The sequence below is a fragment of the Stenotrophomonas sp. IS26 genome, from assembly GCF_054188265.1.
In genome coordinates this window covers 57,672-114,579 of record NZ_JBSZJV010000006.1, presented here as the reverse complement: position 1 = coordinate 114,579, position 56,908 = coordinate 57,672, and the positions used below count along the sequence as shown (strand labels likewise).

Annotated in this window: 46 protein-coding genes and 1 riboswitch (1 of these 47 running past the window's edge); of the genes, 27 read left to right on the top strand and 19 right to left on the bottom strand. The window is 66.8% G+C overall.

What is annotated here, in order from left to right; translation table 11 throughout:
• The first annotated feature begins 24 nt into the window (after positions 1-24).
• The 7 genes from pilG to ACW6W5_RS07720 all read left to right on the top strand — a co-directional run bounded on the left by pilG (position 25) and on the right by ACW6W5_RS07720 (position 12,171).
• Positions 25-426 carry a twitching motility response regulator PilG gene (pilG, locus tag ACW6W5_RS07750; RefSeq protein WP_121039045.1) on the top strand — a complete coding sequence of 134 codons (402 nt, stop codon included), beginning with the start codon at positions 25-27 and terminating at the stop codon, positions 424-426.
• 18 nt (positions 427-444) lie between these two features.
• Entirely contained in the window at positions 445-807 is a 363-nt protein-coding gene (locus tag ACW6W5_RS07745; RefSeq protein WP_019185138.1) for a response regulator, read from the top strand.
• Entirely contained in the window at positions 807-1,337 is a 531-nt protein-coding gene (locus ACW6W5_RS07740; RefSeq protein WP_088432919.1) for a chemotaxis protein CheW, read from the top strand. The genes ACW6W5_RS07745 and ACW6W5_RS07740 overlap by 1 nt, the downstream gene beginning before the upstream one ends.
• Before the next feature lie 43 nt (positions 1,338-1,380).
• On the top strand, positions 1,381-3,417 hold the full coding sequence (locus ACW6W5_RS07735) for a methyl-accepting chemotaxis protein (protein ID WP_088432920.1): 2,037 nt from the start codon (positions 1,381-1,383) through the stop codon (positions 3,415-3,417).
• Positions 3,418-3,511: 94 nt separating this feature from the next.
• Positions 3,512-10,363, top strand: coding sequence for an Hpt domain-containing protein (locus ACW6W5_RS07730; protein WP_152151933.1), 6,852 nt, complete (start codon positions 3,512-3,514; stop codon positions 10,361-10,363).
• Positions 10,350-11,666, top strand: coding sequence for a chemotaxis protein CheB (locus tag ACW6W5_RS07725; RefSeq protein ID WP_428999408.1), 1,317 nt, complete (start codon positions 10,350-10,352; stop codon positions 11,664-11,666). Before ACW6W5_RS07730 ends, ACW6W5_RS07725 begins: the two co-directional genes overlap by 14 nt.
• A gap of 31 nt (positions 11,667-11,697) precedes the next feature.
• Positions 11,698-12,171 carry a chemotaxis protein CheW gene (locus ACW6W5_RS07720; RefSeq protein ID WP_121039036.1) on the top strand — a complete coding sequence of 158 codons (474 nt, stop codon included), beginning with the start codon at positions 11,698-11,700 and terminating at the stop codon, positions 12,169-12,171.
• Positions 12,172-12,279: 108 nt separating this feature from the next.
• Here ACW6W5_RS07720 and ACW6W5_RS07715 read toward each other — a convergent pair whose 3' ends face one another.
• Together ACW6W5_RS07715 and bioA are read right to left on the bottom strand one after the other, a co-directional pair.
• On the bottom strand, positions 12,280-13,014 hold the full coding sequence (locus ACW6W5_RS07715; protein WP_152151935.1) for a 16S rRNA (uracil(1498)-N(3))-methyltransferase: 735 nt from the start codon (positions 13,012-13,014) through the stop codon (positions 12,280-12,282).
• On the bottom strand, positions 13,005-14,396 hold the full coding sequence (bioA, locus tag ACW6W5_RS07710) for an adenosylmethionine--8-amino-7-oxononanoate transaminase (protein WP_152151937.1): 1,392 nt from the start codon (positions 14,394-14,396) through the stop codon (positions 13,005-13,007). Before bioA ends, ACW6W5_RS07715 begins: the two co-directional genes overlap by 10 nt.
• A 50-nt stretch (positions 14,397-14,446) precedes the next feature.
• On the opposite strand from bioA, the gene nudE reads away from it, so the two are divergent.
• The 9 genes from nudE to ACW6W5_RS07665 all read left to right on the top strand — a co-directional run bounded on the left by nudE (position 14,447) and on the right by ACW6W5_RS07665 (position 21,644).
• Positions 14,447-14,995 (top strand): ADP compounds hydrolase NudE, encoded by a 549-nt coding sequence (gene nudE, locus ACW6W5_RS07705; protein WP_121039027.1) that lies wholly within the window; start codon positions 14,447-14,449, stop codon positions 14,993-14,995.
• Positions 14,992-15,795 (top strand): 3'(2'),5'-bisphosphate nucleotidase CysQ, encoded by an 804-nt coding sequence (cysQ, locus tag ACW6W5_RS07700; protein ID WP_121039024.1) that lies wholly within the window; start codon positions 14,992-14,994, stop codon positions 15,793-15,795. The genes nudE and cysQ overlap by 4 nt, the downstream gene beginning before the upstream one ends.
• A 16-nt stretch (positions 15,796-15,811) precedes the next feature.
• Entirely contained in the window at positions 15,812-16,624 is an 813-nt protein-coding gene (mazG, locus tag ACW6W5_RS07695) for a nucleoside triphosphate pyrophosphohydrolase (protein WP_152151939.1), read from the top strand.
• Positions 16,621-16,944 (top strand): YnfA family protein, encoded by a 324-nt coding sequence (locus ACW6W5_RS07690; RefSeq protein ID WP_152151941.1) that lies wholly within the window; start codon positions 16,621-16,623, stop codon positions 16,942-16,944. The genes mazG and ACW6W5_RS07690 overlap by 4 nt, the downstream gene beginning before the upstream one ends.
• A 96-nt stretch (positions 16,945-17,040) precedes the next feature.
• A complete protein-coding gene (locus tag ACW6W5_RS07685) occupies positions 17,041-18,003 on the top strand; it encodes an SPFH domain-containing protein (protein ID WP_046272684.1) in 963 nt (320 codons plus the stop codon).
• 1 nt (position 18,004) lies between these two features.
• Entirely contained in the window at positions 18,005-18,436 is a 432-nt protein-coding gene (locus tag ACW6W5_RS07680; RefSeq protein WP_121039015.1) for an NfeD family protein, read from the top strand.
• Positions 18,437-18,522: 86 nt separating this feature from the next.
• Positions 18,523-19,635 carry a glycine cleavage system aminomethyltransferase GcvT gene (gcvT, locus tag ACW6W5_RS07675; RefSeq protein ID WP_121039012.1) on the top strand — a complete coding sequence of 371 codons (1,113 nt, stop codon included), beginning with the start codon at positions 18,523-18,525 and terminating at the stop codon, positions 19,633-19,635.
• A gap of 97 nt (positions 19,636-19,732) precedes the next feature.
• Complete coding sequence (gene gcvH / locus ACW6W5_RS07670) at positions 19,733-20,128, top strand: glycine cleavage system protein GcvH (RefSeq protein ID WP_121039009.1); 396 nt, start codon at positions 19,733-19,735, stop codon at positions 20,126-20,128.
• Between the two features lie 925 nt (positions 20,129-21,053).
• The gene (locus ACW6W5_RS07665; RefSeq protein WP_123730441.1) at positions 21,054-21,644 is read left to right on the top strand and encodes a histone; all 591 of its coding nucleotides are present in this window, start codon (positions 21,054-21,056) and stop codon (positions 21,642-21,644) included.
• 135 nt (positions 21,645-21,779) lie between these two features.
• On the opposite strand, the gene ACW6W5_RS07660 is transcribed toward ACW6W5_RS07665, so the two are convergent.
• Together ACW6W5_RS07660 and ACW6W5_RS07655 are read right to left on the bottom strand one after the other, a co-directional pair.
• Positions 21,780-23,174 (bottom strand): serine hydrolase domain-containing protein, encoded by a 1,395-nt coding sequence (locus ACW6W5_RS07660; RefSeq protein WP_152151943.1) that lies wholly within the window; start codon positions 23,172-23,174, stop codon positions 21,780-21,782.
• Positions 23,175-23,340: 166 nt separating this feature from the next.
• Positions 23,341-24,933 (bottom strand): GMC family oxidoreductase, encoded by a 1,593-nt coding sequence (locus tag ACW6W5_RS07655; RefSeq protein ID WP_121039001.1) that lies wholly within the window; start codon positions 24,931-24,933, stop codon positions 23,341-23,343.
• Between the two features lie 199 nt (positions 24,934-25,132).
• Between ACW6W5_RS07655 and ACW6W5_RS07650 the strand changes: the two genes are divergently transcribed.
• Entirely contained in the window at positions 25,133-26,470 is a 1,338-nt protein-coding gene (locus tag ACW6W5_RS07650) for an NTP/NDP exchange transporter (protein WP_121038998.1), read from the top strand.
• Positions 26,471-26,501: 31 nt separating this feature from the next.
• The gene (locus tag ACW6W5_RS07645) at positions 26,502-26,858 is read left to right on the top strand and encodes a DUF1304 domain-containing protein (protein ID WP_152151945.1); all 357 of its coding nucleotides are present in this window, start codon (positions 26,502-26,504) and stop codon (positions 26,856-26,858) included.
• A gap of 84 nt (positions 26,859-26,942) precedes the next feature.
• Here the strand turns inward: ACW6W5_RS07645 and ACW6W5_RS07640 are convergent, their stop codons facing one another.
• The 3 genes from ACW6W5_RS07640 to ACW6W5_RS07630 form a co-directional block, all read right to left on the bottom strand.
• On the bottom strand, positions 26,943-27,413 hold the full coding sequence (locus ACW6W5_RS07640) for a hotdog fold domain-containing protein (RefSeq protein WP_152151947.1): 471 nt from the start codon (positions 27,411-27,413) through the stop codon (positions 26,943-26,945).
• Between the two features lie 64 nt (positions 27,414-27,477).
• Positions 27,478-29,955, bottom strand: coding sequence for an acyl-CoA dehydrogenase (locus ACW6W5_RS07635; RefSeq protein ID WP_152151949.1), 2,478 nt, complete (start codon positions 29,953-29,955; stop codon positions 27,478-27,480).
• Positions 29,952-30,872 (bottom strand): alpha/beta fold hydrolase, encoded by a 921-nt coding sequence (locus ACW6W5_RS07630; protein ID WP_121038986.1) that lies wholly within the window; start codon positions 30,870-30,872, stop codon positions 29,952-29,954. Before ACW6W5_RS07630 ends, ACW6W5_RS07635 begins: the two co-directional genes overlap by 4 nt.
• Positions 30,873-31,011: 139 nt before the next feature.
• Here ACW6W5_RS07630 and ACW6W5_RS07625 point away from each other — a divergent pair, with 139 nt between their 5' ends.
• Positions 31,012-31,614, top strand: coding sequence for a TetR/AcrR family transcriptional regulator (locus tag ACW6W5_RS07625; protein WP_019185113.1), 603 nt, complete (start codon positions 31,012-31,014; stop codon positions 31,612-31,614).
• Positions 31,615-31,754: 140 nt separating this feature from the next.
• On the opposite strand, the gene ACW6W5_RS07620 is transcribed toward ACW6W5_RS07625, so the two are convergent.
• The 3 genes from ACW6W5_RS07620 to hslO form a co-directional block, all read right to left on the bottom strand.
• Positions 31,755-34,604: a TonB-dependent receptor gene (locus ACW6W5_RS07620; protein WP_121038983.1), complete on the bottom strand. Its 2,850-nt coding sequence runs from the start codon at positions 34,602-34,604 to the stop codon at positions 31,755-31,757.
• Positions 34,605-34,955: 351 nt separating this feature from the next.
• Positions 34,956-35,780 (bottom strand): XOO1806 family protein, encoded by an 825-nt coding sequence (locus tag ACW6W5_RS07615; protein ID WP_183073752.1) that lies wholly within the window; start codon positions 35,778-35,780, stop codon positions 34,956-34,958.
• 152 nt (positions 35,781-35,932) lie between these two features.
• The gene (gene hslO / locus ACW6W5_RS07610; RefSeq protein ID WP_121038977.1) at positions 35,933-36,829 is read right to left on the bottom strand and encodes an Hsp33 family molecular chaperone HslO; all 897 of its coding nucleotides are present in this window, start codon (positions 36,827-36,829) and stop codon (positions 35,933-35,935) included.
• A gap of 79 nt (positions 36,830-36,908) precedes the next feature.
• On the opposite strand from hslO, the gene mtgA reads away from it, so the two are divergent.
• Genes mtgA through ACW6W5_RS07595 form a run of 3 tightly spaced genes read left to right on the top strand, consistent with a single transcriptional unit; the run spans position 36,909 to position 39,108 of the window.
• Positions 36,909-37,658 carry a monofunctional biosynthetic peptidoglycan transglycosylase gene (gene mtgA / locus ACW6W5_RS07605; protein WP_152151951.1) on the top strand — a complete coding sequence of 250 codons (750 nt, stop codon included), beginning with the start codon at positions 36,909-36,911 and terminating at the stop codon, positions 37,656-37,658.
• Positions 37,659-37,697: 39 nt separating this feature from the next.
• Positions 37,698-38,717, top strand: coding sequence for a glycosyltransferase family 2 protein (locus ACW6W5_RS07600; RefSeq protein ID WP_152151953.1), 1,020 nt, complete (start codon positions 37,698-37,700; stop codon positions 38,715-38,717).
• Positions 38,677-39,108 (top strand): CBS domain-containing protein, encoded by a 432-nt coding sequence (locus ACW6W5_RS07595; protein ID WP_121038972.1) that lies wholly within the window; start codon positions 38,677-38,679, stop codon positions 39,106-39,108. Before ACW6W5_RS07600 ends, ACW6W5_RS07595 begins: the two co-directional genes overlap by 41 nt.
• 63 nt (positions 39,109-39,171) lie before the next feature.
• Here the strand turns inward: ACW6W5_RS07595 and ACW6W5_RS07590 are convergent, their stop codons facing one another.
• From ACW6W5_RS07590 to ACW6W5_RS07575, 4 genes are all read right to left on the bottom strand, one after another.
• Positions 39,172-41,154 (bottom strand): AsmA family protein, encoded by a 1,983-nt coding sequence (locus ACW6W5_RS07590; RefSeq protein ID WP_152151955.1) that lies wholly within the window; start codon positions 41,152-41,154, stop codon positions 39,172-39,174.
• Between the two features lie 400 nt (positions 41,155-41,554).
• On the bottom strand, positions 41,555-42,190 hold the full coding sequence (gene trhA, locus ACW6W5_RS07585; protein ID WP_088432947.1) for a PAQR family membrane homeostasis protein TrhA: 636 nt from the start codon (positions 42,188-42,190) through the stop codon (positions 41,555-41,557).
• Between the two features lie 106 nt (positions 42,191-42,296).
• Positions 42,297-43,901, bottom strand: coding sequence for a peptide chain release factor 3 (locus ACW6W5_RS07580; RefSeq protein ID WP_121038966.1), 1,605 nt, complete (start codon positions 43,899-43,901; stop codon positions 42,297-42,299).
• 75 nt (positions 43,902-43,976) lie between these two features.
• Positions 43,977-44,846, bottom strand: a complete 870-nt coding sequence (locus ACW6W5_RS07575; protein ID WP_152152017.1) for a M23 family metallopeptidase — start codon at positions 44,844-44,846, stop codon at positions 43,977-43,979.
• A 150-nt stretch (positions 44,847-44,996) separates the two neighbouring features.
• Positions 44,997-45,117: riboswitch (SAM riboswitch) on the top strand.
• 78 nt (positions 45,118-45,195) lie between these two features.
• Here ACW6W5_RS07575 and metX point away from each other — a divergent pair.
• Genes metX through ACW6W5_RS07560 form a run of 3 tightly spaced genes read left to right on the top strand, consistent with a single transcriptional unit; the run spans position 45,196 to position 48,532 of the window.
• Entirely contained in the window at positions 45,196-46,227 is a 1,032-nt protein-coding gene (gene metX / locus ACW6W5_RS07570; RefSeq protein WP_152151957.1) for a homoserine O-succinyltransferase MetX, read from the top strand.
• Entirely contained in the window at positions 46,224-47,468 is a 1,245-nt protein-coding gene (locus tag ACW6W5_RS07565; protein WP_121038957.1) for an O-succinylhomoserine (thiol)-lyase, read from the top strand. The genes metX and ACW6W5_RS07565 overlap by 4 nt, the downstream gene beginning before the upstream one ends.
• A complete protein-coding gene (locus tag ACW6W5_RS07560) occupies positions 47,465-48,532 on the top strand; it encodes a homoserine dehydrogenase family protein (protein ID WP_152151959.1) in 1,068 nt (355 codons plus the stop codon). Before ACW6W5_RS07565 ends, ACW6W5_RS07560 begins: the two co-directional genes overlap by 4 nt.
• Positions 48,533-48,648: 116 nt before the next feature.
• Here the strand turns inward: ACW6W5_RS07560 and ACW6W5_RS07555 are convergent, their stop codons facing one another.
• Complete coding sequence (locus tag ACW6W5_RS07555) at positions 48,649-49,650, bottom strand: alpha/beta fold hydrolase (protein WP_152151962.1); 1,002 nt, start codon at positions 49,648-49,650, stop codon at positions 48,649-48,651.
• Positions 49,651-49,768: 118 nt separating this feature from the next.
• Positions 49,769-51,151: an L-serine ammonia-lyase gene (locus tag ACW6W5_RS07550; protein WP_121038948.1), complete on the bottom strand. Its 1,383-nt coding sequence runs from the start codon at positions 51,149-51,151 to the stop codon at positions 49,769-49,771.
• A gap of 97 nt (positions 51,152-51,248) precedes the next feature.
• Here ACW6W5_RS07550 and ACW6W5_RS07545 point away from each other — a divergent pair, with 97 nt between their 5' ends.
• Positions 51,249-51,467, top strand: coding sequence for a glutaredoxin family protein (locus ACW6W5_RS07545; RefSeq protein WP_121041188.1), 219 nt, complete (start codon positions 51,249-51,251; stop codon positions 51,465-51,467).
• 115 nt (positions 51,468-51,582) lie between these two features.
• Here the strand turns inward: ACW6W5_RS07545 and ACW6W5_RS07540 are convergent, their stop codons facing one another.
• From ACW6W5_RS07540 to ACW6W5_RS07530, 3 genes are read right to left on the bottom strand one after another with little or no spacing between them, the layout of a single operon-like run.
• Positions 51,583-52,149: a YceI family protein gene (locus ACW6W5_RS07540; RefSeq protein ID WP_121038945.1), complete on the bottom strand. Its 567-nt coding sequence runs from the start codon at positions 52,147-52,149 to the stop codon at positions 51,583-51,585.
• A gap of 2 nt (positions 52,150-52,151) precedes the next feature.
• Positions 52,152-52,724: a cytochrome b gene (locus tag ACW6W5_RS07535; protein WP_121038941.1), complete on the bottom strand. Its 573-nt coding sequence runs from the start codon at positions 52,722-52,724 to the stop codon at positions 52,152-52,154.
• A complete protein-coding gene (locus ACW6W5_RS07530) occupies positions 52,721-53,434 on the bottom strand; it encodes a YceI family protein (RefSeq protein ID WP_183073687.1) in 714 nt (237 codons plus the stop codon). The genes ACW6W5_RS07535 and ACW6W5_RS07530 overlap by 4 nt, the downstream gene beginning before the upstream one ends.
• A 197-nt stretch (positions 53,435-53,631) precedes the next feature.
• Between ACW6W5_RS07530 and ACW6W5_RS07525 the strand changes: the two genes are divergently transcribed.
• On the top strand, positions 53,632-56,908 hold the 5' portion of the coding sequence (locus tag ACW6W5_RS07525) for a hybrid sensor histidine kinase/response regulator (RefSeq protein WP_152151964.1). 272 nt of this gene lie beyond the right edge of the window; only the first 3,277 of its 3,549 coding nucleotides appear in the window; its start codon is at positions 53,632-53,634; its stop codon lies off the right edge, out of view.

The following is a 56,908-nucleotide window of genomic DNA, read 5'->3' as shown; positions in this document are numbered from 1 at the left end:
GCGTCGCGCGCTTGGGGAAAGGTAATGACTGAATACATGGCTGCGGGTGGGGAACTCGCAGGGCTGCGCGTGATGGTCATCGATGATTCGAAGACCATCCGCAGAACCGCGGAAACCCTGCTGAAGCGGGAAGGCTGCGAAGTGGTGACCGCGACCGATGGGTTCGAGGCGTTGGCCAAGATCGCCGATCAACAGCCGCAGATCATCTTCGTGGACATCATGATGCCGCGGCTGGACGGGTATCAGACCTGTGCGCTGATCAAGGGCAACCAGCTGTTCAAGTCCACGCCGGTGATCATGCTGTCCTCCAAGGACGGCCTGTTCGACAAGGCACGCGGCCGCATCGTCGGCTCGGAGCAGTACCTGACCAAGCCATTCACGCGTGAAGAACTGCTGGGTGCCATCCGCACATACGTCAACGCCTGACCAGGGGGGAAAGGCACAATGGCTCGAATCGTACTGATCGAGGATTCACCGACCGACCGTGCGGTGTTCACGCAGTGGTTGACCAAGGCCGGTCATGAAGTCCTGGAAGCGGACAACGCCGAGGACGGGCTCAAGCTCGTGCGCGAGCAGTCACCGCAGCTGGTGCTGATGGACGTGGTCCTGCCGGGCATGAGTGGCTTCCAGGCCACCCGTGCGATGGCGCGCGACGCGGCCACCAAGCACATTCCGGTGGTCATCGTCAGCACCAAGGCGATGGAAACCGACAAGGCGTGGGGGCTGCGCCAGGGGGCGGCCGACTACATCGTCAAGCCGCCGCGCGAGGAGGAACTGATCGCGCGGATCAACCAGTTGGTGGTCTGATGCGTTCTCCTTTCGACATCCTCCAGGCCTATGAGCGGCGCAGCCTGGCCCATGCCGTGCAGCTGCCCGAGCGGCAGTTCTCGCAGGACCTGTGGCGTGGCGTCGGCTACCGCGTGGGCAAGCGCCGGCTGGTCTCGGATTTCCGCGAAGTGGTGGAAATCGTGCCGATGCCGCCGATCACCCCGGTGCCGGGCGCCCAGCCGTGGCTGCTGGGCGTGGGCAACCTGCGCGGCAACCTGTTTCCGGTGGTGGACCTGAAGTTCTTCCTGGAAGGCGAGCGCACCGTGCAGCAGGAGGGTCAGCGCGTGCTGATCATGCGCCAGGCCGGCGGCGACGTGGCATTGACCATCGATGAACTGTTCGGCCAGCGCAGCTTCGAGCTGGACCAGGACATTGTCGCCGGCGATCTGGCTACCGGCCGCTATGCGCACTTCATCGACCGTGCGTTCCACGGCGATGGCCATGACTGGGGCGTGTTCTCGCTGTCGCTGCTGTCGCGTACCCCCGAATTCAGGCAGGCCGCGGCCTGACCGCAGGCGCCTGTCTCTCCGTATTGAAGATCGAGGTTGAACGATGAGTACTGCTTCGGAATCCGCCAAGGCCGGCAAGCTCGGCTCGGTGGGCACCAATTTCTGGCTCGGCCTGCTGGCCGTGTCGATGATCGTGTTCGGCGTCAACACCGGTGTAGCGACCTGGCAGGGCAGTCGCCTGGCCAGTGCGAGCACCGATGCGGCGAACCTGCAGGTGCTCTCGCAGCAGCTGGCCAACCAGGGCCGTGAGGCGGTCTCGGGCAACGCGCAGGCGTTCACCGCGTTCAAGCTGACCAAGAGCGACATCGAAAGTACCGTCAGTGGCCTGCAGGGCCGCTACGGCACCGAAACCAATGTCGCCGGGCCGCTGAACACGCTGATCCAGACCTGGGAGCCGCTCGGCAAGAGTGCCGGCCAGCTGGTCGCCAGCGAACCGGCCGTGCTGGCCCTGGCCGGCAACGCCAACAACTTCGTCAACGGCGTGCCCGCACTGCAGGCGCAGCTGAACGAAGTGGTCCGCGCGATGTCGGCCAGTGGCGCGCCGTCCTCGCAGGTCTACAACGCCCTGCAGCAGGTCGTGGTGGTCGGCTCGATGGCCCGCCGCGTGACGGAAATGCGCGCCGGTGGCGCCAATGCGGCTGCCGCGGGCGATGCGCTCGCCCGCGACTCGGTGGTCTTCACCCAGGTGCTCGATGCGCTGCGCAACGGCAACGAGGAACTGGGCATTGCCGCGGTCCGCAACGGTCCGGCGCTGGCCGCGCTGGAGCAGTCGCAGAAGCAGTGGGACACCATGAAGCAGGATGCCGACGCGATCCTGGCCAGCTCGCGCCAGCTGTTCGCCGCGCAGTCCTCGGCCGCGGCCCTGACGGGTGGTTCGGCAGACATGCTGCGCGACAGCAAGAAGCTGTTCGAAGCCTTCTCTTCGTTCGGCTCGCTGCGCGATACCCGCCTGTTCCCCAACTTCTGGCTGGGCGTGGCCTCTGGTGCGTTTTCGCTGATCGCCATCATCGGCTTCGTCGGCAGCACGGTGCGCAGCCGCTCGCGCGAACAGGAACTGCGGTACCAGACCCAGGTGGAATACAACAGCCGCAACCAGCAGGCCATCATGCGGCTGCTGGACGAAATCAGCTCGCTGGGTGAAGGCGACCTGACGGTGAAGGCCTCGGTGACCGAGGACATGACCGGCGCCATCGCCGACGCCATCAACTACGCCGTGGATGAGCTGCGCCACCTGGTGACCACCATCAACGACACCTCGGCCAAGGTCGCCGTGTCGACCCAGGAGACCCAGGCCACCGCGATGCAGCTGGCCGAAGCGGCGGGCCACCAGGCCAACCAGATCACCTCGGCCTCCGACCGCATCGGCGAAATCGCCTCGAGCATCGAGCAGGTGTCGCGCAACTCGGCCGAGTCGGCCGACGTGGCACAGCGCTCGGTGATCATCGCCGCCGAAGGTGCCGGCGTGGTGCGCGAAACGATCCAGGGCATGGACCAGATTCGCGACCAGATCCAGGAAACCTCCAAGCGCATCAAGCGCCTGGGCGAGTCCTCGCAGGAAATCGGCTCGATCGTGGAACTGATCAACGACATTTCCGAGCAGACCAACATCCTGGCGTTGAACGCCGCGGTGCAGGCAGCTTCAGCCGGTGAGGCCGGTCGCGGTTTCGCGGTGGTGGCCGACGAAGTGCAGCGGCTGGCAGAGCGCACCTCCGGTGCGACCCGACGGATCGAAAACCTGGTGCAGGCCATTCAGGCCGATACCAACGAGGCGGTCAGCTCGATGGAGCAGACCACCGCCGAAGTGGTCTCCGGTGCACGCCTGGCCGAAGACGCCGGTACCGCGCTGACCGAAATCGAGCGCGTCTCCAACGCGTTGAACAACCTCATCAAGAACATCTCGATCGCTGCCCAGCAGCAGTCGGCCGCGGCATCGGACATCACCCGCACCATGGGCGTGATCCGTCAGATTACCGGCCAGACCTCGCAGGGCGCGGGACAGACCGCCGAGTCGATCGGCCACCTGGCACAGCTGGCGGCCGACCTGCGCCGCTCGGTCGCCGACTTCAAGCTGCCGGCGTGAGCCGCGGGCAGGGCGGAGAGGGAAGGAACAAGCAGATGATGCATCGCGAGAAATCACCGCACGCCATGTGCGCCGAGCTGCCGGGAGACCTGGCATGAGCACGCTGCGCGATGCCATGAGCCACGCTGCGCTGGGCTGGGTCAAGCCGGAGCTGGACGAGACCCTGCGCCAGGTGCGCAACGAGGTCGAGTACTACGTGGAAGACCCCGCCGATGGCAGCCGGATGCGCTTCTGCGCCGGCTACCTGCACCAGGTGCAGGGCACCCTGCGGATGGTCGAGCTGTATGCCCCGGCGATGGTGGCCGAGGAGCTGGAGCAGCTGGCCAATGCGATCGGTGCCGGTGAGGTGCCCGACCGTGATGAAGCCTGCGCCACGCTGATGCGTGGCAGCGTACTGCTGCCCGATTACCTGGAGCGCCTGCAGAACGGTCACCGCGACATCCCGATCGTGCTGCTGCCGCTGCTCAATGACATCCGCTCGGCGCGCGCCGCGCCGGGCATCAATGAAAGCGTGCTGTTCGCCTTCGCGCCGGACAGCGCGAGCGCCACCGAAGCCGAGCTGGATCACGCGCGCGGCAGCCTGAGCGGGCGCAATCGCGAGCTGCTCGATACGGTCGGCAATGCGGTCAAGGAAGAACTGCTGCGCATCAAGGATGCGCTGGACCTGCACCTGCGTACCGGCGGCGAGCCGGTGCAGCTGCAGACCCAGGTCAACGAGCTGGGCGCGGTGGCCGACACGCTGGGCATGATGGGCCTGGGCGTTGCCCGCGGCGTGGTCGTACAGCAGCGCGACGCGCTGCGCGACGTGGTCGAGGGCGTGCAGCAGATCGATGAAACGCTGCTGCTGGATATCGCCGGCGCGCTGCTCTACGTGGATGCCTCGCTGGATGACCAGGTCGCCCATCTGGGCGCCGGCGGCAGTGGCGAAGACGATCCGAGCGCGGTGGAGAACCGGCGCACGGTGGAGGTGCTGGCGCATGAAGCCATCGCCAACTTCGCTGCCGCGCGCGAGCATTTCGTCGCCTTCATCGAAACCAACTGGAACCACCAGCAACTGCAGGAAGTACCGCGCCTGCTCGGCGAGGTCGCCGGTGCGCTGCGCATGCTGGATCTGACGGTGCCGGCCGATTACCTGCAGGGCGTGCGCCAGTACATCGCCGTTGAACTGCTCGGCAAGCAGCGCGTGCCCAGCGGGCGCCAGCTGGACACCCTGGCCGACGCCATGGCCAGCCTGGAGTATTACCTCGAGGCCCTGCGCGAACGTCGCCCGGGCCGCGATGAAATCCTGGACATCACCCGCAGCAGCCTGGAAACCCTGCGTTACTGGCCGCTGCCGGCTGCCAACCAGCCTACCCCCGATACCGGGCCGGCGTCGTTGCCGGTCGCGGCCGAACCCATCGAGCTCACGCCGTGGGACACGCCTGCACCGGAGCCGATCAAGCTCGGCGTCACTGCCGACATCCCGCGCCCGGCCAACCTGCCGCCGCCGCTGCCGGAGGTCACCTTCGATCCGCCGCCGGCGAACACCGCCCCGCTGCCCGCGGCACCGGTGGCGCTGGTGTTCGACGCCTCCACCGCCCCGGTCGCCGCCGATGCGCCGCAGTGGACGCTGGCCAGCCATGACGATGTGGACGAACTGCCTACGTTCGCCCATTTCGATCCGGTCATTGCCGAAGTGCCCGCCGGCGCCGGGTGGGACGTCGCGCCGCTGCCGTCCGTGCACGCCGATGCTGTGCACGACGCGGTGGATGTGCCGACGTCGGAGCGTGCGCCCGAGGTTTCGGACGTGTCGCTGGAGATGCCGGCCTTCGTGGCCACGGGCACCGGGTTTGATCCGGTGGCCGCCGAGCACGAGATGCTGGAGCTGAGCGACGAGCCGATCGAATTCACCTTCGATGAGGACCTGCGCAACGCCGACGACGTGCTGTCGCTTCAGATCGATGACAGCGGCACCTACACCGACACCGATAGCGATGGCATTGCCGCGGAGACGGCTGCTTCCAGCCCGTTCGCGCAGAGCGCGGTGGATGTGGAAGCCCTGCCGACGTTCCTGCAGGAGATTCCGGTAGCCTCGGTGGACGACAGTGTCGCCGAGCCGACCGATGCGTTCATCGATGGCACCGACACGGTGCTGCAGGCCGAGGCAGATGCCGCGCTGCCGCCGCCCGCAGTGCAGGATGCGGTCATCCGCCGTATCGAGCTGGACGACGAATCCACCCGCTTCCTGGCCGAACTGGACGCCGCCGCCGCGCAGTTCCGCCCGGAAGGCGCCGGCCCCGGTACCGTGCCGGCCACCTCTGCAGCGGCGAGCCCGGCAGTGGCCGTGCCCGCCGACGACACCAGCATCGAGGCCGGCTTCGAGGACGATGGCGAGAACATCGACCAGGACATCCGCGAGGTATTCATCGAAGAGTTCGACGAAGAACTGGTGAACCTGGGCAACCTGCTCCCGGCCTGGCGCATCGCGCCGGACAACCTGGACCGCCTGCGCCCGATCCGCCGCGTGTTCCATACGCTCAAAGGCAGTGGCCGGCTGGTCGGTGCGCGCACCCTGGGCGAGTTCAGCTGGAAGGTCGAGGGCATGCTCAACCGCGTGCTCGATGGCAGCCGCCCGGCCTCGCCGGCGGTGGTCGCCCTGGTCGGCCAGGCCTACGAGGTGCTGCCGCAGCTCAATGCCGCGCTGCGCGATGGCAGCCGTGTCACCGCCGATCTGCAGGCCATGCAGGCCATCGCCGATCGCGTGGCCGCCGGTGAGGAGACCTTCCATGTGCCCCTGCAGCGTGCCGCTGCAGCCGCCGTGGCGACGGCCGTGGACAGTGGGACGCCTGACGCTGCGCCGGTGATCGAGAGCACGCCGGCCAACATCGACAGCGTGCTGCGCGAGATCCTGGAAGCCGAGGTTGAGATCCATCAGGCGACGCTGCAGGCGTGGCTGGATGTCGCCGCCGATGCACCCCAGCCAGTGACCGACGGGCTGCTGCGCGCCGTGCACACCATGAACGGCGCCTTCGCCATGACCGACGTGCCGGAGATCACGGCGGTCACCGGTGCGGCGGAAAGCTATATCAAGCGCTCCCTGGCCGCCGATGCACTGCCCAGCGCGGCGGGCATCGACGCGCTCGCCGAGACCAGCGTCGCGATCACCACCACCATGGCGGCACTGCAGGACGAGGCGCCGCGGGTGCCCGTGCAGAACGCGTTGGCGGCCCGCCTGGTCGCCCTGGCCGATACGTTGCCCGAGGCGCGCTGGCCGGCACTGGTCGAGGACGATCTTGACCTGGTGGACGACGAAGCGTCCGTCGAGGCGACTGAAGCGGATGCGGAAGCGGAAGCGGAAGCGGTCACCGAAGCGACGGCCGCAGATGCCGTGGACGTGGCTGCCATCGACGTGGCTGCGGTCGAGGTCCTGGCAGCAGACGCGGATACCGTTGAAGCCGTTGAACCGGTTGAAGCTCTTGAACCCGTTGAGGCATACGAAGTCGTCGAAGCAGCAGATGCGGATGCCGAGGCAGGGCCGTTCGCCCCGGTCTCCGATGCGCAGGGTGATGCGTTCGCCGCGACCGGTGATGACGTGCAGGACGACGCCGCGCCGCTGCTCGCGACCGCCGACGACACCACGGCTACCGGCGAGCAGCAGGCCGAGATCGATGCCGATGGCCTGAGCGTGATCGAGCCCGGTCGCGCGGCCGCTGAGGCCGACGACGATGCCCTCATCGCCATGGAGCTGACCGGCACGGACGACCTGTCCGCCTACTTCGATGCCGCGCTGCCGGACACCGCGCGCGCAGCAGATGCGCCGCCTTCGCCGGATGTCGCAGCCGAGGACGCGGATCTGGCGTCTGTGCATGCGGGCCTGGAAGCGGTCGAGCTGACCTCGGCCGAGGATCTCTCGCGCTACTTCGATCATCTCGCCGAGCCGGTCACGCCGGAGCGTCCGGTCGACGTCGGCGATGAAACCGACGCCAACTCGGACACCGACACCGACACCGGCACCGGCACCGGCACCGGCACCGGCACCAGCACCAGCACCAGCACCAGGGCCGAGGCCGAGGCCGAGGCCGAGGCCGAAGGCGTGGCAGACACGGCGACCGACAGCCGGTCCGACTCGGCAGAGGCGACCACCGACGGTCCGGCCGCCGCTGATGTCGATGCCCATGCCCATGACGATGAGCAGGGCAGCGCCTACGCGGTCGCGGTCGATGACGCGGCCAACGACAGCTGGAGCGATACCGATCCGGACAGCGACGAAGACGCCCATGCGCTGGATGAGGTCCTGCCGCCGCCGCCGGCCTTCGGCGAGGTGGTGGACGCCCAGCAGGCGGTGGATGACGGTTTGACCGTCGTCGATGCGCTGGATGCCTCCGATACCGGCGTGCTCGGTCTGGACGCCACGGCTGAGAACGCCGGCGAAGCCGATGCGTTCGCCGAGGCGATCGAGACCACGGCGCCCGATGCCTCCGCCGACGCTGCCTCCCCGGCGCGCTTCTTCGAACTGGAGGACGCACCCGCTGCAACCTTCACGAACGCCCCGGAAGCCGACGACGCCCGCCCGGTGGAGTCCACCGACAGTGACGACCTCGCGCCGGGCGATGCGCTCGATTTCACCCAGCTCGACCAGGAGCTGGTCGATATCTTCGTGGAAGAGGGCAAGGACCTGCTCGACCACTGCGATGGCCTGATCAGCGAGCTGCGCGCCGCGCCCCAGGACCGCGACGTGATCGCCGGCCTGCAGCGCGACCTGCATACCCTCAAGGGTGGCGCGCGCATGGCCGGGATCAACCCGATCGGCGATCTTGGCCACGGCATTGAATCGCTGCTGGAGGCCGTCGCGGCCAACCGGACCGATATCGACCGCAGCGACGTGCACCTGCTGGAGCGCGGGTTCGATCGCCTGCACCAGTTGCTGACCCGTACCGGCCAGCACCGCACCGTGGCGATGCCGGATGACCTGATCGCCGCGTTCGAGCAGCGTACCCAGGGCCGCGCCGAGCCCGAGCCGCTCGAGACCGCCCATGACACGCTGCCGTCCGGCGATGCCAAGGTGGAGGCCGCCATCGCCGCGCTCGTGGCGGCGCCGCTGTCGGCACCGGTGCCGCTGGAAACCGTCAGCGAGGAGGATGGTCTGCCGCGGCCGCAGCAGGAACAGGTGCGCGTGCGCGCCGATCTGCTCGACCGGCTGGTCAACCACGCCGGCGAAGTGGCGATCTACCGTTCGCGTCTGGAACAGCAGCTCGGTGCCTTCCGCGGCGCCATGGGCGAACTGGACCGCACCAATGCCCGTCTGCGCGATCAGCTGCGGCGCCTTGATCTGGAAACCGAAGCACAGATCGTGGCGCGCTATCAGCGTGAGCAGGACCAGGCCGATCACACGTTCGACCCGCTGGAACTGGACCGCTTCTCCACGCTGCAGCAGCTCAGCCGCGCGCTGAATGAATCGGCGGCCGATCTGGGCGGTCTGCAAGGCGTGCTCGATGATCTCTCGCGCCAGTACGACGTGCTGCTGCAACAGCAGTCGCGCGTCAGTTCGGAGCTGCAGGACGGCCTGATGCGCGCGCGCATGGTGCCGTTCGATGGTCTCGTGCCGCGCCTGCGCCGGGTCGTGCGCCAGGCGGGCCAGGACACCGGCAAGCAGGTTCACGTCACCCTCGAAGGGACCCACGGCGAACTGGATCGCAACGTGCTCGACCGCATGGTCGCGCCGCTGGAACACATGCTGCGCAACTCGGTGGCGCATGGCCTGGAAACCCCGGAACAGCGCCGTGCCGCGGGCAAGCCGGACGAGGGCGAAATCGCCATCCGCCTGCGCCGCGAAGGCTCGGAAATCGTGCTGGAAGTGGCCGACGATGGCGCCGGGCTGGACCGTGAGGCGATCCGTCGCCGCGCCGAACAGCGGGGCCTGATCGCCGCCGATGCCGTGCTCGGCGATGCCGAACTGGATGCGATGATCTTCTCGCCCGGCTTCAGCACCGCCGACCAGGTCAGCCAGCTGGCCGGCCGTGGCGTGGGCATGGACGTGGTGCACAACGAAGTGCGCCAGCTGGGTGGTTCGGTGGACATCCACTCGGTCAGCGGCCAGGGCGTTACCTTCACCCTGCGCCTGCCGCAGACGCTGGCGGTCACCCAGGCGGTGTTCGTGCAGATCGGCGAGACCACCTTTGCAGTGCCGGTGGCCTCGGTCAGTGGTATCGGCCGGATCTCGCGCGAGCGCTTTGAAACCGCCAACGGCGGGTACCACTACGGTGGCGAAGAATTCGCCCTGCACGATCTGGGTACGCTGATCGGCCAGGCCCAGGCCCGCGCCGAAGGCCAGGCCCAGGTACCGCTGCTGCTGGTCCGCGCCGGCGACCTGCGCGTGGCCGTGGCGATCGACCAGGTGCTGGGCAACCGCGAAATCGTGGTCAAGCCGGTCGGCCTGCAGATCGCCTCGGTGCCGGGCATCTACGGTGCGACGATCACCGGCGATGGCCGCGTGGTGGTGATCCTGGACGTGGCGCCGCTGGTGCGCCGCTACCTGGCCAACCCGCACAAGCCGATCACCGCTGCAGCCAAGGTCAGTGATCGCGATGTGCCGCTGGTGATGGTGGTCGACGATTCGCTGACCATGCGCAAGGTCACCGGCCGCATCTTGGAACGCCACAACTTCGAGGTCACGGTCGCCCGTGACGGTATCGAAGCACTGGAGCGCCTGGATGAGCGGGTGCCCGACCTGATGCTGCTGGATATCGAAATGCCGCGCATGGACGGTTACGAGCTGGCCAGCGTCATGCGCGCCGACCCGCGCTACCAGGGTGTGCCGATCGTGATGATCACGTCGCGCAGCGGCGACAAGCACCGTCAACGTGCCTTTGAACTCGGTGTCCAGCGCTACCTGGGCAAGCCGTACCAGGAACTGGATCTGATGCGCAACGTGTATGACCTGCTGGGGATCGCCCGTGCACGCGAGTGATGCCCATCCCCTGTTGTCGGTGGCCCTGCTGGCCCGTTCCGGGCCGGCACGCGACCGCCTGCGCGAAGCACTCGGCCATGCCGGCGCCCGCCTCGTGCTGGAGGACGACCCCAACACGCTCGACCTGCAGGCGCTGCGTGATGCCGATCCCGGTGCGGTCCTGATCGCGCTGGAACCGGCGATCGAAGACGCCCTGGAGCGGTTGGATCCGGTGTTGGGTTCGCCGTCACTGACCGTGATCTTCGACGAAGCCGAGCTGGCTGCACGCCGCGATGGCTGGGAAGCGCAGCGCTGGGCACGGCATCTGGTGGCCAAGCTGCACGGCCATCAGGACGTGCTGCCGCCGGGTTCGGAACAGGACCAGCAACTGCAGCCCGAACCGGGCCTGCCGGTCACCCCGGCGCAGCTGCATGCCGACGCACCGCTGGAGTTCCATCTGCGCGAAGCCGAGGATGCGGCCGCCGAGGTGCCGGCCGATGGCCTGTACCAGGCGCCGGCGGAGTTGCACGAGCCGGTGTCGCTGGAAGAGGCACTGGCCGCGCTGCAGCCGCTGGAACCCGATCCGGTCGCCCCGGCGATTCCGCCCATTCCGGCCTCGGCACCGCCCGCCGCAGCCGTATCCATCGGCGATCACAGCCGTTGGTCGCTGGTGGAGGATGACGGTGTTGTCGCTGCGCCCCCGTCGATCAACGACACGGCGCCCGCACCCGAGCGCTTCGGCATTGAACGTCTGTCGCTGGTCGAGCTCGAACCCGAGGCCGGTTCCGCCGGTGGCTGCGCGGGCGCGGTGCTGGTCCTGGCCGGCATCGGCGGGCCGGATGCGCTGCGCCGCCTGCTGGCCGCGCTGCCCGAATCGCTGAGCACCGCCGTCCTGGTGCATATGCGCCTGGACGGCGGCCGCTACGGCAATCTGGTCAAGCAGATGGCACGGGTGTCCGCACTGCCGGTGCTGCTGGCCGAGGACGCCCAGCCGGTTGAAGCCGGCCAGGCTTACATCCTGCCGGACGACATCGGCATCGCCATGCGCCAGGGCGGCCTGCAGTTCATCGCCGATACCGCCGGCATCCAGATCGAGGCATTGCCGGCCGCGCACAGCGGCGTGGTCCTGCTCAGCGGTGCGGATGCCGCCCAGGTGGACGCCGTGCTCGCCCTGGCCGCCGCCGGTGCCTGGGTGGCCGGTCAGATCGGCGAAGGCTGCTATGACCCGACCGCGGCCAGTGCCGTCGTTGCGGCCGGGCAGGACGCCGGGGAACCGCCGCAGCTGGCCGCCACCATCGCCGAACGCTGGGGCGTGGACGCCTGAGTGGCGCCGACGCACCTTTGAAGGAAAACCCATGAGCTACGCCAGCAACGACGAAATCCGCGGTGTCCTGATCCAGGCCGGGCACGAACGCGTGCTGCTGCCCAACGCCACCGTGGCCGAAATGATGTCCAAGGTGCCGGTCGAAACCGTTCCCGATGCGCCGGCCTGGCTGGTCGGGCAGATCGCCTGGCACGGCTGGGACGTGCCGCTGCTGTCCTTCGCCCGGCTGTCCGGGCAGGGTGACGAGCCGGTCGTGGCCAACAACAAGGTCGTGGTGCTCAAGGCGCTGGGCGGCAATCCGCGCCGTCCCTACTTCGCCCTGCTGACCCAGACCTTCCCGCAGCTGATCGCGGTGCCGCGCGACGGTCTGCTGGCCGATGCCTCCGAGGAAACCCTGCCGCAGGGCGTGCACATGCGCGTGCTGCTGGGCGAGCAGAGCGCGCTGCTGCCGGACCTGGACGCGCTGGAAGCGGCGCTGGACGAATCCTTCCCGGTCGCGGGGTAAATCAATAATGGGGACGGGGGTAGTTAATCCGCAATAACGGGGACGGGGGTAGTTAATCGTGCCGATTAACTACCCCCGTCCCCGTTATTTTTCAGTCCCCGTTATTTTTCAGCCCAGATCGCCCAGCCGCGCCTGCACGGCGGCGATGGCGGCCAAGCCCGCGGTTTCGGTGCGCAGCACCCGCGGGCCCAGCTGCAAGCCTTGGAAGCCTGCTGCCGTCAGCGCCTGGCGGTCGCGCGGCGACCAGCCGCCTTCCGGGCCGATCGCGATCACCACGCCGCCCGGAGCGGCCGAGAGCGTCGACAAGCGATGCTCGCCCTGTGGATCCAGAGTCAACTTCAGTGCCCCGGCTGGAACCGCGTTGGCGGCGTCCTGCAGTGATTGCGGCGCGGCCACGCTCGGCACGCGGGCGCGGCCGGATTGGCCACAGGCCGAGACCACTACGCTGTGCCAGTGCGCCAGCCGCTTCCCGGCACGCGCCGCATCCAGCTTTACTTCGGTGCGTTCGGCGTTGACCGGCATGAAGGCCTGTACACCGAGTTCGGTGGCCTTCTGCAGAATCAGGTCCATCTTTTCCCCGCGGGCGATGCCCTGCAGCAGGGTGATGTGCAAGGGCGACTCGTTGTCCAGTGAGATGGCACTCTCGATACGCACCTGCGCGTCGCGCTTGCCGACCGTCACCAGCGTGGCGCTGTAATCCCGGCCATCGCCATTGAACAGCACGCAGCCGTCGCCTTCGCGCAGGCGCATCACGCGGACCAGATGGTTGGCGGCGTCCTCGGGCAGTGCCAGCGTCTGGCCGACCGCCAGCGGATGGTCGATATGGCTGCGGGTCACGCGCATGCGACGGCCTCGTCGATGGCGGCGAGGGTGGTCAGGGCAAGCAGATCCAAGTGTTCATCCTCTACACAGTACGGCGGCATCCAATACAGCACATTGCCCAGTGGGCGCAGCACCACCCCGCGTTTGAGCGCGGCTTTATAAGCGTGCAACCCGATCCGGGCCCCGGCCGGGAACGGTGTGCGCTTGTCGCCGTTGCGGGTCAGTTCGAAGGCCACCACCATCCCCGCCTGGCGCACATCGGCGACATGCGCGTGGTCGGCGAATGGCGCGGCGAGCGTGCGCATCACTTCGGCGGTGCTGCGGTTGCGTGCGATGACGTCTTCGCCGGCGAAGATGTCCAGGGTCGCCAGCGCGGCGGCGCAGGCCAGCGGATTGCCGGTGTAGCTGTGCGAATGCAGGAAGGCGCGCTCGCGTGAATCATCCAGGAAGGCGTCGTACAGCGCCTGCGTCGCCAGCACCGCCGACAGCGGCAGGAAACCACCGGTCAGGCCCTTGGACAAACACAGCAGGTCCGGCATTACCCCGGCCTGTTCGCAGGCGAACATCGTGCCGGTGCGGCCGAAGCCGGTGGCGATCTCATCGGCGATCAGGAAGGCACCATTGGCATCGCACAGCGCGCGCGCACGCTGCAGATAGACCGGGTCGTACATGCGCATGCCGCCCGCACACTGCAGGCGCGGTTCCAGGATCACCGCGCAGATCTCGCCCGGGTGCTGATCGAACAGCGTGGCCAGCGCATCGGCCGCCTGGTGCGCGCGCTGGGCGGCACTCTGGCCCGGCTCGGCCAGGTAGGCATCGGGCGAGGGCGCGAACAGCGCCTCGGTCAGCAGCGGGGCATACACACGCCGATACAGGGGAATATCGCCGACGGACAGCGCGCCCAGGGTTTCGCCGTGATAGCCGTTCTCCAGCGCGACGAACCGGGTACGGTGATTCTCACCGCGATTGCGGAAGTAGTGGAAGGCCATCTTCAGCGCCACCTCGACCCCGGCCGAGCCGTTGTCGGCGTAGAACACCTTGGCCAGCGGATCGCGTCCGGTCTGGCGTGGCGCGATCGCCAGCAGGCGCTCGGCCAGCCGTACCGCCGGTTCATGGCTGAAACCAGCCAGCATCACCTGCTCCAGCTGGGTGGCCTGCTGGGCGATGGCCGCGCCGATGCGCGGTTGCGCATGGCCGAACAGATTGGTCCACCAGCTGCTCACCGCATCCAGATAGCGGTGGCCGTCATGGTCGATCAACCAGGGGCCTTCGCCGCGGGCGATCGGCAGCAGGGGCAGGGTGTCGGGATGCTCGCGCATCTGCGTGCACGGGTGCCACAGCACGGCCAGATCGCGTTGCCGCCACTGATCGGCCAGCGTGAGGGGGGCTGGGTCTGCTAGCATTTCGGGTTCATGAACACGTTTTCACCAGTACCCATTCTAGAGATGCTCGCATGAGCCGTCGCCTGCCCATCATCCACCAGATCACGGACGAGGAAAGCGGGCCGTTCCAGCGCCAGCATCTGGATCTGGAGTTTTCCAATGGCGAACGCCGCCGCTTCGAGCGGCTGGTAACCCGCGGCCACGGTGCGGTGGTGGTGGTGCCGATGCTCGATGACGAGACCGTGCTGCTGGTGCGTGAATACGCCGCCGGCATGCACCGTTATGAGTTGGGGCTGGTGAAAGGCCGCATCGATGCCGGGGAAACCCCCGAACAGGCCGCCGACCGCGAGTTGAAGGAAGAGGCCGGTTACGGCGCCCGCCGAGTCGACGTGCTGCGCGCGATGACCCTGGCCCCCACCTATATGAGCCACCAGTCCTGGCTGGTGGTGGCGCGGGATCTGTACCCCGAGCGCCTGGTCGGCGATGAGCCGGAGGAACTGGAGGTCGTGCCGTGGAAGCTGGCCGATCTGGACCAGTTGATGCTGCGCGAGGACTTCTCCGAAGGCCGCTCGCTGGCGGCACTGTTCATCGCCCGCGAGTGGCTGGGACGGAAGGAATGATCAAACTCACGACGGATCTGCGCGAAACCGTCATCGCCATCGCCCAGGACGCGGCCGCCGCCATCATGGCGGTGTATGCCACGCCGTTCGATGTGGAGATCAAATCCGACCACAGCCCGGTCACGGCGGCCGATCTCGGCGCCAACCAGGTGATCGAGCGTGGCCTGGCCCAGCTCACTCCGGAGCTGCCGATCCTCTCCGAGGAATCGGCGCAGGTGCCGTGGGAGATCCGCCAGCACTGGGGCGCCTACTGGCTGGTCGATCCGCTGGATGGCACCCGCGAATTCGTCAAACGCAACGACGAGTTCAGCGTCAACATCGCGCTGATCTACCAGGGCGCGCCGGCGTTCGGCGTGGTGCTCGCCCCGGCCACCGGCCAGATCTGGCATGCGATGCGCGGCGAACTCGCCTACCGCCGCGACGGCATGCGCGATTCGGTGCTGCGGACCCGCACGCCCGCCTCGGCGCCGCTGCGGGTGGCCGCCAGCCGCTCGCATCGCAGCGAGCAGACGCAGGCCCTGCTGGACCGCATGGGCGACATCGAGGTGCTCGCCCAGGGCTCCTCGCTGAAGTTCTGCCGCCTGGCCGAAGGCACGCTGGACGTGTACCCGCGGCTGGGCCCGACCTCGGAATGGGACACCGCCGCCGGGCAGTGCGTACTGCACGCCGCCGGGGGCGCGGTGCTCTCGGCCGAGACCGGCAAGCCGTTCCGCTACAACCGCCGCGAGAGCCTGTTGAACGGCGACTTCATCGCGCTCGGCGATACCCGCCTGCCGTGGCGCGCGTGGCTGCCCGCCTGACCTGACTGGAGCAACGATGCCTGCCACCCCCGAACTGGACCGCCTGCTGGGCATCATGGCGCGCCTGCGCGACCCGCTGCAGGGCTGCCCCTGGGACCTGCAGCAGGACTTCGCCAGCATCGCCCCGTACACCATCGAGGAAGCCTACGAGGTCGCCGATGCGATCGACCGCGGCGATCTGGATGACCTCAAGGATGAGCTCGGCGATCTGCTGCTGCAGGTGGTCTTCCACGCACAGATGGCGCAGGAGCAGGGGGCGTTCGGGTTTGCCGATGTGGCCCGCGCGATCAGCGACAAGATGGAGCGCCGCCATCCGCACGTGTTCGCCCAGGTCCAGGTGGACGGGGCCGAGGACGTCAACAGCAACTGGGAGGCGATCAAGCGCGCAGAGCGCGCCGCCAAGGGCCACACCGATACCTCGGCGCTGGCCGGGATCTCGCGTGGCCTGCCGGAGTGGCAGCGGGCGGTGAAGCTGCAGGCACGCGCGGCGCGGGTAGGGTTCGACTGGCCGGGCCCTGCACCGGTGATGGACAAGGTGCGCGAAGAACTGGACGAAGTCGCCGCGGAATTCGCGCGCGGCCCGGTCGAGGAGAATCACGCACGCCTGCAGGAAGAGCTGGGCGATCTGCTGTTCGTCTGCGCCAATCTGGCCCGCCACGCCAAGGTGGATGTGGGCGCCGCGCTGCGGCTGGCCAACCACAAATTCGAACGGCGCTTCCGCGCGATGGAAGCCCATGCCGAGGCGGCCGGACAGTCCATGGCCGTGCTCGATCTGGAGGCACAGGAAGCGCTCTGGCAGCAGGCCAAGGCCGGCGAACCCGCACCGTGAAAACGCTGCTGCTGTTCGTGCTGACCGCCGTGGCCGAGATCGTCGGGTGCTACCTGCCCTGGCTGTGGCTGCGCAGGGACGGCAGCGCCTGGTTGCTGTTGCCGGCGGCCGCCAGCCTGGCCTTGTTCGCCTGGCTGCTGACCCTGCACCCGGCGGCCAGCGGCCGCGTCTATGCCGCCTATGGCGGGGTCTATATCGGCACTGCACTGATGTGGCTGTGGCTGGTGGATGGCATCCGTCCCAGCCGCTGGGACCTGCTCGGCGTCGGCCTGTGCCTGGCCGGGATGATGGTGATCATGTTCGCCCCGCGCACCGCCTGATCCTGCCTGACGGGCACCCAGGACACTCCCCGACGCCGGCGTGAAGACGGCGTGGCTATACTCGGGCCTACGATTCCGGGGAAAGGGAGTGACCTGATGTTTCCGACCATGCTGTTCTCGCTGGTGCTGGCCTTCGTGGCCGTTGTCATCCTCTTCAAGGCGGTGCGGATGGTGCCGCAGGGTTACGAATGGACCGTGGAGCGCTTCGGCCGCTACACCCACACCATGTCGCCCGGCCTGCACTTCCTGATCCCGATCGTGTACGGGGTCGGCCGCAAGGTGAACATGATGGAGCAGGTGCTGGACGTGCCGAGCCAGGAAGTGATCACCAAGGACAACGCCGCCGTGCGCGTGGATGGCGTGGTGTTCTTCCAGGTGCTCGATGCGGCCAAGGCGGCCTACGAGGTCGCCAACCTGGAGGTGGCGATGATCGCGCTGGTGCAGACCAACATCCGCACCGTGATCGGCTCGATGGATCTGGATGAATCGCTCAGCCAGCGTGAGGTGATCAACGCCCAGCTGCTGAGCGTGGTCGACCATGCCACCAACCCGTGGGGCGTGAAGGTGAACCGCATCGAGATCCGCGACATCCAGCCGCCGCGCGATCTGCTCGATGCGATGGCGCGGCAGATGAAGGCCGAGCGCGAAAAGCGCGCGCAGATCCTGGAGGCCGAAGGCTCGCGTCAGTCCGAGATCCTGCGCGCCGAAGGCGAGAAGCAGGCCACCGTGCTGGAGGCCGAGGGCCGCAAGGAGGCCGCCTTCCGCGATGCCGAAGCGCGCGAGCGCCTGGCCGAGGCGGAGGCCAAGGCGACCACGATGGTCTCCGAGGCGATCGCCCAGGGCGACGTGCAGGCGATCAACTACTTCATCGCGCAGAAGTATGTGGAAGCATTCAAGGAACTGGCGACCTCGCCGAACCAGAAGCTGGTGCTGATGCCGATGGAGGCCAGCGGCGTGATCGGCTCGATCGCCGGCGTGGCCGAACTGGCGCGCGAGGCGTTCGCCAAGCAGGAAGAGAAGAAAGCCACGCGCGGCGTCCCGCCGCGGATCGGGGGCTGACATGCGCTGGGAAGTGGTGGCCTGGGGCGCGCTGGCACTGGTGCTGTTCGCCGCCGAGGCGCTCGCGCCCGGCGCTTTCATGTTGTGGATCGGGATTGGCGCCGCGGCGGTGTTCGTGCTGGTCGCGGTGTTCGCCGACATTCCGCTGCTGTGGCAGGTGGTTGCCTTCGTGGTGCTCAGCGTGGTCTCCATCCAGTGCTACCGGCGCTGGGGGCGATCGCACGATCGCCAGAGTGATCAGCCGCTGTTGAACCGGCGCGCCGAGCAGTTGATCGGGCGGGTGGTCCTGCTCGACCAGGGCATCGTGGCCGGCAAGGGCCGGGCCAAGATCGACGATGCGTTCTGGGTGGTCGCCGGGCCGGATCTGCCGGCCGGCAGCCCGGTGCGCGTGGTGGCGGTGGAAGGGATGACGCTGAAGGTGCAGCAGGCCTGATCCGCGGTTTTCCCGCACCGCCGCAGGCGTTGTGAAGACGGTTCTGGGATAATGATGGCTTGCCTTCATTTCCCCCGGAACCGGTCATGACCCAGAAGACGCTTCTCAACGATACCCACCGCGCACTCGGCGCCAAGATGGTCGACTTCGGTGGCTGGGACATGCCCATTCATTACGGTTCGCAGCTGGACGAGCACCACCTGGTGCGCAGCGATGCCGGCATGTTCGACGTCAGCCACATGACCGTGGTGGATCTGCGCGGGGAGCAGGTCAAGCCGTTTCTGCGCACGCTGCTGGCCAACTCGGTGGACAAGCTCAAGGCCACCGGCAAGGCCCTCTACTCGTGCATGCTCAATGCCCGCGGCGGCGTGATCGACGACCTGATCGTCTATTACATGGCTGACGATTTCTTCCGCATGGTGGTCAATGCCTCCACCCGCGAAAAGGACCTGGCCTGGATCCGCGAGCAGGCGGCCGCCTTCAACGTGGAGGTCCTCGAGCGCGAAGAGCTGGCCATCATCGCCGTGCAGGGCCCCACCGCACGCGAGCGCGTGATCGGCCTGCTGGGCGAGAGCGACCGCGCCGCGCTGGAAAAGCTGGGCCGCTTCGCCGCCCTGGAGACCGCCACCGCCGACGGCACCGCGCTGTTCGTGGCGCGTACCGGCTACACCGGTGAAGACGGTTTCGAGATCCTGCTGCCGCAGACCGCCGTGGTCGCCTTCTGGAATGCCCTGAGCGCTGCGGGTGTGCGCCCGGCCGGCCTGGGTGCGCGCGATACGCTGCGCCTGGAAGCCGGCATGAATCTCTACGGCCAGGACATGGACGAGGAGATCACGCCTTATGAAGCCGGCCTGGCGTGGACCGTGGCACTGGACGAAGGCCGCGACTTCATCGGGCGCGATGTGCTCGAGGCGCAGAAGGCGGCCGGCAACGCCCGCCAGCTGATCGGCCTGGTCATGGATGAGAAGGGCGTGCTGCGTCACGGCCAGGTCGTGCTCACCGCCAGCGGCGAGGGCGAGATCCTGTCCGGCACCTTCTCGCCGACCCTGGGCAAGGGCATCGCGTTCGCCCGCGTGCCTGGCGGCGAACTGGGGGACGTTCGCGTGGATATCCGCGGCAAGCAGATTCCGGTGCGCGTGGTGAAGTTCCCGTTCGTGCGCGAAGGCCAGGCCCAGCCTGGCGTGTTGATCGACGGCTGATGCCGTGATGTATCCGGTGCGGACGCGTTCGTGTCCGCGCCGGTTGGTTACACTACCCCCGTTTCTTGACCCCCCTGATATTCCTCGGAGCAGTCCCATGAGCGAGATCCCCGGCGACCTCAAATTCCTCAAGTCCCACGAGTGGGCACGCGTTGAAGGCAGCGGCCGCGTCACCGTCGGTATTTCCGACCACGCCCAAGGCCTGCTTGGCGACCTGGTCTATGTTGAACTGCCGGAGGTTGGCCAGGAGGTCAAGGCCGGCGAACAGGCGGCCGTGGTCGAGTCGGTCAAGGCCGCTTCGGACGTGTACAGCCCGATCACCGGCACGGTGGTCGAGGTCAATGCGGCCCTGAGCGACAAGCCGGAAACCATCAACGAAGACGCCTACGGCGACGGCTGGATCTATGTCGTCGAAGTGGCTGGCCTGGACGAAGTCAACGACCTGCTGGGTCCGGACGACTACGCCGAGCTGCTGGAAAACGAAGATCACTGATCGTCGTTTCCGCTGAAGAACGGCCGCCCGGTGCGGCCGTTTTTTTTTGCCCGCGCGTCGAGAACGCGCCGATCGCGTTAGTAGTGCGTGAGGATTGCAGTGCACGGGCGATGGGCGGTGGTCGCGACGGCCGGCTCATGACGATCGGTTCGGTGCCGATGCGCGCCGGTGATCTGGTCTTCGCCGACGCGCCGATGGCATGCCGAACAGGCTTCCCGGTGGACCTGCGACGATGCTCAACGGCGAATGCCAGGTACGAACGCGTCGGTGCCGAGCGGTCAAAAGTTTGCGCAGTTACGCGAATCGGGTCGAAAAAAACGCGGGCAGATGTGAAAAGTTTTGCGGTCTGTTTAAGGTGCGCACGGGGAGTCCCGTGGCGGGGGTGATCGCATGCGATGCGCGCGTGGCGTTGCAGGGTGGTGCACGGCGATGTTGCGATGTCGCTACACGAAAGTGCTTCTTTTAAGTGTTTTTCTTTTCTGCGTTGTCAGCGTTTGATTGCGTGGGGTGTTCGCGGTGGCGTTGGCATGGCGCTCTCGTCGGCTCGATGACGGGTTCGGAGAGGGGGGCGCCGCAGGGCGCCGGTGTGAAAATTTTTCGCCGGGGTTGTTGACAGTGAAAAAAAGCGTGATTAGGTTTCGCCTCAGCAGACCTTGCCTGCGAACAGAGTGAGCAGAATCGACATCAAGTCGCGAAGCACAACCTGGACATCCACCTCGCGTCCGATGACGGTGGAGATGGCTTCGCTTCCTTCAGCGAACCGCAAGACCCTTCCTGATCCGATATCTGCCTGGCCGCATGTGGCAGGTGTCCCCGTATCCGTCACGACGCGCATGACGCGACGGCGGTCCCCGCGACGCAGCAACGGCGGGTTTGCTTTACCTGGGCGTTTCCACTCCATAGATCACTGACGAGGAGCCATCCCATGGCAACCAAGAAAGCTGCGAAGAAAAAGCCGGCCGCCAAAAAGGCAGCCAAGAAGGTCGCTAAAAAGGCGACTGCCAAGAAGGCCGTGAAGAAGGTAGCCAAGAAGGCGGCTGCCAAGAAGACGGTGAAGAAGGCGGCCAAGAAGGCGACCGCTCGCAAGGCAGCAGTGAAAAAGACGGCAAAGAAGGCAGTGAAGAAGACTGCAAAGAAGGCCGCCACCAAGAAGACCGCGAAGAAGGCAGTGAAGAAGACGGCGAAGAAGGCCGTCAAGAAGACTGCAAAGAAGGCAGCCGCCAAGAAGACCGCGAAAAAGGCGGTAAAGAAGACGGCCAAGAAGGCGACCCGCAAGGTAGCCAAGAAGGCCGCTCCGAAGAAGGCTGCCAAGAAGACCGCCAAAAAGACCGCCAAAAAGGCCACCCGCAAGGTAGCCAAGAAGGCCACCGCCAAGAAGGCGACTGCCCGCAAGGCTCCGGCCAAGAAGGCATCCGCGAAGAAGGCAGTGAAGAAGGTCGCAAAGCGCAAGCCGGCCGTTCGCAAGAAGAAGGCCGCGCCGGTCGCACTGCCGGCAACCCCGGCACCGCTGATCTGAGTTTTTCCCGATAGCCGTACCTGAGACTCCTTCCCTGGCAGCCCAGCGGGGAAGGAGTTTTTTTATGTGCGATACCAAAAACCACAAAAAAGGCGGCCATCCGGCCGCCTTTTGCGATGCCACGTGCGGGCGGGATCAGCGCGGTGATGCGACCGCGCGGTTCGACGAGACGCCCTTGCGCTTGCCTTGCGGGGCGGCGTCCTCGGCCATCAGGTTGTCGCTGCCGAAGTCGGTGTCCACGTCCAGCCAGCGCTGGGTCGGCAGGCCCATCGCCTGGTCCAGTACGGTGGGCAGCAGGCCGCTGGGCAGGCTGCTTTCGCCGTTCCACATGATGGCAATGCCGAGGTCGCGCTCGGGCACCAGGGCGACCAGGCCGCGATAGCCCTGGACGGCACCGGCGTGGAAGATCACTTCATGGCCGGCGTAATCGAAGGTGCGCCAGCCAAGCGCGTAGCCGGCTGAGTTCAGGCGCTCGCGGCGCCAGCCGGACCGCATTTCACCGGGGGTGCTGATCAGGCTCGCATGCAGCGTGGCCAGCAACGGGGCGGGCAGGACGTCGGGGCGATGGCCGGTGTGTGCCAGCAGCCATTGCGCCATGTCGCTGGCACTGGCGTTGACGCCGGCGGCCGGGGCGAGGCGGTAGTAGGTGGGCTTGGGCGTGAGCGCAACCCAGCCATTGCGGCTGCGCACATGCGGGCGTGCCCAGCGCGAGCTGGCCTGGATGCCGGCCAGGCCGAGGCTGGCGTCATCCATGCCCAGCGGCTTGAACAGACGGCGCTCGACGGACTGTTCGTAGAAGCTGCCGGAGGCGGCGTAGACCACATCACCGATCAGGCTGAAGGCCACGTTCTGGTAGGCGTAGCAGTCGCCGGGCAGGCACTTGAGCGAGGTAGCCGCCAGTTTGTGGGTGAGCGTGTAGTACTCGGCGTTGGCTTCGACGTCGCGGTCATAGGCGTTGTAGGGCAGGCCGACGCGGTGGCTGAGCAGATCGGCCACGGTCAGGCGCTCGGTCGCTTCGGGCGTGCTCAACTGGAAGCCGGGCACGTAGTCGGTGACCTTGCTGTCCCAGCGCAGCGTGCCGTCGTTGACCAGCAGGCCGGCCATGGTGCCGGCGAAAGCCTTGGACAACGAGGCCAGCCGGAACACGGTGTGCGCGTCGACCTGCTGCGGGTTGTTGACGTCGGTGACGCCGTAGCCGCGCGCGCTGAGCACGCGGCCCCCCTGGACGATCGCAACGGCCATGCCGGGTACGCGCTCGCCGTAGGTGAGCTGCTGCGCCATCGATTCGATCGAGGCCACGTTGAAGCCCTGCGCGGGCGGCTGCACTTTCAGGCCGGCCGGCGTGGTGCGGTACGCGGCAGGTTGGGTATGCGGGGCGGCGCTCGGCGCCGATTCCTCGATGTTGACCGGGAACCCGGCTGGCGCAGCGGCAGGTGTCTGTGCAGTGGAAGACATGGCGATGGGCATCAACATGCCCAACAACCCGGTTGCCGCCGAACGGATCGGTCGGCGCCTGTTGTTCTGGTTCATCGTATGGGTGCCCGTGCGCGACTGCTGTGACCGATTCTAGCGCCGCTTTTCGTGATTGCACAAACGAATCGAAGATGAATGCGTATCGCATTGAAAATACGCGGGTTTTGCCAATCTCCAAAGGATCCGTCACCCGGGCGGTAAGGGCGGTCCAGCGCACCCCTGTTCAGGCAGTTGCAGCGGTCCGGATCCAATGAGCGGCACGCTCAGCGATCATCAGGGTCGGGGCGTTGGTGTTCCCGCTGACCAGGCGCGGCATCACCGAGGCATCCACCACCCGCAGCCGTTCGGTGCCGTGCACGCGCAGGGTGCCCGGATCGACCACCGCCTCGGCATGCTGCCCCATCGCGCAGGTCCCGACCGGGTGGTAGATGGTCTCGGCCTTGGCCCGGATGAAGGCTTCCAGTGCCGCCTCGTCCAGCGCGTTGTGCGGGGGGAACACCGGCGCGCCGCGCCAGCGGTCAAACGCAGGCTGCTGCAGGATCTCGCGCGACAGCCGGGCGCATTCAAGCATGCTCTTCAGATCGTGGCCCGCGGGGTCACCCAGGTAGTTGGCGTGGATGCGCGGCGGCGAGCGCGCATCGGCATCACGCAGGCGCAATTGCCCGCGGCTGCGTGGGTGCAGCGGGCAGGCATGCAGGGTATAGCCATCGCCCGGCAGCCGGTGGCGGCCGTGGTTGTCCAGCATTGCCGGGACGAAATGGAACTGGATGTCGGCGCGCGCATCGGTGGCCAGCGACGAGCGGGCGAAGCCGCCGGCCTCGGCCAGGTTGCTGGTGCCGGCACCACGGTGGCCGCGCAGGAAGTAGTCGAAGGCGATGCGCAGCTCGTTGCTGCGGTCGTAGCTGACGCCCGGTGTGGTGTGCACGACGGTGCAGATGTCCAGGTGGTCCTGCAGGTTGCGGCCGACACCGGGCAGATCCACGCGCGGGGTGATGCCGTGGCAGCGCAACGTGTCCGCCTCGCCGATGCCGGAGAGCATCAGCAGGTGGGGGGAATGGAGCGCGCCGGCGCTGAGGATCACCTCCGCGCCCGCGCGTGCGTGGAGGTGGTGCGCGCCACGCCGATAGTGCACGCCGGTCGCCGTCGTGCCCTCGAAGCTCAGCGCGGTCGCCTGCGCGCCGGTGAGCACCGTCAGGTTGCGCCGGTGGCGTGCCGGGCGCAGGTAGGCGTCCGCACTTGAACACCGTGCGCCGTCGCGCTGGGTGACCTGGTACAGCCCTACGCCGAGCTGCTGGTCACCGTTGAAGTCTGCATTGTGGGGATGGCCGGCTTCCTGCGCGGCGGCGATGAACGCGGCCGAGAGGGGGTTGTGGTGGCGCAGGTCGGACACCGACAGCGGTCCTGCGGCGCCGTGCAGCGCGCTGGCGCCGCGGCTGTTGCGCTCGCTGTGCAGGAACCAGGGCAGCACCTGGTCCCAGCCCCAGCCGATGGCGCCACCCGCTTCCCAGCCGTCGTAGTCGGCGGGGACGCCGCGGATGTAGCACATCGCATTGATCGAGCTGGAGCCGCCCAGCACCTTGCCGCGCGGCCACCACAGACGACGGCCATCCAAGGCAGGCTCCGGCTCGGTCTCCAGGTTCCAGTTGATGCGGCGATTGTTGACCAGCCGCGCCAACCCGGCCGGCATGTGGATGAAGGGGTTGCTATCGCGCGGGCCGGCTTCCAGCAGCAGCACCCGGCAGGCCGGGTCTTCGCTGAGCCGGTGGGCCAGCACGCAGCCGGCAGAGCCGGCACCAATGACGATGTAGTCGTACATGCCGCTCCTTGCCGGGTGCGCACCGAGCATAAGACAGGTTGGGGCAGGCAGGGGCTGAGTGGTGAGCCACGCAGCGTTGCACCGATGGGCGTGCCGGAGGCTGGCGATGTTGCGGTGCATCGTTTACCTTGCGCGCTTCGATGCCCGGAGTTCCCCACATGTTGCCGTTGCAACGCCCTTTGTCCGCGCAGAGCGTGCAATGACCGCGGCGGCCGGAACCGGCGCGGCGGCCACTGGCATGTTGAGCGCCTGGCGGCGTTCGCCGCCGCTGATCTGGGCCTCGATCTACTTTTTCTGCCTGCTCAGTGGCTACTACGTGCTGCGCCCGGTGCGCGAAGCGATGGCGGCCTCGTCGGATCTGCAGACCGTGTTTCCGCTGCCGCTGATCCAGTGGTTCGCCGGGCACGGGATCGCCCTGCAGGACTTCGTGCTGCAGTTCCTGTTCACCTGCGTGTTCTTCATCATGCTGGTGCTGCAGCCGCTGTACGGCGTGCTGGTGAGCCGCTTCCCGCGCCGGGTGTTCCTGCCGGCGGTGTACGGCTTTTTCATCGTCACCCTGCTCGGCTTCTACGTGATGTTCGAGACCGGCGCGCCCGGGCGGGGCATGGCGTTCTTCTTCTGGATCACCGTCTTCAACCTGTTCGCGGTGGCGGTGTTCTGGAGCTTCATGGCCGACGTGTTCTCCAACGTGGAGGCGCGCGCCTATTACGGCTACCTCGGCGCGGCTGGCACCATCGGCGCCTTCCTGGGGCCGATCATCACCTCGACGCTGGTGCAGCGGGTCGGCATCGCCAACCTGATGCTGGTCTCGGCCGGCTTCCTGCTGATCTGCCTGGGCTGCATCTGGCGGCTGCGCCTGTGGGCGGTGGAACGCGAACAGGAGCGGCAGCTGGTCTCCGGCGAAACGCCGATGGGCGGCAGTGTGTTCGATGGCCTGAAGCTGATCGTGCGTGAGCCGATGCTGCGCTGGCTGGCACTGATGGTGCTGTTCGGCGTGGGCGTGGGCACGATGCTCTACAACGAGCAGGCCTCGATCGTGCGACGGCTGTACCCCGATGCCGCGGCCAGCACGGCGTTTTTCTCGCGCGTGGACCTGGCGGTGAACACCCTGACCCTGATCGTGCAGCTCGGGTTCACGCGCTGGCTGCTGTCGCGGTATGGGATCGCCCCGGCGCTGTTGATTCCCGGCGTGGCGATCATCATCGGCTTCTCGATCCTGGCGGCCTCGCCGCTGCCGCTGATGGTGGCGATGGTGCAGGTGATGACCCGCGCCAGCGAGTTCTCACTGGCCAAGCCGGCGCGCGAGACCATCTATACCCGTGTGGACCGCCAGTGGCGCTACAAGGCCGGCGCGGCGATCGACACCGTGGTCTACCGCGGTGCGGACCTGACCTTCGCCTGGGTGCACAAGGGGCTGTCCCTGTTCGGTTCGCACATTGTGTTCGTCGGTGGGCTGGTCGTGGCCGGGGCGATGACCGTCGCAGCATTGGGCCTTCTGCGCGAGGAAAAGAAGCTGCCGGGCGAGCGCCCGGAGTAAGCTCTCTGCAGTCTTCCAGGAACCTGAGCCCATGTATTGGATCGCGCTGTCGTTGACCCTGCTGGTCGCCCTGCTGCACGTGTATTTCCTGGTCCTGGAAATGTTCCTGTGGACCAAGCCGCTGGGCCTGAGGACCTTCCGCAATACGCCGGAAAAGGCGCAGGCCACGCGGGTGCTGGCGGCCAATCAAGGGCTGTACAACGGCTTCCTTGCCGCCGGCCTGTTCTGGGGCCTGTTCGATCACCTGCCGATGCTGGTGAACTTCATGCTGGGCTGCGTGATCGTGGCCGGCTGCTATGGCGCGTACAGCGTCAACAAGCGGATCTTCTTCATCCAGGCCGTGCCGGCGATCCTGGCCGTAGCGGCATGGTGGATGGTGCCGGCCTGACAGGCGCCAGCCACGCATGGCGTGGCGCTACCCTGCGACAGACGGATTGGATGTAGAGCCACCCATGGGTGGCTGCGCCAACGATCAACGTTTGACCGGCGACACCCACATGGCGATCCGGGCCTCGAACACGGCCGTGCCGGCGTCATCGCGCACCTGCACCTTCACCGGCAGCGCGTAGCCGGTCTCGGCCGCCACGATCGGCTGCTCCGGCGTGGCCACGGCATGCTGCGTGCCGGTCGCCTTGGCGAGGTACTGCACCTCCATGCCCTTCGGGATCCAGCGCATGCCCTTGGGCAGCGAGGCATCCACCATCAGCCCGGCGGTGAGTTCGGCCAGGTTGCACAGCGCGATCGCGTGCACTGTGCCGATGTGGTTGGTGACCTTGCGCCGGTGCGCGATGCGGCCTTCGCAGCGGCCCGGCTCGAGCAGCGTGATGCGCGGGGCGATGCTGGCGAAGTAGGGCGCCTTGACGCACACCGCGCGCGAGAACAGCCAGGTGCCGGCAGGCCAGCGCTGCATGCGGCGGTAGAGCGTGAGCAGTGGAGCGGACATCGGGGGTCTCCCTAAAGAAACGGCGGACCGAAGTCCGCCGTTGTCGTTTACATGGTGGCCGGGATCACGCGGCCTGCGACTGCGCGTCCTTCTGCTGGCGCTTGTAGTAGCCCGCCGAGCGCAGTTCCTCCGGATCGAAGTCGTCCACGGTGATCGTTTCCAGGGTGAGCGTGCGCAGCTCCTCAAGCAGGGTGCGCTCGTCCTGGGTGATCACACCTTCGGCCACGGCTTCGTCCAGCTGGGTAACGAAGTCCAGCGCTTCGATGCCCTTGGTCTTGAGCGCCTTGATGAACTTGCGCTCCACCGGCTCGGCCATGATCGCCTTGGACAGGTAGCTGTTGATGCGGCCACCCGGGTTGTTCTCGCACGGGGTCAGGAACACGCCACTGGCCAGACGGTCGCGGGCTTCGTTGGGCGCCATCAGCAGCGCGGCGACGCGATGGCCCAGACGGTCGCCCGGGGCCTCGGCACGGCGGCCGAACGGGAAGATCAGCGCCCACATCAGCCAGCCGATCGGACGCACCGGGAAGTTGCGCAGGGCGGCCGACAGCGACTCTTCGATCTTGTGCACGCTGTCATGGAAGGCCCAGGCCAGCAGCGGCTGGTCGGCCACCGGTGCGCCTTCGTCGTGGTAACGCTTGAGCATGGCGCTGGTCATGTAGATGTGGCTCAGCACATCGCCCAGGCGGCCGGACAGCGATTCCTTGAACTTCAGCTTGCCGCCCAGCGTCATCATCGAGATGTCGGCCATCAGCGCCAGGTTGGCCGAGTAACGGTCCAGCTTGCGGAAGTAGCGGCGGGTGTAGGCATCGCCCGGGGCGGCACCGAAACGGGCACCGGTGAGGCCGAACCAGAACGAACGCACGGCGTTGGAGATGCCGTAGCGGATGTGGCCGAACAGGCTGCGGTCGAATTCCTGCAGGCCGGCACGGGTGTCCGGATCCTGCGCGGCCTTCATTTCCTTCAGCACCCACGGGTGGCACAGGATCGCACCCTGGCCGAAGATCAGCAGGCTGCGGGTCATGATGTTGGCACCCTCGACCGTGATCGCGATCGGCGCGGCCTGCCAACTGCGGCCGGCGAAGTTGCGCGGCCCCAGGATGATGCCCTTGCCGCCGATCACATCCATCACGTCCGAGATCACTTCACGGCTCATGGTGGTGCAGTGGTACTTGGCGATGGCCGACGGCACCGACGGCACGTCGCCGCGGTCCACCGCAGCGGCCGTTGCCTGGCACAGCGCGCTGATCGCGTAGGCCTTGCCACCGATGCGGGCCAGCGCTTCTTCCACGCCCTCGAAGCGGCCGACCGACAGGCCGAACTGCTTGCGGATGCGTGCATAGGCACCGGTCACCACGGCACCGGCCTTGGCACCGCCACTGGCGGTGGAGGGCAAGGTGATCGAGCGGCCCACGGCCAGACACTCGTTGAGCATGTTCCAGCCCTTGCCGGCCTTCTCGGCGCCGCCGATCAGCTGGGTCAGCGGGATGAAGACATCCTTGCCGCGGATCGGGCCGTTCTGGAAGGTCGAGTTGAGCGGGAAGTGGCGGCGGCCGATTTCCACGCCGGCGGTGTCACGCGGCAGCAGGGCCAGGGTGATGCCGATGTCGCGGGTGGTGCCGATCAGGCCATCCGGGTCGTACATGCGGAAGGCCAGGCCGATCAGCGTGGCTACCGGCGCCAAGGTGATGTAACGCTTGTCGAAGGTGAGCTTGACGCCGAGCACCTGCTCGCCGTTCCACTCGCCCTTGCAGACGATGCCGTAATCGGGAATCGAGGTGGCATCCGAACCGGCGAACGGGCCAGTCAGGCCGAAGCACGGCACTTCACGGCCGTCGGCCAGGCGCGGCAGGTACTGGTCCTTCTGTTCCTGGGTGCCGTAATGGTTGAGCAGTTCACCCGGGCCCAGCGAGTTGGGCACGCCGACGGTGGAGCTGACCACGCTCGACACCGAGGCCAGCTTCTGGATCACCTTGTGGTGGGCCAGCGCGCTGAAGCCCAGGCCGCCGTATTCCTTCGGAATGATCATGCCGAAGAACTTGTTCTTCTTGATGAAGCTCCACAGCTCTGGCGGCAGGTCGGCGTAGACGTGGGTGATTTCCCAGTCGTTGACCATTTTGCAGAGCTCTTCGACCGGGCCGTCCAGGAACGCCTGTTCCTCCGCAGTGAGCTGTGGCTTGGGGTAGTTCAGCAGGATGTTCCAGTCCGGATCGCCGGTGAACAGCTCACCTTCGAAACCGACCGAGCCGGTTTCCAGCGCGATGCGCTCGGTCTGCGACAGCGGCGGCAGCACCTTGCGGAACACCTTCATCATCGGCGCGGTCAGCAGCGGCTTGCGGATGAAGGGCAGCAGCAGCGGCACGGCGATGACGGCGACGATGGCCGCAGCCACGATCGTGGCGGTCTGGTTGACGTACGGGATGAACCAGCAGGCGGCCAGCAGCACGAGGCTGATGATCGTCCAGGTGATCAGGCGCATCCGGTGGTAGGCGACGAACGCACCTGCCAACAGGACGACGAGGAAGGGAACGACAATGCTCATGAGCGTGCTCCGGTGACGTGCTCGGTAATGGCGGACGATGCGACGGCGGAGGCCGAGGGCAATACGTCCAGATAGTCCAACACAGTAGCGGTAAAGGCGTTGTTGTCATCACCGGCGACCATATGCGTGGCCTCCGGCAGCTGCACGTGGCGTGCATGTGGCACCAACGCAAGGAACTCGGCCACCGTCTGCGGGGTGACCAGGGTGCTGCGGCCGCCGCTCACCAGCAGCAAGGGACATTTCACCTGGCGCGCCGCCTCGGCGAGCGCGTCCTGGTGGTGTTCACTGTCACGGGCCAGCTCGGCGACCAGACGCGGGTCCCAATGCCAGCGCCAGCGGCCGTGACCGTCCTCGCGCAGCAACGCGCGCAGGGAATCGTCCGACTTGCGCGGGCGGTGCGGCACGTAGGCGGAGATCACATCGGCCGCCTGCGACAGCGAGGCGAAGCCGTCCGGGTGCGCGGTCATGAACATCAGGATCTTTTCGACGCCGGCGGTATCCCAGCGCGGGGTGATGTCCACCAGCACCATCGCCGAGAACAGGCCCGGCCAGCGCGACTCGGCGAGCAGGCCGAACAGGCCGCCCATCGAGGCGGCGATCAGGATCGGCGGCTGCGCCTGCTCGCCGGCCAGCACGATCAGATCATCGGCGAACTGTTCGCCGTGGTAAGGGCGTTCGGCCGGATTCCAGTCTGAATCGCCATGGCCGCGTGCGTCGTAGGACAGGGTCTGGTAACCGGCGCCGACCAGCGCGGAGGCGGTGGCCTGCCAGGCATGCCGGGTCTGGCCGAAGCCGTGGGCGAACAGAACGGTGCCGCGACGCCCCGGACCCGACCGGGTGGCGGCCAGCACGGCGTTGTGCGCGCCGGTCAGTCGCTCATCGTCAAAACGGGGCAGAGTAGAAGAAGGAGTGACCATACTCGCTAGTATGGACCTGCCCTGTGCGATGTCAATACTTGGGGGTATGGTGGGCACATCCCTTGTGCGGCGAGGCTCCAGGCCCCCATGAGCACATTGACGTACTGCAACCAACCCCGGCGTATGGTTAAATCCACCTATGAATGAACCCGAAGCTTCCGCCGGCGAGCCACGTGCCGGCCGCAACAGCCGCCTCAGTGCTGAAGACTGGGCCCAGGCCGCACTGGATCTGATTGCCGAACAAGGCGTGGGCGCGGTCGCGGTGGAACCGCTGGCGCGGCGCCTGGGTGTCACCAAAGGCAGCTTCTACTGGCACTTCCCCTCGCGCGATGCGTTGCTGCAGGCCGCGCTGGAGCGCTGGGAGCTGTTCGAACAGGAGCAGGTGTTCGGCAGCCTGGCCGACGTGACCGATCCGCGCGTGCGCCTGCGCCAGCTGTTCCAGGTGGTGGCGCATGAAGTGCAGCCGCACATCATCTACAGCGAACTGCTCAAGGCGCTGGACCACCCGATGGTGCGTCCGGTCATCGACCGGGTCTCGCATCGTCGCCTGGAGTATCTGGTCGCCTCGTTCCGCCAGGCGGGGCTGAGCCGGACGGATGCGCAACACCGCGCGCGACTGGCCTACGCGGCCTATGTCGGCTTCCTCCAGCTGTCGCTGCAGCTGCAGCAGCCCAAGCAGGCCCGCGAAGATTTCGAGGCCTATGTGGAGCACGTGATCGAGACGTTGATTCCGCTCGGTTGACCGGCCCGTGACAGACATGCAGAAGGCCGCGGAAACGCGGCCTTTTCCATGCGTGCCGTTTGCTGGCCACGCGCACCAGCACAAAAAACAACGGCCCCTTTCGGGGCCGTTGCATCAGACGTTGTCGATCAGTGGATCGATCAGAACTTCTGGTTGTACTTCAGGTAGACGAAGCGACCGATGTCGAAGCCGCCGTAGTAGGAGAAGCTGGAATTCGGCTGCGCATACATTGCCGGGCCGACCTTGTTGAACACGTTGTTGGCGCCGACGGAGATGCTGGCGTTCCACGGAGCTGCGTAGGACACCTGCAGGTCGTGGAAGGTCACTGCGCCGGTACGGTTCTGCGGATCGATGTTGCCCTGCGTTTCCGGTGCCGAGAAGTCCGGCAGGTTGCAGCGATCATCGAAGTAGCACGGTTCCTTGGTGCCGGAGAAGTAGCGCAGGCCCCAGTTCACCGACCAGTCATTCAGGCTCCAGCCCAAGTTGAAGTTGGAGCGGATCCGGAAGGTGCTGCCGTAGCCGTTGGCCTGATTCGGCACGGTGTCAGCTTCGTTGGTGGTCTTCGTCTCGTACTTGCTGACGTAGGTGGTGGCCCACTTGGCGCTGACGCGACCGTAGTCGGTGTCCAGAGCATAGTTGACGTCGATATCGAAACCTTCGGTTTCGGTATAGCCGGCATTACGGTTGCCGTAGACCAGGGTGCCGACGATGTTGCCCAGCGACGGATCACGCTGGAACAGTGCGCAACGCGAGGTGACCTGGTTGACATAGCAGTCGCGCAGGATCGTGTTGGCGCTGTCCGAGACGATGGTGTTGTCGATGCGGATGTTCCACCAGTCGACGCCCACGCTCAGGCCACTGACGTAGCTCGGGCTGTATACGAAACCGACGGTCTTGGACTCCGAACTTTCCGGGGTCAGCAGCGGGTTGGAGCCCGAAACGAACGGCACCGGGCTCTGTGCTGCCGAGCCGACGGTCGGGATGAAGCCCTGCTGCAGCTGACGGTAACCCGGGCCGACGGCGGCCAAGCACTGCGGGCTGCCGCCGACGCTGCCATAGACGCTGTCGCACGGATCGACGAAGCTGGTCACGAAGGTCTGCGAACCGCCGCCGTAGAGGTCACCGATGGTCGGGGCGCGGAAGCCCTCGGCATAGGTGGCCCGGACCAGCAGGTCGTCGATCGGACGCCACTTCAGGCCGAACTTGTTGTTGACCGTGTCACCGAAGGTGTTGAAGTCGGAGTAGCGGGTAGCCACGTCCAGCGTCAGTTCCTTGGCGAAGGCAAGGTCGGCCAGGATCGGGATGTTCAGTTCCAGGTAGAACTCGTCGACCGCGTAGGAGCCTTGGGTCGGGCCCGAGGCCAGGTTGGTCGAGTCGCCCGACTGGGCGATGGCATCCGGACGGAAGTTACCATCCTCCTTGCGGTACTCGTAGCCGACCGCGAAGCCCAGGTCGCCAGCCGGCAGCGGGACGATGGTACCCGACAGGTTGGCGAAGTAGTTGTTCGTGGTGGTCTTGCCGGTCGCATGTTCCTCACGGTAGAGGTACTTTTGAACGTTCGGATCCGCCAGCGAATTGGCAACCGCGCCGGTGCCGAAGCCCGCGAAGGGATTCCACGGCACGCAGCCCGGGATCGCCGCGGCGGGCGAGGTGCCCGTTGCGGGCGTGTAGCACTCCAGCTGCCCCTGCGCATTGACGCGCGACGGGCCCACCGCATTGCGCACGGCCGGGATGTAGAAGTTGCCGTTGTTGGTGATGTTGACGTTGTTTTCGTTGTACAGGTAGCCGGCATCCCAGTTGAAGTACCGGTCACCAATCTCGAACGCGCCTTCCAGCGACGCGGTGAAGCGCCAGGTCGTCATGTCGGTATCGGTGGTACGCGGCACTTCCCAACCACGACGGCGCCAGTTGACGGCCGAAGCGCCACCGGTCGGGTTGAAGGCGCTCAGCGCCGACATCGGGGTGTTCACGCCGGCGGCCTGCGACTGCAGCGGGTAGCCTGCGATCTGACGGTTCGACTCACGCTTGGTGTAGGACAGGTCGCTGGTGAAGCGGACGTTGTCGGTGATGTCGTAGTTGGTGTTGACGTACAGCGAACGGCGCTCCAGCGGCGTCAGCAGGTGCATCTGCTCCGTCGAACGGCTGCGGTCATCGGCGTTCTGGTCATGGAACTGGCTCGCGCCCAGGGCGGTGCCGCCACGGTTCGGTGCCTGCCAAGCGCCGGTGGTGCCGCGACGCCAGTTACCCCACTGGCCGACGACGGAGTAAGCGCCACCGTCACCGACGCCCGGGTAGGTGTCCAGGCTGAACGGACGATCCTTCGCCCAGACGCCCTCTTCCTTGTGGTACTCGGCACCGACGGTGACCGAACCGCGATCGCCGGAGAAGCCGACCATGAAATCAGCGGTTTCCTTCTTGCCGTCGCCCTGGCTGTACTGGCCGGTGTAGAAGTTGGCTTCAGCACCGTCGAAGTTCTTGCGGGTGATGATGTTGATCACGCCGGCCATGGCATCGGAGCCGTAGATCGACGAGGCGCCGTCCTTCAGGACGTCGATGCGCTCAACGATGACGGTCGGGATGGTCGAGACGTCCTGGAAGCCGTCCGGCGAAATGCCCAGACGCTTACCGTTGACCAGCACCAGCGTACGCTGCGGGCCCAGGTTGCGCAGATCGATGTACGAACCACCGGCTTCCTGGTTGGAGGTCAGCGGCGAGGCGCGGCTGAACGACGGGCTGCCCGCGGCAGAGATGTTCTGCAGGATGTCCGCGACCGAGCTGAAGCCCTGGTTCTGGATGTCTGCGCGGGTGATGGTCAGGACCGGCTGGGCGGTTTCCACGTCAACCTGGCGGATGCGCGAACCGGTGACCGAGATACGGTCCAGGTTGGTGGTGCCAGTGGTTTCCTGAGCGACGGCGCTGCCGGTGCCGGCAGCGCTGGCGATCAGCGCGAGGACGACGGCGTCGCGCAGTTTGTTGCTGTTGCGGTTCATTGGGCTCTCTCTCCAAGTTGACTTGGGTGCAACGTGTTGGGATGGGCTTCAGCGCGGGGACGAAAGGCGTTCCCAATCCGTGAAGCTGACTCGATAGTAACCACGTGCAACTAAAAATTAAAGAGCCGTTAATGTTCCATGTGATTTAGGTGAAATTCGGCAAAGCCTTTGCGGTGTAAGGCTTTAAGCGATATCTACAGCCTAAACAGTCTCATTTGTTAAGATTTTTGTTAAAAAAAATTCACCCTGAATGGGCCGTGCGCGCCCTTGACAGGCAGCCCAAATGAAAAAGGGCGCCTCATGGAGGCGCCCTTTGGATCACGTGTATTGACGGGTCGTCGCAAAGACAGGTCAGAGATCCTGCTCGTACCGCACGTAGGGCACGGTGCCTTCGTCGGTGCTCTCGTTGCGCGGGGCGAACGGATTCTTGCCACGGGTGACCACGTTTTCGGCACCGACGGTGAGCTGGCCGCTCCACGGGGTGCGCCAGGTCAGGCCGACGCCCAGGCCTTCCCACTTCCCGGGCTGGCCGGGTACATCGACCACACGGCCAATGATGTTGCCGCTGAAGTTGCCATAGCCGGCGCCGATGGTGAGGCTTTTGCTGTCCCAGCGGTCGACGATCGCCGGTGAGGCATCCGCGATGGGGACCAGTCGCGCTTTGGCGTAGGTGCCACCGATCGAGACGAAGCCCTCACGGCCGATGTTCTTCTGCCCGAAAACAGTCAGATCGTTCTGTTCGGCGCGCAGCGATGGGGATTTGTTGGGGCCAGCCAGCCAGGCGGGTAAAGTGTCGCGGCCGCTGCCGGCGGTGATGCCCACGCGGCCACCGGGGCGGTTGAACGCGGCGGTGCCACTGACGCGGCGGCTGAGCGTGTTGTCCTCCTCATCGCCCAGCGTCGCCAGCATGCAGTGACTGGCCAATCCGCTGATGCTGGTGCCGCGGCTGCTGTTGCACAGCAGCCCCAGAGAGTCACCCGAGGACAGGCCGAAGGCCGCATCCAGCGAGCTGCGCCCGAAGTGCCAACGGGCACCAACGGCCTGTTCGCCGGTCGGCTCCAGGTAGAGCAGCGCCTCGACCTTGCCGCTGCCCTTGTTCCAGACCGGCAGCACGGTGCCGTCCTGCTTGCCCTTGGCCTGCGCATGCGCGCCCGAGATCGCGCCTAGGGCGATCATCAGGGCCAGCGGTAGACGCAGAAGGGAATGCATGGGAACTCTCAGACAAGCGCGGTGAACACAAGTTCCCGCCGAAGCGGGAGATTGATCCTAGGGCGTTTATGATTTCTTAACAAGTCTTGGTTCTCCCCAGAACAAAACTCGTAGCAAAATTACTGAAGCCGTTCAGGTGCCGGCGAAGATACGTCCATCTCGCGGAACAGTATGTCGAATTCCGTCAAGGGAAAGTGATACTCCTGCCCGCAGAATTCGCAACGCACTTCGACCGCGCCCGTAGGCTCGGCGGCGGCCCGGGCCTCCTCTTCGCCAATGGACTGCAGCATGCCTTCGACCCGCTCGCGCGAGCACGAACAGGCAAAGCGTAGGGCCTTGTCGCCGAGCAGTTCCGGCGTCTCTTCATGGAACAGGCGGTGCAGCAGGTCATGGCCCGGCACCTCCAGCAGTTCCTGCTTGCCCAGGGTCTCGAACAGCGCGCTGGCACGCGACCAGCCGTCCTGATCGCCTTCATCGCCCGGCAGCTTCTGCAGCAGCAGGCCTGCGGCGCGGGTGCCGTCGGCGGCCAGCAGCAGGCGGGTGGGCAGCTGTTCGGACTGGCGGAAATAATCTTCGAAGGCTTCGTCCAGACCGGCTGCGGTCAGACCGACCAGGCTCTGGTAGCGCTGCGGTTCGCGCGGGTCCAAGCCGGGGTTTTCGATGGTGATCGCCAGCAGCGCATCCTCGCCCAGCGCGGTCAGGTCGCGCGGCGCGTCGCCGCCGCCGTCGGCCAGCTGGACGATGCCGCGCAGCGTGCCGGCCGCGGTGCACTCGGCGAACAGGGTGCGCATCGCGGTGTTGCTGCGCAGCTGGATCGACAGGCGGCCATCGACCTTGGTGTGGCCGGTGAACAGCGCCGAGGCCACGCTGGCCTCGCCGAGCAGTTCAGCGGCGCCGGGCGGATAGACCGCGTGCGACAGGATCTCCCGCCAGGTGTCATCAAGGTGCACGTGCACGCCGCGGACGCCGGCATCGGGGAGCAGGAAACGGACAAGGGAGTCGGATTGGGCGGTCATCGGTTCGGTGGCTGCGCGAAAGGAGTGCCGGTTGCCGGATAATGCGCCGACAACCGTGCAAGTAAAGGATGCACCAGTAATGGGGGCAGAGCGCAGCAACCTCAAGGTCGAGCCGGACCTGGAACCGTCACGTCCCCGCCGCCGGCACTGGAAGCGGCTGCTGTGGCTGCCGGTACTGTTTGTCGGCTTCAGCGTGCTGCAGGTGCTGGCCCTGCGTTTCATCGACCCCCCCGTATCCAGCGTGATGCTGTGGCGCTACGGCGAAGCGTTGGGGGAGGGCGATTGGAGCTACCGGCTGCACTACCAGTGGCGCGACCTGGACCAGATGGCGCCGAGCCTGCCGATCTCGCTGGTGGCCGCCGAGGACCAGCGCTTCCCGGAGCACAACGGCTTTGACCTGCAGGCCATCGAGAAGGCGCGCGACCACAACGCACGCGGCGGCCGCCTGCGCGGGGCCAGTACGATCAGCCAGCAGGTCGCCAAGAACCTGTTCCTGTGGCAGGGCCGCAGCTGGATCCGCAAGGGCCTGGAGGTCTGGTACACGGTGTTGATCGAAGCGCTGTGGCCGAAGTCGCGGATCCTGGAGATGTACGCCAACATCGCCGAGTTCGGCGACGGCATCTATGGCGCGCAGGCCGCGTCCCGGCAGTACTGGAACAAGGACGCGTCGCGGCTGAGCCCGGCCGAAAGCGCGCGGCTGGCGGCGGTGCTGCCAGCACCGCGGCGTTACAACGCGGCCCAGCCGGGGCCCTACGTCCAGCGCCGCGCAACATGGATCCAGCGGCAGGCGCGGCAGCTGGGCGGGAGTGGTTACCTCAGCGAAGACTGAGCGTTCATGTACGTGATTGGCGAACGCTACAATCGCCGCATGAACAGCCCACGCCTGACCGTCGTCGTCGCCGCCCACAATGAAGCGCTTGCCTTGCCGATGCTGCACCCACGGCTGCGTGCGGTGCTCGATGGATTGGCGGGCATCGACGGCCGGGTGTTGTATGTGGACGACGGCAGTACCGATACGACATGGGACGTCATGCAGGGATTGGCCGCTGCGGACGGCTGCGTCGGCGTGCTGCGGCTCTCGCGGAATTTCGGCAAGGAAGCGGCGCTCACCGCCGGGCTGGATTTCGTCGACGACGGTGCGGTGATGATTCTCGATGCCGATGGTCAGGATCCGCCGGAACTGATTCCCGAGTTTGTTGCGCTGTGGCAGCAGGGCTATGACAACGTGTACGGCACGCGCCTGGTGCGCGACGGCGAAAGCTGGCTCAAGCGGTCAACAGCCAAGGCGTTCTACCGGGTGATCGGGCGGCTGTCCAAGACACCGATTCCGGCCGATACCGGCGACTTCCGCCTGTTGTCGCCGCGCGCGCTGCAGGCCCTGGGTCAGCTGCGTGAGCGCCACCGGTTCATGAAGGGGCTGTTCGGCTGGGTGGGCTTCCGGCGCAAGGCCCTGCCTTACCATCGCCATGCGCGGCTGGTCGGGGAGAGCAAGTTCGGTTTCTGGCGGCTGTGGAACTTCGCGTTGGAAGGGATCACCGGGTTCTCGACCGCGCCGCTGCGGGTGACCACCTATCTGGGCCTGGCGGCGGCGAGTTTCGCGTTCCTGTTCGCGCTGGTCGTGGTGCTCAAGGCCGCGCTGTACGGCGACCGTGTCGCTGGGTGGCCGACGATGATGGCGGTGATCCTGTTCCTTGGCGGGATACAGCTGATCGCGCTGGGCCTGATCGGTGAATACCTGGGCCGGCTGTACGAAGAATCCAAACAGCGCCCGCTGTACCTGATTGACACCTGGCAGGCCCCGTTCGTGGCAGACTCGGCCCTGCATCCCATCGGTGGAGAGCAGCGAGATGACCACGGTACGACAGCTGTTGGAAGGCAAGTCCCCTGAGGTATTCGCAGTAGCCCCGACGTCGGCGGTGATCGACGCTATCCGGTTGATGGCTGAAAAGGGCATCGGCGCGGTCCTGGTGATGGAAGGCCGGCAACTGGTCGGCATTCTTTCCGAACGCGATTACGCACGCAAGATCGTGCTGCACGAACGCTCGTCACGCACGACCGAAGTCCGCGAGATCATGACCCCCAAGGTGGTGACCGTCGCGCCAGGCGAGCAGGTCGAACATTGCCTGCAACTGGTCACCGATTACCGCATCCGTCACCTTCCGGTGGTCGATGGCAACGGTGTCCTCGGCGTCATCTCGATCGGCGACCTGGTCAAGTCGGTGATCGACGAACAGGCACAGAAACTCGATCAGCTGCAGCAGTACATCGTCGCCGGTTGAGCGTCGATCCATGCTGTCCGGAATGCCGGCCATGCGTCGGCATCCGGCCAGAACGGGCCGGAATCACTTGGCGTAGCGGCCACCGCAGTTGCTGTCCTCGCCCGGCCCGGTTTCGATCGTCGCCAGCAGCGCAGCGGGCGGGGCAATGCTGCCCAGCGCCAGCGCGATCGCCCCGCGGATGCCCAATGCCTTGAAGTCCGGCCGGAATGAGGGATCCTTGAACGTGCCACCGATGCGCAGCGGCGAGCGCAGCGCCAGGATGCTCATGTCCTTCGGCCGCGGCCGCAGCAGCAGATCCAGCTGCTCCTGTTTCAGGTCCACCTTGCCCTCGCCGAGAATGAGCGTATCGGTGGTGTCGAAGGCCAGCGAACGGGACTGCATCACGCCGTTGTCCACTCCGAAGTCGCCCCATGCGCAGCGCAATGGGATCTGCTTGTCACCGGTGAACAGGAATTTCAGTGATTCGGCCACGTCCAGCCCGGCCAGCTCCATGATCAGATTGCCGACATGGCCGCGGCCGATCCCGACCGCCACCGTGCCATCGGAACTGCCCAGCATGGCGGCGATGGAATTGCCCTGTCCGGTCAGCTTGACCTCACCACTGATGCCGCCGGAGGCCTGCTCGGCCAGTGTCGCATCGGGGAACAGCTTGCCCAGCTGCACGTTGCGGATGGTGGCCTGCAACTGCGTGGAAATAGCCTGCTTGCGGGCATCCATCCGGATCGTGCTGCGGATATCACCGCCGGCCACACCGAAGTTCAGCGGTTCCAGGCGCAGCAGCCCGTCATTGAGTTTGAGGTGCGCATCCATGTCATCCAGCGGCAGTGCCGGTGAATTGATCCGCTGCGCTTTCCAGCGCACATCGGCATCCATCGCGCGCAGCTTGGACAGGTTGTACGGCGTATCCGGCAGCACCTTGGCACTGGCTGCCAGCGCGGCCGCCTTCGCCTTCTGCTCGGCGTTGGCAGACTCCCCTGCGCCGGTCTTCGGCGGTGCCCCGATGAAGCCGGCCAGATCGTCGAAGTCCAACCGTTTGGAGACCAGATCGGCCGTCAGGAACGGCCGGTCACCGCTCACATCGATCTGCGCGGTCCCGCCCAGATCGCTGTCACCGGCGGTACCGGTGAAATTCTCATAGCGCCAGATCGCATTGTCGCGCTTCAACCGACCCTTGAGCCGGTAGGGCGGGGTGGAGGGAATCGCCACGCCGATCAGCGGGAACAGATCCTCCATGTCCTGCCCGCTCAGCATCAACTCCAGATCGAACACGCGCAACTGGAACGGATTGGTCAACGTCCCACTGGCGATCGCGTGCGTATTGCCGGCGCGCCCATCCAGATGGATGCGGAACGGATGCCCGGTATTGGTCAGCTCCAGCGGCGACTCGGTATTGCCCGCCAGCGAGAACGGATTGCCCTGCCAGCGCCCTTTGCCCTTCACCAGCAGCGGCGGACCACTGTCCTTGTCGCGTGGCTTGCCACTGTCGAGCGACACCAGCACATCGGTCCGGCCCGCCGCATCCCGGAACTGCAGCCGCCCATCATCGACCAACAACCGCTGCAGCACCGGCGGATCACCGTCGCTCGGCCCCAGGAAATCCCAATTGCCCGGCTGATTCTTCTCCGGGGCCGTTTCCAGCAACAGATCCGGCCGCGTCAACCGGATCTCCGGAATCCGTACCTGCCCACGCAGCAGCGGCCACACCCGCACATCGATCTCCACCCGATCCGCCGTCGCCATCTGCGGCTGCTTGGCCCACGTCGCATTCGCAAAGGTCAGCCCATCGCCCCGCACCGTCGTCACCCGGCCCAGATCGACATCCAGATCCCCGTTGATATGGAACTCCCGCCCCGTCTTGGCCTGCACCGCCCGTTCCACCGGCCCCTTGAACCAATTCCAATCCCACAACGCGATCAGGATCAGCAGCGCAGCGAACAGAAACACCAGGATCGCCAACCACCGCTGCCCCCGCTTGCCAGGACGACGCCAGCGCCAGCGGGAACGGGAAGGAGCCTCGGACGGAACAGGGGAGGGCACAGTATTCACATCCCCATGGTTGCCCTTGCATCGTGCAGGCAACGCGAAGCATTGGTAAGGGTAGTGTCAGGGTGAGGCGTGTCGACCATCGGGGTCGCCGTTGTAGACGCCTTCGGGAGGCGCGGCGCGGTCCCCATGTGAGGCAAGTCTCGGCATCCGATCCAGCCAGGATCTTGACCTTCCCAGGCCACCAGCCAGCCGTGAGCAGGGCGGTGCGGGTGGGTTGGCGGGACCATGAGCGCCATGAATGGCGCGACATGAGCCTCCATGGATGGATTCACGGCGTGTCCCGCCAACCCACCCGTGCCGACCCCGCCTGGCGCATTCCTGACGCCCGAGTCGCTCTTGCAGTTGTTCTTGCTACTGCGGGTGCCGTTGCCGTTGCTCTTACCTGGCAGGAACAGGGCAGTCAGAGAATCTGCGCAGTCACCGCAACGAAGTGGCACACACTCCCGCCGATGACGAACAGATGCCAGATCGCATGCGAATACGGCACCGACTCCCGGTGATAGAACACCGTCCCCAACGTATAGAACACACCGCCCGCCAACAGCCACCCCAGCGTCCACGCATCCAGCGAATGCCACATCGGCTTGATCGCCACCATCACCATCCAGCCCATCGCGATATAGATGATCGTCGACAGCAGCTTGAACCGGCCGGTATAGAACAGCTTGAACACCACCCCGAACAGCGCCAGCGCCCAGATCGCGGTGAACATGCCCCAGCCCCACGGCCCCCCGCGCAGACCGATCAGCGTGAACGGCGTGTACGTACCGGCGATCAACAGATAGATCGCACAGTGATCGAACACCTTCAACCGGCCCTTGGCGACCGGGTGCTGGATCGCGTGATAGAGCGTGGACGCCGTATACAACAGCAGCAATGCCACCCCGAACACGATCGCGCTGGCCAGCTGCCAGCCGTCGCCATAGATGGCGGCCAAAGTGATCAGTACCGCACTGCCAGCCAGTGCAGCGACGGCGCCAAGCCCGTGGGTCAGGGCGCTGGCGATTTCTTCTCGAACGGAAACGACAGAGGTCATGGCGATGATCGGATGTGCGGGGAGGGGGAGCCCGCTCCCCCCTATCATCGCCGCGATGGCGCGCGCATGCACGCGCGCCTGTTCAGCCGGTAGATCGGCCGAGCGATCAGCTGACCGAGATGCTGTGCGCGGCTTCGCGCGTGGCCGCGAAGCGAACCTCCGGCGCGCGCTCCTGCGCCAGCTGCAGGTTGACCCGCGTCGGTGCCAGGTACACCAGCTGGCCGGCCGCATCGATGCTCAGGTTGCCCGCGTTCTTCTCGCGGAACTCTTCCAGCTTCTTCTCGTTGCTGCAGGTGACCCAGCGCGCCGTGGTCACGCTGACCGGCTCGAAGGTCGCTTCCACGCCGTACTCGTCCTTCAGGCGATACGCCGCCACATCGAACTGCAGCACACCCACCGCGCCCAGGATCAGGTCGTTGCTCATCAGGGGGCGGAAGAACTGCGTCGCGCCCTCTTCGGAGAGCTGCGCCAATCCCTTCTGCAACTGCTTGAGCTTGAGCGGATCGCGCAGGCGTGCGCGACGGAACAGTTCCGGGGCGAAGTTCGGGATGCCGGTGAAGCTGACCGCTTCGCCTTCGGTGAAGGTGTCACCGATGGAGATCGTGCCGTGGTTGTGGATGCCGATCACGTCGCCCGGCCACGCTTCGGCGGCGATCTCGCGGTCGCTGGCCATGAAGGTCAGTGCATTGGCCAGCTTCATTTCCTTGCCGGTGCGCACATGGAAGGTCTTCATGCCGGCCACGAAACGGCCCGAGCACACGCGCATGAACGCCACGCGGTCGCGGTGCTGCGGGTCCATGTTCGCCTGGATCTTGAACACGAAGCCGGTCAGCTTGTTTTCCTGCGGCGCGATGACGCGGCCGGTGGTGGCGCGCGGCTGCGGCGAGGGCGCGTGCTCGACGAAGAAGTCCAGCAGCGGCTGCACGCCGAAGTTGTTCACACCCGAGCCGAAGAACACCGGCGTCTGCTTGCCGGCCAGGTAGGCCTCCACGTCGAACGGATGGCTGGCGCCCTGCACCAGTTCCAGTTCGTCGCGCAGGTCGGCCAGCATGCGCTCGCCGATCTTCTCGGCCAGCCCCGGCGAATCGATCGAGGGGAAGATGGTCGAATCCTGGCGGGTGAAGTTGCGGCCCTGTTCGTACAGGTGCACCTCACCGCTGATCAGGTGGACCACGCCCTTCAGGCGCTGGCCCATGCCGATCGGCCAGGTGACGGGCGCGCACTGGATGCCGAGCACGCTTTCCACTTCATCCAGCAGATCGATCGGCTCCTTGCCCTCGCGGTCGAGCTTGTTGATGAAGGTCATGATCGGCGTGTCGCGCAGCCGGCAGACTTCCATCAGCTTGATGGTGCGCTCTTCCACGCCCTTGGCCACGTCGATCACCATCAGCGCCGAGTCCACCGCGGTAAGCACGCGGTAGGTGTCCTCGCCGAAGTCGGCATGGCCGGGGGTATCGAGCAGGTTGACGATCTTGCCTTCGTAGGGGAACTGCATCACCGAGGAGGTGACCGAGATCCCGCGCTCCTTTTCCAGCGCCATCCAGTCGGAGGTCGCATGGCGCGCGGCCTTGCGGCCCTTGACCGAACCGGCCATCTGGATCGCACCGCCGAACAGCAGCAGTTTTTCGGTCAGCGTGGTCTTGCCGGCGTCAGGATGGGAAATGATGGCGAAGGTGCGGCGGCGCGCAGCTTCGGTAGCGACTTCGGACATGGCGTGACGCGCCCGCCCGGGGCGCTTTTCATGGAGATAAGCCGCCCAGTATAGCGGGGGCGGGCGTGGCCGGGGTCAGGGCAGGGCGGAGGCGCCGGTCTCGCCCGTGGTGCGGGCGAAGTGCAGCTCGCCTTGTGGGCTGACGATCCGTGCCGGGATCGAGCGCAGCCGCATCCCGGCATTGACCTGGACCGCGAAGTGCAGATGGGGCGCGGCGCTGTAGCCGGTGTTGCCCGATAGGCCGATGCGCTGCCCCGCCTGGACCTGCTCGCCCGGGCGGACCAGCACGCCGTGGTGCTGCAGGTGGGCATACACGGCCATGCTGCCGTCCTCATGCAGCACCCGCACCAGGTTGGCCCGGCCCAGATCGTGGTCCCGGTCCTGCCCATGGCCCTCATACCCGGCCTGGATCTGCATGACGGTTCCTGCGCGCGCGGCGAGTACCGGCGTGCCCTCGGGCAGGGCGAAGTCGATGGCCTCGCGGTTCTCTGTATCGCTGTGACTGAACTGCCCCCACGGTGCCTGGCTGACCTGGATGCGCGCGGCATCGAACGGCAGCTGGTAGGTCACGTCCTGCGGGCGCGCGCCCGGGTCGCCCGGAACGGCCGTCAGATCCAGGCGGATCGTGGTACTGCCGGCCGGCGGCTGCAGGCGGGTCACCACGATGCTGGCGCCTGCGGCGACCACCGTCTGAAGGGGGAGCCCCGGTAGCGCGGGGGCGCCGGCGGCGGGGCGCAGTTCGACCTGGACCGGCCCGGCCACGCGGTTGTCGACCCGGGCCTGCCAGCGGTCGCCAGCCCCTTCCAGGGCCACCACGGCCAGGGCCGGCGCGTCCACGCCAGCGGCCCGCTGCGCTGGGGTGGACGCGGCAGGTCGATCGACCTGCCAGCCCTCCCGCCAGTTCGCACCCGGGCCGGCCGAGGCGCTCAGCACCGGGATCATCATCAGCGTCAGGGCAGTGAAACGTAGGCAGCGCAAGGCGTCGGCCGGGCAGGGAGGATCCCGGAGTATGCGCGACTGATGATCATCTGGAATATATATCGCTTCATGCCGATGAAGGGATTGACATGGGCCGGAAGCGCTGGCATCGTGGCTCCACCATCGAGACCGGCAGAGGGACAGGCCCTTTGAAGCCGGGGCAGCCCGCAGACGCGAAAGCGACCTGCGTAGGTGCCAAATCCTGCGGAGACCGTTGGTGTCTTCCGAAAGATGGTTCGAACCGTGCACCGTGCGTGCGCTTCGAACGCGAGCTCCGCGAAAGCTCGATGGCCGTTTTCCTACTTTGGATACCGCCATGAGCTTCGCCACCGCCGCCCCTGTCGCCACCGACTCCCTCGCCCCGCTCAGCGTCCCCGTCGACGCCGGGCTGAACGCCGTGCGCGGCGATATCGCGGCGGTGCTGTCGATGCGTCACGGCGGGCCGCGGCCGGTACGCCTGCGCTACGAATGCGTCGGCCGTGCCGATGCGCCGGTGGTGGTGCTGGCCGGCGGTATCTCCGCGCACCGCCATGTGGCGGCCAATGCCGAGTTCCCGGAAAAGGGCTGGGCCGAGGGCCTGGTGGCCGCGGGTCGCGCGCTGGATCCGGCCTCGCTGCGCATCCTGGCGTTCGATTTCATCGGCGCCGACGGCGCGCTCGATCTGCCGATCGATACCGCCGACCAGGCCGATGCGCTGGCGTTGCTGCTCGACCATCTCGGCATCGCCCGCCTGCAGTGCTTCGTTGGCTACTCCTACGGCGCGCTGGTCGGCCAGCAGTTCGCGATCCGTCACCGCCAGCGCGTGCAGAAGCTGATCGCGGTGAGCGGTGCGCATCGCCCGCACCCGTATGCCGCAGCCTGGCGCGCGCTGCAGCGCCGTGCGGTCGCGCTGGGTCAACTGCAGTGCGCCGAGAGCCACGGGCTGTCGCTGGCACGCCAGTTCGCCATGCTCAGCTACCGCACGCCGGAAGAATTCGGCGAGCGCTTCGATGCCGCGCCGGAAGTGGTCAATGGCCGCGTGCGCGTTGCCGCCGAGGACTATCTGGACGCGGCCGGTGCGCAGTACGTCGCCCGCACCCCGGTCGATGCTTATCTGCGCCTGTCCGAATCGATCGACCTGCACCGCATCGACCCGGCCGCCATCCAGGTGCCGACCGTCGTGGTCGCTGTGGAAGGCGATCGCCTGGTCCCGCTGGCCGACTGCGTCGGCCTGGTCGAGGGGCTGGGCCCGCGCGGCAGCCTGCGCGTGCTGCGCTCGCCGTATGGCCATGACGCCTTCCTGAAAGAAACCGATCGCATCGACGCGATCCTCGCCACCGCTTTTCGATCCCCCGGAGAAACCGCATGAGCCGTTCCGCTGGTACCGAGCCGTCCTGTAGCCGCGTCACCGCCGCCGTGCGTGCCGGCATCGACCGTGACACCGCCCACGGCGCGGTGACCCCGCCGATCGTGCTGTCCTCCAACTTCAGCTTCGATGGCTTCGGCAACAAGCGCCAGTACGACTACACGCGCAGCGGCAACCCGACCCGCGATCTGCTCGGTGAAGCGCTGGCCGAACTGGAAGGCGGCGCGGGCGGGGTGATCACCTCCACCGGCATGGGCGCGATCAATCTGGTGCTCAATGCGCTGCTGCAGCCCGGCGATACGCTGGTTGTGCCGCACGATGCGTACGGCGGCAGCTGGCGCCTGTTCAACGCATTGGCGAAGAAGGGCCACTTCGGCCTGATCACCGCCGACCTGACCGACCCGCGCTCGTTGGCCGACGCGCTGGCGCAGTCGCCGACGCTGGTGCTGATCGAAACCCCGTCCAACCCGCTGCTGCGCATCACCGACCTGCGCTTCGTCATCGATGCCGCGCACAAGGCCGGTGCCAAGGTCGTCGTCGACAACACCTTCCTGTCCCCGGCGCTGCAGCAGCCGATCAGCTTCGGTGCCGATGTGGTGCTGCACTCCACCACCAAGTACATCAACGGTCACAGCGATGTGGTCGGCGGGGCGGTGATCGCGCGGGATCCGGCGGTGCACGAGCAGCTGGTGTGGTGGGCCAACGCGCTGGGCCTGACCGGTTCGCCGTTCGATGCCTTCCTGACCCTGCGTGGCCTGCGTACGCTGGGTGCACGCTTGCGCGCACACCAGGAAAACACGGCGGCCGTGGTCGAGCTGCTGGCCGCCAGCGATGCAGTCGCCAGCGTGTACTACCCGGGCCTGGCCGATCACCCCGGCCACGCCATCGCAGCCCGTCAGCAGAGCGGCTTTGGCGCGATGCTGTCCTTCGAACTGGCCTCGTGCCCGGGCGAGGATCCGCATGCGGCGGTGCGCGCCTTCGTGGATGGCCTGCGCTGCTTCACCCTGGCCGAATCGCTGGGCGGCGTGGAAAGCCTGGTCGCGCATCCGGCGACCATGACCCACGCGGCCATGACCCCGGAAGCGCGTGCGCACGCCGGGATCAGCGAAGGGCTGCTGCGCCTGTCGGTCGGTATCGAGTCACCGGAAGACCTGGTGGCCGATCTGCAGGCCGGGCTGGAGCGCGCGCAGGTCGTGATCGACCAGCACCGGGACGTGCAGCGCCGTAAACAGGTGGATGCATGAGCGCCGTGCTGAACCTGCCGCTGGCGGCCCACCGCAAGCTGGCCCTGCTCGGCACCGGCACGGTCGGCACCGCCTTCGTGCAGCGGTACGCCGCCCTGCAGGATCGCGGCGTCACGCTGCCCTCGTTCTCGTGGCTGGCCAACTCGCGCACGGCGCGCGCCTGCGAACAGACCCCCGCCGATGAGCTCGTGCAGGCCAACCTGGCCGCGCGCGGTGCGGTCGCATTGCAGCCGTGGGCGGAAGCCGAGGGCCTGCGGCGCGGTGATGTGGTGGTCGATGCAACCGCCAGTGACGCGGTCGCCAATTGGCACGAACAGTGGCTGGCGCGGGGCGTGCACGTGGTGACCGCCAACAAGCTCGGCCAAGGCGCACAGTTGGCCCGTGCGCAGGCCATCGCCGACAGCGGCCAGCAGGGTGACGCGCGCTATGGCGACAGTGCCACCGTGGGCGCAGGCCTGCCGCTGCTGAGCAGCCTGCGCGCGCTGGTCGCTGGCGGCGACCGCATCCATCGCGTGGAGGGCGTGCTGTCCGGTTCGCTGGCGTGGTTGTTCCATCACTACGATGGCCAGCGTCCGTTCTCTGCGTGGGTGCGGGAGGCGGCCGAGGCCGGCTACACCGAGCCGGACCCGCGGGTGGATCTGTCCGGCGAAGATGTCCGGCGCAAACTGCTGATCCTGGCGCGGGCCAGCGGCATCGCGTTGCGTGCCGAGCAGGTACAGGTCGCCTCGCTGGTGCCGGAGGTACTCGCCGCGTTGCCGCCGGCCGATGCGTTGGCGCAACTGTCACTGCTGGATGCACCGCTGCAGCAGTATTGGCAGCAGGCCAACGAACAAGGCGATTGCCTGCGCTTCGTCGGTGGCTTCGATCACGACGGTGCTTCGGTGGGCCTGCGCGTCCTGCCGCGCGACCATCCGCTGGCCGGTGGGGCACAGACCGACAATCGGGTCGCGATCCACAGCGACCGGTATCACGCCCAGCCGCTGCTGATCCAGGGGCCGGGTGCCGGGGCGGAGGTCACTGCCGCCGCGTTGCTGGACGACGTGCTGGCGATCGTGCGGCGCTGATTGCCGCGCGATCCCATCAAGACACACGCTAGCGCCAGGCGTGGGCTGGCTGCGTCGGCGGAGAACGCTGAGGACGGCCGCTGCCAGCCATGGCGTGGCACTACCGGGTGGGCAGGTCAGTCGTGTTGTGAGATTGCCTTCAGCAGTGCCGCGTTGAACCGGGCGGGGTCCTGCACCTGCGGCGAGTGGCCCAGGTCTTCGAAACTCACCAGGGTGGCGCCCGGGATCGCCGCGGCGGCTGCCTTGCCCAAGGCGGGGTAGTTGCCCAGCGTCGCTTTCAGCGCCGGCGGTGCCAGATCACGACCGATCGCAGTGCGGTCGGTCTGGCCGATGAACAACGTGGTCGGCACCGTCAGCTTGGGCAGCTCATGGACGACCGGCTGGTTGAACACCATGTCCGAGGTCAATGCCTGGCTCCACGCCACCGCCTGTTTGCCAGGGCCGTCGTACATGCGCGACTGCATGCGCACCCACTGCTCGTACTCGGGCTTCCACTGGCCGTTGTAGTACACATCGAGCTGGTACTTCTTGATGCTCTCGAAGGTAGTTTTCAGCTCACCTGCATACCAGGCATCGACGCTGCGCCATGGCACGCCTTTGGCCTTCCAGTCTTCCAGTCCGATCGGGTTGACCAGCGACAGGCTGATCGTGCGCTGCGGATACATCAGTGCGAAACGTGCCGCCAGCATGCCGCCCATCGAATGGCCGACGATGTGCAGCTTGCCCTCGCCATAGCCCAGATGCTCCAGCAGCGCTTCGGTATTGGCAGCCAACTGACCGAACGAGTATTGATAGCGCTCGGGCTTGCTCGATTTGCAGAAACCGATCTGGTCCGGCGCGATCACCCGGTAGCTGGCCGCGCTCAGTGCCGCGATGGTGTACTTCCAGGTGGCTGCGCAGAAATTCTTGCCGTGCAGCAGCACGACCGTCCCGGCAAAGCCTTTGCCACCGGCGGGGACGTCGATGTAGGCCATCTCCAGCGGCTGGCGCTGGGACGCGAACCGGAAGATCTTCACGGGATACGGATAGTCGAAGCCTTCCAGCCGCGGGCCGTAGGTGTCGGCGGCCAAAGTGGTCAGCGGCAGGCAGGCAAGCAGGGCGGCAGCCAGGATGCGCATGGCGGTCTCCGGAACGGGGGAGCCCTGACTGTACCGGAGCGGCCGTGGAGGCGTGCCGATGATGCGACCGGGGGGGGGCAGCCGACCAACGGCCGGCGCTACCCCCGGGGACGGTCGATCAGCACTCGATGACGTTGACCGCCAGCCCGCCGCGGCTGGTTTCCTTGTACTTGTCCTGCATGTCGCGGCCGGTATCGCGCATGGTCTTGATGACCTTGTCCAGCGAGACCTTGTGCTTGCCATCGCCACGCATCGCCATGCGCGAGGCGTTGATCGCCTTGACCGCGCCCATTGCATTGCGCTCGATGCAGGGGATCTGCACCAGCCCGCCGATCGGGTCACAGGTCAGGCCGAGGTTGTGTTCCATGCCGATTTCAGCGGCGTTCTCGATCTGGCTCGGGTTGCCGCCGAGTGCAGCGACCAGCCCGCCGGCCGCCATCGAGCAGGCCACGCCCACTTCGCCCTGGCAGCCGACTTCGGCGCCGGAGATCGAGGCGTTTTCCTTGTACAGAATGCCGATCGCCGCCGAGGTCAGCAGGAAATCGAACACGCGCTGTTCGTTGGCGCCGGGGCAGAAGCGATCGAAATAATGCAGCACGGCCGGCAGTACGCCGGCAGCGCCGTTGGTCGGGGCGGTGACCACGCGGCCACCGGCGGCGTTTTCTTCGTTCACCGCCAGCGCGTACAGGTTGACCCAGTCCAGCGTGGTCAACGGGTCGCGCATCGCCGCTTCCGGTTTGGAGGACAGTTCGCGGTACAACGCCGGCGCGCGGCGGGAGACATGCAGGCCGCCGGGCAGGGTACCTTCCTGGCGGATGCCGCGCTCCACGCAGGCCTGCATGGCACTCCAGATCTCGCGCAGGCTGTCGCGGATCTCCTCTTCGGTGCGCCAGCACTTCTCGTTCTCGAACATCATCTGGGCGATGCTCAGGCCACTGCGTGCGGTCTGCGCGAGCAGCTCATCGCCGCTCTTGAACGGGTAGGGGAGCGGAGTTTCATCGGGCACGATGCGGTCATCGGCCGCGTCGTCCTGGTTGACCACGAAGCCGCCGCCGACGGAGTAGTAATCGCGCGTGGCGATCACCTGCTCATCCGCGCCGTACGCGGTGAAGCGCATGCCGTTGGTGTGGTACGGCAGCTTCTGGCGTTTGTTCAGGCCCAGGTCGCGCTTCTCGTCGAAGGCGATCTCATGCTGCCCCATCAGGCGGATGCGCTTGCTGCTGCGGATGCGCTCGAGCGTCTCGGGGATGATGTCCGGATCGATCAGGTTCGGGCGCTGGCCCTCCAGTCCGAGCAGCACGGCCTTGTCGGTGCCATGGCCACGGCCGGTCAGGGCCAGCGAGCCGTAGACATCGGCGCGGATGCGCACCACGTCCTGCAGATGGCCCGGATCGAGCAGCCAGCGGTGCACGAAACGTTCGGCAGCCTTCATCGGTCCCACGGTGTGCGAAGAACTCGGGCCAATGCCGATCTTGAAAACGTCGAACGTGCTGACAGCCATGATTGCCAAACTGCGGGTATCGGATGGAGCACTATTCTATGCTGTCGCAGGCGCCAGCCTTGAGTGCGGCGCAACATTTTCCAAGGTGGGTGGGCCGGTGTTTACCTTGTACCAGCGTGATGACTGCCATTTGTGCGACCAGGCCTTGACGGTGCTGGCGCAGGCCCGGGTGGCCGATCTGGACAGTGTGTTCATCGATGACGACACCGCGCTGGAGGCCCGCTACGGGCTGCGGGTGCCGGTGTTGCGCGATGCGCAGGGCCGCGAGCTGGACTGGCCGTTCGATGTGGCAGCGGTAGAGGCCTGGATCGGCTGACACGCAAGCGTCGCTTGGCGGTGCTGTATGCGGTAGTGCCGGCCGCTGGCCGGCTCCCGGGAGTCGATCATCGCGCGAGGAGCCGGCCAGCGGCCGGCACTACCGCCATCTGACGTTACTTCGCCTTCAGGACCACCTTCGTGCTGATCGCGGTCTCGTTCGGGATGGTCTTGGTATCGGCCCAATCACCGCCGCCCACGCCGAAGTCCAGGCGCTTGACCGTGGCCTTGCCGGCCAGCACCGGCTGGGCGCCCGGGGTCCAGGTGAAGGTGAGCGTGACCGGCTTGCTCACGCCACGCAGCTCCAACGTGCCGTCGGCGGCGTACTGGTTGTTGCCCAGCGAGCGGAACTTGGTGGCGCTGTACTTGGCCTGGGCGAACTTGCCCACGTTGAAGAAGTCCGCGCCCTGCAGGGTCGAATCGCGGTCGCTGTTGCCACTCTTGGCACCGGCCAGCGGAATGGTCACTTCCAGCTTGGCATCGTCCAGCTTGGCCGGATCGAAGCTGAGCTTGGTATCAAAGCCCGGGAAGGTGCCGGTGAACACTTCACCGTCGTACTTGGTGGCAAAGGCCAGCACCGAACCGGGTGCCTGCACGTAGTCGGCGGCCAGCACCGGGGCGGTGGCCAGCAGGCCGGCCAGGGCAGCGGCGACCGCGGCCGGGGAGGTGAGCTTGATGTTCATGGTCAATCCTTCTGGGGGGAGGCAAGCCAGCGCTGCGGGAGCATGCGCGCAAGCGTGGCATCGCGTTGGTAAAAATGGTGGTAAAGCGCGGCGCCGGCATGGGCCACGACCACGGCGATCAGCAGCCAGAAGCCCCACTCATGGATGGCGTGCGAGATCTGGGTGACACGTTCATCCGGCGCGCTCAGCTTGGGCACATCGACCAGGCCGAACCAGCGGAACGGACGCAGGCCACTGGCCGAGTCGTACAGCCAGCCCGACAGCGGAATGGCGAACATCAGCACGTACAGCAGCCAATGCGTGGCCGAGGCGACGCGCTCCTGCCAGGTCGGCGTGCCCGGCACCGGATGTGGCGCGCCCGCGTACAGACGCCACAGCAGGCGGGTCACGACCAGGGCCAGGACGGTGATGCCGATCGATTTGTGCATCGTGTAGACCCAGAAATACTTCGGGGTCCTGGGCAATTCGCCCATGGTCAGCCCGACGATGCCCAGGGCGAGGATCAACACGGCGATCAACCAGTGCAGGGTCTGGCTGACGCCGCCCCAGCGGGTCGGGGTGTTCTTGGCGGTCATGGCGTGGTCTCCTGGACCGGCTGTGGGGTATCTGAGTCAACCGGCGGGGCCGGAGTTCCCGGCGCATCGGTGGGGGTGGCGTCGGCGGGATCACCGGCGTTGCGATCGCGCACCGCCTCCGCTTCGATCCGCAGCTGCACCTCATCGCCGATCATCGAGGCCCAGCCGTCCACGCCGAAGGCGCTGCGGCTGAGCGTGGCGGTGGCCGAGAAACCGGCGGTGCGGCGGAACGGCGGCAGCGGATGACGCTTGAGCGCATTGAGGGTGACGGCCAGGGTGACCTCACGGGTCACGCCGCGTACGGTGAGCTGGCCGATGACGTTGGCGTGGTTCGGATCGATCGGTTCAACCCGGGTCGAGACAAACCGCGCCTCGGGGAAGCGCTCGCCGTCGAGCAGGTTGCGCGCCAGTGTGGCGGTGTTCCATTTGTCATCGCCCAGGTCCAGGCGCTGGATCGGCACGCTGACCTCCAGCCGCGCGCTGCGCCAGTCCTCCGGATCGAACACCAGCACGCCTTCGCTGCCGGACACGGTGCCCAGCGCGTGGGAGAAGCCGGCATGCTCCACCGCGAACAGCACACGGGTGTGCACCGGATCGAGCCGATAGCTGTCCGGGGCGGCGATGGCGAGCAGCGGCGTGGCCGCCAGCAGCAGGGAAAGGGTCAGGCGCTTGAGCAAGGCGCTGGCTCCATAAGGGTCTGGGGCGATCATACGCACAGCTGTGTCATGGGATGCAGCGTCATGGCTGCAACAGATCGTGGTGCGCCCGACAACAGCACGGGCGGCCAATGCTGCCTTCCTTGCACGGGACGGAAACAGCCCGTTCCATCCGCGGCAGCCGCCCCCAGAATGCGGACACCGTCCTGATCGCTGTGTGACAATCCGCACCAACAGGGAGATCCGGATCGATGAGCACGCGCCGCTGGGGTGCAGGCATCGTGCTGTTGGGGCTGTGGTTGTGCGCAGTGCCGTCAGTGTTGGAAGCCGCAGGGACATCGGCAGAGACGCCACGCTTGCGCCGCCTGGGTGCGGCCGAAGGCATGCCGTCGCGCATGGTGCTGGCGCTGGCACAGGATCGCCAAGGCTATGTCTGGGCCGGTACCGATGATGGCCTGGCCCGCGTGGACGGGGTCGGCCTGCGGGTCTGGCGGCACGATCCAGCCGAGCCCGGCTCGCTACCCGGCAACGAAGTGGAAACCCTGCTCATCGATCCACAGGATCGTGTCTGGGTAGGCAGCAATGGCGTTGGCCTGAGCATGCTCGGCCCCGACCGCAGCGCGTTCGCGCGGTTCCCCGAGCTCAATGCGGCGTGCGAGGGCCAGTTCTGGTCGCTGGCCTATGCCGCGCAATCGCTGTGGATCGGCACCAACCAGCACGGCATATGCCGGCGCAGCGAGGACGGGACGCTGGTCAGATACCAGGCCGACGCGAACGATCCGCGCAGCCTGCCCGACAACACCATCTACAGTCTGTTGGCCGATCCGCAGGGGCGGGTCTGGGTGGGGACCTCCAACGGTGTCGCCCGCTGGGATGGCGACCGCTTCACGCGGATCGCGCCGGCCCTGCTGGGCGGTAAAAGCGTATTCCGCCTGACCCGAGAGCCCGATGGCACCGTATGGGCGGGCACCGAAGGCGGGTTGTTCCAGATCGGTGCCGACGACCAGGCCCATCCGGCGCCCTGGAAGCTCAGTGCCGATGTGCGTGCGGCCACGGTGATCCACGATCGCAATGGCGGCTATTGGCTGGGCACGGCCGATGGCCTGTACCGCGGCGACGCGAGTGCGGTGCGGCTGCTCGCCGGCGACGCCGGCAGTGGCTTCCTGACCGCACGCAGCGGTGTGCTGGACATGCTGCAGGATCATGAAGGCGGCCTGTGGGTCGCGATGCTGACCCAGGGGCTGGCGTATCTGCCGCCGGACTGGAAGCGCTTCTCCAGCTGGTACCAGCTCGACGGCAAGCCATTGGACAGCGTCTATCTGCTCGGCGCGGCCGCGCGGGGCGATACCTATTACATCTCAGGTGCGCACGGCCTCTATACGCTGGATGCGCAGGGCCAGCTGCGCCAGATCGCCGACGACAAACAGATCGGGGTTGGGGCCGCGTGGTCGCTGCTGCCCCGCGAGGACGGCGCGGTGTGGATCGGTCGCGCGGGTCGTTTGAATCTGTACCAGCCGGCTACCGGCATGCTGCGCGAATGGAAGATCGGCGGTGGTGCCGATGTGCGCCAACGCATCGATCTGATCCGCCAGGCGCCCAATGGCGAGCTGTGGCTGTCAATCATGAACTTCGGCATCCAGCGCCGGGATGCCCAGGGCAACGTGCTCGATACCATCCGCAATGACCAGCACCGTGGGCTGACCGAGAACCCGGTTGAGCAGATGGTGTTCGATCCGCGTGGGCAGCTCTGGGTGATGGGCGACAGCATGGGCCTGATGCGGTGGCGCGATGGCCGCTTCGAGCAGGTGCCGGGCATTTCCCGCGGCAGCATCTACGATGCGGCCTGGACCGGCCCGGATGAACTGTGGCTGGCACGTCAGGGCGCGCTGGAGCGCTATCGCTGGGATGGGCTGAGCATGAGCCTGCGCGAACGTGTCGGCGCTGCCCAGGGCATGCCCGCTGTGTCGATGGGCGGGCTCGCGCTGGGCAGTCACGGGCAGGTCTGGGCAACCACCCCGCGTGGGTTGATCTGCTGGCAGGGCGCCGAGCGTCGGCTGCGCTTGTATGGCGAACGCGATGGGCTGCCGGATGTGGAGTTCAGCAACCGCCCACCGGTGCAGGCGCGCGATGGTCGCGTCCTGGCGGTCACCGCGACCGGGTTGGTCGGCTTCGATCCGGATGCGGCGGACATGCTGTTGCCGCCATCGCAGCTGGTGATCGACAGCGTGCAGGTCCGCCGCGACGATGCCGAAGGGCAGCAGATGCTGCCGACGCAGGCACCGATCGTGCTGGGGCCGCAGGACCGCGATCTGATCGTGTCCGCGCGTCTGCTTTCATTCGCCAACCCACACGGCAACCGCTACCGCTACCGGGTCTCCGGGTATGACCAGAACTGGGTGATGCAGGCGGCCGACGGCGAGCGCCTGCTGTCGCGCCTGCCGTCCGGAAGCTACCGCATCGAGGTGCAGGCGGCGACCCCGCAGGGCGCCTGGACGCCGCCCCGTACCCTGGAGCTGGAGGTGCGCCCGCCGTGGTGGCGCAGTGGCTGGGCGGTCGTGGGCTACGTGCTGCTCGGTCTGATCGGGGTCGCAGCGCTGGCGTATGTCGCGCGTGCACGCCTGCGCCGCCGCCAGCAGTGGCAGTTGACGGTGCACAAGCAGCAGTTGGCGGAGCAGGCCTCGCAGGCCAAGAGCCGGTTCCTGGCCACGCTGGGGCACGAAGTGCGCACACCGATGACCGGTGTGCTGGGCATGAGCGAGCTGTTGCTGTCCACCACGCTGGATGAGGTGCAGCGCGGCTATGCCGGCTCGATCCAGCATGCGGGCAAGCATCTGCTGCGTCTGGTCAACGATGCGCTGGATCTGGCCCGCATCGAGGCAGGGCGGCTGGAACTGGATCTGCGGCCGTTCGATCTGATGTCGTTGCTGGATCAGGTCGAGGCGTTGATGGAGCCGATGGCCCATCACCGTGGCCTGGCGTTCGAGCGCAGCTTCAACCTGCCCGGCCCAGTGCAGGTCAGCGGCGATGAGATGCGCGTGCGGCAGATCCTGATGAACCTGCTCGGCAATGCGATCAAGTTCACCGAACATGGTCATGTCGGGCTCGGTGTCGAGCTGGCCGATGACGGGCGCGCGATCATCTTCGAGGTCTCCGATACAGGGCCAGGCATCAACCAGGACCAGCAGGAGCGGTTGTTCCATCGCTTCGAACAGGCGGACGGTCCCCGCACCGCGTCGCGTTATGGCGGCAGCGGCCTGGGCCTGGCGATCTGCCAGGAACTGGCGGTGGCGATGGGCGGCCGGATCGAGATCGACAGCCGGCCGGGTGATGGGGCCCGTTTCACTGTATCGCTGCCGCTGCCGTGGACCGTACAGCCGGTTGGCACGCCACGTGACCCGGGCCAGGAGACGCGCACGCAGCTGCCACCGCTGCGCATCCTGCTGGTGGAGGACGATGCCACCGTGGCCGATGTCATCGCCGGTCTGCTGCGCACCCGCGGGCACGACGTGGTGCACGTGCTGCATGGCC

Excerpts from the sequence above, each read along its gene's own strand:
- ACW6W5_RS07625 (WP_019185113.1), top strand. The coding sequence starts at position 31,012 with ATGAATGAACCCGAAGCTTCCGCCGGCGAGCCACGTGCCGGCCGCAAC.
- gcvH (WP_121039009.1), top strand. The coding sequence starts at position 19,733 with ATGAGCGAGATCCCCGGCGACCTCAAATTCCTCAAGTCCCACGAGTGG.
- ACW6W5_RS07580 (WP_121038966.1), bottom strand. The coding sequence starts at position 43,901 with ATGTCCGAAGTCGCTACCGAAGCTGCGCGCCGCCGCACCTTCGCCATC.
- ACW6W5_RS07645 (WP_152151945.1), top strand. The coding sequence starts at position 26,502 with ATGTATTGGATCGCGCTGTCGTTGACCCTGCTGGTCGCCCTGCTGCAC.
- mtgA (WP_152151951.1), top strand. The coding sequence starts at position 36,909 with ATGGGGGCAGAGCGCAGCAACCTCAAGGTCGAGCCGGACCTGGAACCG.
- ACW6W5_RS07595 (WP_121038972.1), top strand. The coding sequence starts at position 38,677 with ATGACCACGGTACGACAGCTGTTGGAAGGCAAGTCCCCTGAGGTATTC.
- ACW6W5_RS07650 (WP_121038998.1), top strand. The coding sequence starts at position 25,133 with ATGACCGCGGCGGCCGGAACCGGCGCGGCGGCCACTGGCATGTTGAGC.
- ACW6W5_RS07615 (WP_183073752.1), bottom strand. The coding sequence starts at position 35,780 with ATGATCGCCCTAGGCGCGATCTCGGGCGCGCATGCGCAGGCCAAGGGC.
- ACW6W5_RS07575 (WP_152152017.1), bottom strand. The coding sequence starts at position 44,846 with ATGATGATCCCGGTGCTGAGCGCCTCGGCCGGCCCGGGTGCGAACTGG.
- ACW6W5_RS07685 (WP_046272684.1), top strand. The coding sequence starts at position 17,041 with ATGTTTCCGACCATGCTGTTCTCGCTGGTGCTGGCCTTCGTGGCCGTT.
- ACW6W5_RS07715 (WP_152151935.1), bottom strand. The coding sequence starts at position 13,014 with ATGCGCGTGACCCGCAGCCATATCGACCATCCGCTGGCGGTCGGCCAG.
- ACW6W5_RS07535 (WP_121038941.1), bottom strand. The coding sequence starts at position 52,724 with ATGACCGCCAAGAACACCCCGACCCGCTGGGGCGGCGTCAGCCAGACC.
- ACW6W5_RS07550 (WP_121038948.1), bottom strand. The coding sequence starts at position 51,151 with ATGGCTGTCAGCACGTTCGACGTTTTCAAGATCGGCATTGGCCCGAGT.
- nudE (WP_121039027.1), top strand. The coding sequence starts at position 14,447 with ATGAGCCGTCGCCTGCCCATCATCCACCAGATCACGGACGAGGAAAGC.
- ACW6W5_RS07635 (WP_152151949.1), bottom strand. The coding sequence starts at position 29,955 with ATGAGCATTGTCGTTCCCTTCCTCGTCGTCCTGTTGGCAGGTGCGTTC.
- mazG (WP_152151939.1), top strand. The coding sequence starts at position 15,812 with ATGCCTGCCACCCCCGAACTGGACCGCCTGCTGGGCATCATGGCGCGC.
- ACW6W5_RS07740 (WP_088432919.1), top strand. The coding sequence starts at position 807 with ATGCGTTCTCCTTTCGACATCCTCCAGGCCTATGAGCGGCGCAGCCTG.
- trhA (WP_088432947.1), bottom strand. The coding sequence starts at position 42,190 with ATGACCTCTGTCGTTTCCGTTCGAGAAGAAATCGCCAGCGCCCTGACC.
- bioA (WP_152151937.1), bottom strand. The coding sequence starts at position 14,396 with ATGCTAGCAGACCCAGCCCCCCTCACGCTGGCCGATCAGTGGCGGCAA.
- metX (WP_152151957.1), top strand. The coding sequence starts at position 45,196 with ATGAGCTTCGCCACCGCCGCCCCTGTCGCCACCGACTCCCTCGCCCCG.
- ACW6W5_RS07565 (WP_121038957.1), top strand. The coding sequence starts at position 46,224 with ATGAGCCGTTCCGCTGGTACCGAGCCGTCCTGTAGCCGCGTCACCGCC.
- ACW6W5_RS07600 (WP_152151953.1), top strand. The coding sequence starts at position 37,698 with ATGAACAGCCCACGCCTGACCGTCGTCGTCGCCGCCCACAATGAAGCG.
- ACW6W5_RS07730 (WP_152151933.1), top strand. The coding sequence starts at position 3,512 with ATGAGCACGCTGCGCGATGCCATGAGCCACGCTGCGCTGGGCTGGGTC.
- cysQ (WP_121039024.1), top strand. The coding sequence starts at position 14,992 with ATGATCAAACTCACGACGGATCTGCGCGAAACCGTCATCGCCATCGCC.
- ACW6W5_RS07680 (WP_121039015.1), top strand. The coding sequence starts at position 18,005 with ATGCGCTGGGAAGTGGTGGCCTGGGGCGCGCTGGCACTGGTGCTGTTC.
- ACW6W5_RS07655 (WP_121039001.1), bottom strand. The coding sequence starts at position 24,933 with ATGTACGACTACATCGTCATTGGTGCCGGCTCTGCCGGCTGCGTGCTG.
- ACW6W5_RS07560 (WP_152151959.1), top strand. The coding sequence starts at position 47,465 with ATGAGCGCCGTGCTGAACCTGCCGCTGGCGGCCCACCGCAAGCTGGCC.
- ACW6W5_RS07555 (WP_152151962.1), bottom strand. The coding sequence starts at position 49,650 with ATGCGCATCCTGGCTGCCGCCCTGCTTGCCTGCCTGCCGCTGACCACT.
- pilG (WP_121039045.1), top strand. The coding sequence starts at position 25 with ATGACTGAATACATGGCTGCGGGTGGGGAACTCGCAGGGCTGCGCGTG.
- ACW6W5_RS07530 (WP_183073687.1), bottom strand. The coding sequence starts at position 53,434 with ATGATCGCCCCAGACCCTTATGGAGCCAGCGCCTTGCTCAAGCGCCTG.
- ACW6W5_RS07640 (WP_152151947.1), bottom strand. The coding sequence starts at position 27,413 with ATGTCCGCTCCACTGCTCACGCTCTACCGCCGCATGCAGCGCTGGCCT.
- ACW6W5_RS07735 (WP_088432920.1), top strand. The coding sequence starts at position 1,381 with ATGAGTACTGCTTCGGAATCCGCCAAGGCCGGCAAGCTCGGCTCGGTG.
- ACW6W5_RS07665 (WP_123730441.1), top strand. The coding sequence starts at position 21,054 with ATGGCAACCAAGAAAGCTGCGAAGAAAAAGCCGGCCGCCAAAAAGGCA.
- ACW6W5_RS07620 (WP_121038983.1), bottom strand. The coding sequence starts at position 34,604 with ATGAACCGCAACAGCAACAAACTGCGCGACGCCGTCGTCCTCGCGCTG.
- gcvT (WP_121039012.1), top strand. The coding sequence starts at position 18,523 with ATGACCCAGAAGACGCTTCTCAACGATACCCACCGCGCACTCGGCGCC.
- ACW6W5_RS07660 (WP_152151943.1), bottom strand. The coding sequence starts at position 23,174 with ATGAACCAGAACAACAGGCGCCGACCGATCCGTTCGGCGGCAACCGGG.
- ACW6W5_RS07630 (WP_121038986.1), bottom strand. The coding sequence starts at position 30,872 with ATGGTCACTCCTTCTTCTACTCTGCCCCGTTTTGACGATGAGCGACTG.
- ACW6W5_RS07720 (WP_121039036.1), top strand. The coding sequence starts at position 11,698 with ATGAGCTACGCCAGCAACGACGAAATCCGCGGTGTCCTGATCCAGGCC.
- ACW6W5_RS07745 (WP_019185138.1), top strand. The coding sequence starts at position 445 with ATGGCTCGAATCGTACTGATCGAGGATTCACCGACCGACCGTGCGGTG.
- ACW6W5_RS07540 (WP_121038945.1), bottom strand. The coding sequence starts at position 52,149 with ATGAACATCAAGCTCACCTCCCCGGCCGCGGTCGCCGCTGCCCTGGCC.
- hslO (WP_121038977.1), bottom strand. The coding sequence starts at position 36,829 with ATGACCGCCCAATCCGACTCCCTTGTCCGTTTCCTGCTCCCCGATGCC.